At 74.0% G+C, this 57,671-nt stretch carries 45 protein-coding genes (1 of these 45 running past the window's edge); 19 read left to right on the forward strand and 26 right to left on the reverse strand.

Going from position 1 to position 57,671, the window contains the following annotated elements:
- From ACIQUQ_RS34000 to ACIQUQ_RS34050, 11 genes are all read right to left on the reverse strand, one after another.
- On the reverse strand, positions 1-419 hold a 419-nt coding region (locus tag ACIQUQ_RS34000), incomplete at its 3' end, for an ABC transporter substrate-binding protein (protein WP_403983819.1).
- 242 nt (positions 420-661) lie between these two features.
- Positions 662-1,990, reverse strand: coding sequence for a sulfate adenylyltransferase subunit 1 (locus tag ACIQUQ_RS34005; protein ID WP_403983821.1), 1,329 nt, complete (start codon positions 1,988-1,990; stop codon positions 662-664).
- 2 nt (positions 1,991-1,992) lie between these two features.
- Positions 1,993-2,919: a sulfate adenylyltransferase subunit CysD gene (cysD, locus tag ACIQUQ_RS34010; RefSeq protein ID WP_403983902.1), complete on the reverse strand. Its 927-nt coding sequence runs from the start codon at positions 2,917-2,919 to the stop codon at positions 1,993-1,995.
- Positions 2,920-2,933: 14 nt separating this feature from the next.
- Positions 2,934-3,479: an adenylyl-sulfate kinase gene (gene cysC / locus ACIQUQ_RS34015; RefSeq protein WP_403983904.1), complete on the reverse strand. Its 546-nt coding sequence runs from the start codon at positions 3,477-3,479 to the stop codon at positions 2,934-2,936.
- A gap of 41 nt (positions 3,480-3,520) precedes the next feature.
- Positions 3,521-4,234, reverse strand: coding sequence for a phosphoadenylyl-sulfate reductase (locus ACIQUQ_RS34020; protein WP_403983823.1), 714 nt, complete (start codon positions 4,232-4,234; stop codon positions 3,521-3,523).
- Positions 4,231-4,410, reverse strand: a complete 180-nt coding sequence (locus ACIQUQ_RS34025; protein ID WP_399940589.1) for a hypothetical protein — start codon at positions 4,408-4,410, stop codon at positions 4,231-4,233. Before ACIQUQ_RS34025 ends, ACIQUQ_RS34020 begins: the two co-directional genes overlap by 4 nt.
- Complete coding sequence (locus tag ACIQUQ_RS34030) at positions 4,407-6,104, reverse strand: nitrite/sulfite reductase (protein ID WP_403983825.1); 1,698 nt, start codon at positions 6,102-6,104, stop codon at positions 4,407-4,409. The genes ACIQUQ_RS34025 and ACIQUQ_RS34030 overlap by 4 nt, the downstream gene beginning before the upstream one ends.
- 203 nt (positions 6,105-6,307) lie before the next feature.
- Positions 6,308-6,391 carry a putative leader peptide gene (locus ACIQUQ_RS34035; RefSeq protein ID WP_399942109.1) on the reverse strand — a complete coding sequence of 28 codons (84 nt, stop codon included), beginning with the start codon at positions 6,389-6,391 and terminating at the stop codon, positions 6,308-6,310.
- 1,209 nt (positions 6,392-7,600) lie between these two features.
- Positions 7,601-8,161, reverse strand: coding sequence for a GNAT family N-acetyltransferase (locus ACIQUQ_RS34040; RefSeq protein WP_403983827.1), 561 nt, complete (start codon positions 8,159-8,161; stop codon positions 7,601-7,603).
- A 13-nt stretch (positions 8,162-8,174) separates the two neighbouring features.
- On the reverse strand, positions 8,175-9,467 hold the full coding sequence (locus tag ACIQUQ_RS34045) for a GAF domain-containing protein (protein WP_403983829.1): 1,293 nt from the start codon (positions 9,465-9,467) through the stop codon (positions 8,175-8,177).
- 359 nt (positions 9,468-9,826) lie between these two features.
- Positions 9,827-11,470, reverse strand: a complete 1,644-nt coding sequence (locus tag ACIQUQ_RS34050) for an acyl-CoA dehydrogenase family protein (RefSeq protein WP_403983831.1) — start codon at positions 11,468-11,470, stop codon at positions 9,827-9,829.
- Positions 11,471-11,487: 17 nt separating this feature from the next.
- On the opposite strand from ACIQUQ_RS34050, the gene ACIQUQ_RS34055 reads away from it, so the two are divergent.
- On the forward strand, positions 11,488-12,621 hold the full coding sequence (locus ACIQUQ_RS34055) for a YihY/virulence factor BrkB family protein (RefSeq protein ID WP_403983833.1): 1,134 nt from the start codon (positions 11,488-11,490) through the stop codon (positions 12,619-12,621).
- A gap of 139 nt (positions 12,622-12,760) precedes the next feature.
- Complete coding sequence (locus ACIQUQ_RS34060) at positions 12,761-13,498, forward strand: helix-turn-helix domain-containing protein (RefSeq protein WP_403983835.1); 738 nt, start codon at positions 12,761-12,763, stop codon at positions 13,496-13,498.
- Here the strand turns inward: ACIQUQ_RS34060 and ACIQUQ_RS34065 are convergent.
- On the reverse strand, positions 13,441-13,830 hold the full coding sequence (locus ACIQUQ_RS34065; protein WP_403983838.1) for a VOC family protein: 390 nt from the start codon (positions 13,828-13,830) through the stop codon (positions 13,441-13,443). The two genes, ACIQUQ_RS34060 and ACIQUQ_RS34065, sit on opposite strands and share 58 nt — an antisense overlap.
- 343 nt (positions 13,831-14,173) lie before the next feature.
- Between ACIQUQ_RS34065 and rsgA the strand changes: the two genes are divergently transcribed.
- Entirely contained in the window at positions 14,174-15,340 is a 1,167-nt protein-coding gene (gene rsgA, locus ACIQUQ_RS34070; RefSeq protein ID WP_403983840.1) for a ribosome small subunit-dependent GTPase A, read from the forward strand.
- Positions 15,341-15,536: 196 nt separating this feature from the next.
- Here the strand turns inward: rsgA and ACIQUQ_RS34075 are convergent, their stop codons facing one another.
- Complete coding sequence (locus ACIQUQ_RS34075) at positions 15,537-15,908, reverse strand: PPOX class F420-dependent oxidoreductase (RefSeq protein WP_403983842.1); 372 nt, start codon at positions 15,906-15,908, stop codon at positions 15,537-15,539.
- A 184-nt stretch (positions 15,909-16,092) separates the two neighbouring features.
- On the opposite strand from ACIQUQ_RS34075, the gene ACIQUQ_RS34080 reads away from it, so the two are divergent.
- Complete coding sequence (locus tag ACIQUQ_RS34080) at positions 16,093-16,422, forward strand: hypothetical protein (RefSeq protein WP_403983844.1); 330 nt, start codon at positions 16,093-16,095, stop codon at positions 16,420-16,422.
- A 170-nt stretch (positions 16,423-16,592) separates the two neighbouring features.
- Here ACIQUQ_RS34080 and ACIQUQ_RS34085 read toward each other — a convergent pair whose 3' ends face one another.
- Together ACIQUQ_RS34085 and ACIQUQ_RS34090 are read right to left on the reverse strand one after the other, a co-directional pair.
- Positions 16,593-17,990, reverse strand: a complete 1,398-nt coding sequence (locus ACIQUQ_RS34085) for an AMP-binding protein (protein ID WP_403983846.1) — start codon at positions 17,988-17,990, stop codon at positions 16,593-16,595.
- A gap of 321 nt (positions 17,991-18,311) precedes the next feature.
- Entirely contained in the window at positions 18,312-19,148 is an 837-nt protein-coding gene (locus ACIQUQ_RS34090) for a patatin-like phospholipase family protein (protein ID WP_403983848.1), read from the reverse strand.
- Between the two features lie 119 nt (positions 19,149-19,267).
- Here ACIQUQ_RS34090 and ACIQUQ_RS34095 point away from each other — a divergent pair, with 119 nt between their 5' ends.
- Positions 19,268-19,933 (forward strand): TetR/AcrR family transcriptional regulator, encoded by a 666-nt coding sequence (locus ACIQUQ_RS34095; protein WP_403983906.1) that lies wholly within the window; start codon positions 19,268-19,270, stop codon positions 19,931-19,933.
- A 491-nt stretch (positions 19,934-20,424) separates the two neighbouring features.
- Entirely contained in the window at positions 20,425-22,014 is a 1,590-nt protein-coding gene (locus tag ACIQUQ_RS34100) for a serine/threonine-protein kinase (protein WP_403983850.1), read from the forward strand.
- A 16-nt stretch (positions 22,015-22,030) separates the two neighbouring features.
- On the opposite strand, the gene ACIQUQ_RS34105 is transcribed toward ACIQUQ_RS34100, so the two are convergent.
- The 3 genes from ACIQUQ_RS34105 to ACIQUQ_RS34115 all read right to left on the reverse strand — a co-directional run bounded on the left by ACIQUQ_RS34105 (position 22,031) and on the right by ACIQUQ_RS34115 (position 24,618).
- Positions 22,031-22,591 carry a YciI family protein gene (locus ACIQUQ_RS34105; protein WP_403983852.1) on the reverse strand — a complete coding sequence of 187 codons (561 nt, stop codon included), beginning with the start codon at positions 22,589-22,591 and terminating at the stop codon, positions 22,031-22,033.
- 52 nt (positions 22,592-22,643) lie between these two features.
- The gene (locus tag ACIQUQ_RS34110) at positions 22,644-23,129 is read right to left on the reverse strand and encodes a DUF456 domain-containing protein (RefSeq protein WP_403983854.1); all 486 of its coding nucleotides are present in this window, start codon (positions 23,127-23,129) and stop codon (positions 22,644-22,646) included.
- A gap of 508 nt (positions 23,130-23,637) precedes the next feature.
- On the reverse strand, positions 23,638-24,618 hold the full coding sequence (locus ACIQUQ_RS34115; RefSeq protein WP_403983856.1) for a helix-turn-helix domain-containing protein: 981 nt from the start codon (positions 24,616-24,618) through the stop codon (positions 23,638-23,640).
- Positions 24,619-24,832: 214 nt separating this feature from the next.
- On the opposite strand from ACIQUQ_RS34115, the gene ACIQUQ_RS34120 reads away from it, so the two are divergent.
- The 4 genes from ACIQUQ_RS34120 to ACIQUQ_RS34135 all read left to right on the forward strand — a co-directional run bounded on the left by ACIQUQ_RS34120 (position 24,833) and on the right by ACIQUQ_RS34135 (position 33,621).
- Complete coding sequence (locus ACIQUQ_RS34120; protein ID WP_403983858.1) at positions 24,833-28,594, forward strand: S8 family peptidase; 3,762 nt, start codon at positions 24,833-24,835, stop codon at positions 28,592-28,594.
- Between the two features lie 165 nt (positions 28,595-28,759).
- Positions 28,760-31,081, forward strand: a complete 2,322-nt coding sequence (locus tag ACIQUQ_RS34125; RefSeq protein ID WP_403983860.1) for a hypothetical protein — start codon at positions 28,760-28,762, stop codon at positions 31,079-31,081.
- Between the two features lie 171 nt (positions 31,082-31,252).
- Positions 31,253-32,995: a pyruvate dehydrogenase gene (locus tag ACIQUQ_RS34130; RefSeq protein ID WP_403983862.1), complete on the forward strand. Its 1,743-nt coding sequence runs from the start codon at positions 31,253-31,255 to the stop codon at positions 32,993-32,995.
- 89 nt (positions 32,996-33,084) lie between these two features.
- Complete coding sequence (locus ACIQUQ_RS34135; protein ID WP_403983864.1) at positions 33,085-33,621, forward strand: ATP-binding protein; 537 nt, start codon at positions 33,085-33,087, stop codon at positions 33,619-33,621.
- Between the two features lie 81 nt (positions 33,622-33,702).
- Here ACIQUQ_RS34135 and ACIQUQ_RS34140 read toward each other — a convergent pair whose 3' ends face one another.
- Positions 33,703-34,776 carry a DUF2637 domain-containing protein gene (locus ACIQUQ_RS34140; protein ID WP_403983866.1) on the reverse strand — a complete coding sequence of 358 codons (1,074 nt, stop codon included), beginning with the start codon at positions 34,774-34,776 and terminating at the stop codon, positions 33,703-33,705.
- A gap of 210 nt (positions 34,777-34,986) precedes the next feature.
- Positions 34,987-36,372, reverse strand: a complete 1,386-nt coding sequence (locus ACIQUQ_RS34145) for a lipase family protein (protein ID WP_403983868.1) — start codon at positions 36,370-36,372, stop codon at positions 34,987-34,989.
- Between the two features lie 219 nt (positions 36,373-36,591).
- On the opposite strand from ACIQUQ_RS34145, the gene ACIQUQ_RS34150 reads away from it, so the two are divergent.
- On the forward strand, positions 36,592-37,890 hold the full coding sequence (locus ACIQUQ_RS34150) for a PucR family transcriptional regulator (protein ID WP_403983870.1): 1,299 nt from the start codon (positions 36,592-36,594) through the stop codon (positions 37,888-37,890).
- An 83-nt stretch (positions 37,891-37,973) separates the two neighbouring features.
- Here the strand turns inward: ACIQUQ_RS34150 and ACIQUQ_RS34155 are convergent, their stop codons facing one another.
- Positions 37,974-38,882, reverse strand: coding sequence for a (2Fe-2S)-binding protein (locus ACIQUQ_RS34155; RefSeq protein ID WP_403983872.1), 909 nt, complete (start codon positions 38,880-38,882; stop codon positions 37,974-37,976).
- 172 nt (positions 38,883-39,054) lie between these two features.
- Between ACIQUQ_RS34155 and ACIQUQ_RS34160 the strand changes: the two genes are divergently transcribed.
- Complete coding sequence (locus tag ACIQUQ_RS34160; RefSeq protein WP_403983874.1) at positions 39,055-39,738, forward strand: GntR family transcriptional regulator; 684 nt, start codon at positions 39,055-39,057, stop codon at positions 39,736-39,738.
- Between the two features lie 57 nt (positions 39,739-39,795).
- On the opposite strand, the gene ACIQUQ_RS34165 is transcribed toward ACIQUQ_RS34160, so the two are convergent.
- Entirely contained in the window at positions 39,796-40,557 is a 762-nt protein-coding gene (locus ACIQUQ_RS34165) for a hypothetical protein (protein WP_399942111.1), read from the reverse strand.
- A 173-nt stretch (positions 40,558-40,730) separates the two neighbouring features.
- On the reverse strand, positions 40,731-42,398 hold the full coding sequence (locus ACIQUQ_RS34170; RefSeq protein WP_403983876.1) for a PucR family transcriptional regulator: 1,668 nt from the start codon (positions 42,396-42,398) through the stop codon (positions 40,731-40,733).
- 253 nt (positions 42,399-42,651) lie between these two features.
- On the opposite strand from ACIQUQ_RS34170, the gene ACIQUQ_RS34175 reads away from it, so the two are divergent.
- From ACIQUQ_RS34175 to ACIQUQ_RS34195, 5 genes are all read left to right on the forward strand, one after another.
- Positions 42,652-43,545, forward strand: coding sequence for an FAD binding domain-containing protein (locus tag ACIQUQ_RS34175; protein ID WP_403983878.1), 894 nt, complete (start codon positions 42,652-42,654; stop codon positions 43,543-43,545).
- A gap of 2 nt (positions 43,546-43,547) precedes the next feature.
- Complete coding sequence (locus ACIQUQ_RS34180) at positions 43,548-44,147, forward strand: (2Fe-2S)-binding protein (protein ID WP_403983880.1); 600 nt, start codon at positions 43,548-43,550, stop codon at positions 44,145-44,147.
- 2 nt (positions 44,148-44,149) lie between these two features.
- Positions 44,150-46,546: a xanthine dehydrogenase subunit D gene (gene pucD, locus ACIQUQ_RS34185; protein WP_403983882.1), complete on the forward strand. Its 2,397-nt coding sequence runs from the start codon at positions 44,150-44,152 to the stop codon at positions 46,544-46,546.
- A gap of 310 nt (positions 46,547-46,856) precedes the next feature.
- Entirely contained in the window at positions 46,857-48,317 is a 1,461-nt protein-coding gene (locus tag ACIQUQ_RS34190) for an NCS2 family permease (protein ID WP_403983884.1), read from the forward strand.
- A 67-nt stretch (positions 48,318-48,384) separates the two neighbouring features.
- A complete protein-coding gene (locus tag ACIQUQ_RS34195) occupies positions 48,385-49,536 on the forward strand; it encodes an XdhC family protein (RefSeq protein WP_403983886.1) in 1,152 nt (383 codons plus the stop codon).
- A gap of 37 nt (positions 49,537-49,573) precedes the next feature.
- Here ACIQUQ_RS34195 and ACIQUQ_RS34200 read toward each other — a convergent pair whose 3' ends face one another.
- Positions 49,574-49,852 (reverse strand): ABC transporter permease, encoded by a 279-nt coding sequence (locus ACIQUQ_RS34200; protein WP_403983888.1) that lies wholly within the window; start codon positions 49,850-49,852, stop codon positions 49,574-49,576.
- Positions 49,849-53,838, reverse strand: coding sequence for a WD40/YVTN/BNR-like repeat-containing protein (locus ACIQUQ_RS34205; protein ID WP_403983890.1), 3,990 nt, complete (start codon positions 53,836-53,838; stop codon positions 49,849-49,851). Before ACIQUQ_RS34205 ends, ACIQUQ_RS34200 begins: the two co-directional genes overlap by 4 nt.
- A 361-nt stretch (positions 53,839-54,199) precedes the next feature.
- On the opposite strand from ACIQUQ_RS34205, the gene ACIQUQ_RS34210 reads away from it, so the two are divergent.
- A complete protein-coding gene (locus ACIQUQ_RS34210) occupies positions 54,200-55,360 on the forward strand; it encodes a glycoside hydrolase family 6 protein (protein WP_403983892.1) in 1,161 nt (386 codons plus the stop codon).
- A gap of 32 nt (positions 55,361-55,392) precedes the next feature.
- Positions 55,393-56,619: a GNAT family N-acetyltransferase gene (locus ACIQUQ_RS34215; protein ID WP_403983894.1), complete on the forward strand. Its 1,227-nt coding sequence runs from the start codon at positions 55,393-55,395 to the stop codon at positions 56,617-56,619.
- A 52-nt stretch (positions 56,620-56,671) separates the two neighbouring features.
- Here the strand turns inward: ACIQUQ_RS34215 and ACIQUQ_RS34220 are convergent, their stop codons facing one another.
- On the reverse strand, positions 56,672-57,671 hold the end of the coding sequence (locus tag ACIQUQ_RS34220; RefSeq protein WP_403983896.1) for a germacradienol/geosmin synthase. 1,331 nt of this gene lie beyond the right edge of the window; only the last 1,000 of its 2,331 coding nucleotides appear in the window; the start codon falls outside the window, past its right edge; it ends in the stop codon at positions 56,672-56,674.

Raw genomic sequence — 57,671 nt, forward strand, 5'->3', positions numbered from 1 at the left:
CCGGACGCGGAGCCGGAGATGATCCGGAGGTTCTTGCCCTTGGACTTGACGTAGGCGTTGATCGAGGGCGAGGGGCCGATGAAGCCGATGTCCAGCGAACCGCCGTTGAGCGCCTCGATCTCGGAGGGGCCGGCGTTGAACGTCTGGGGGGCGATCTTCGTCCCGCCCAGCTCCTTGGCGATCAGGCCTTCCTGGATGCCCACCAGCGCGGTCGCGTGGGTGAGGTTCGGGAAGTAGCCGATGCGGACGGTGTCCGCGGAGAGCTTCTTGCCGGTGGCCGCGACGTTGGACTTCTCGTCCTTCTTCTCGTCCTTGGCGCCGGAGCCGTAGCCGCAGGCGGCGAGGGAGCCGAACAGCAGCGGCAGGGCGGCCGCGGCGAGCACGGAACGGCGGAGGGCGGGGCGGTGGGTGGCAGGCACGGGAGGGTTTCCTCTCGGAGGCCCGGTGCTCACGTGCTCCGGATCAGTGGTCCGGGTACGCGGCCGGGAAGGCGTTCGGTCTTCGACGGTGCAGGTACGGCTCGTGGGGGGTGCGGGCGCGCAGGCAGTGCGCGTACGTCATCGCGCACATCGCGCCACCCCTCCCTGGCCGCTGCCGAGGGAGCCGCTGCCTACGCGGCCGCCCTCCTTCGCGAAGGTCGAGTAGATGTCGGCGGTCATGGTCAGAAGTCCCAGCCGTCGTCGTCCGGCGCGGCTTCCTCGGCCTGGGAGGCGAAGGACTCGCCCGCCATGCCCGCGGCGAGGGTGGTGCCGTCGGCCGGGTCGATCAGCAGGAAGGACCCGGTGCGGCGCGAGTCGGCGTACGCGTCGAGCGCGAGCGGCTCGGCGGTGCGTACGACGACCCGGCCGATGTCGTTGGCCACGAGCTGCCCGGGGTTCGGGTGCTGGGACAGGTCGTCCAGCGTCAGCCGCGAGGGAATCTCCTTGACGATCGCCTTCACCGTGCGCGTCGTGTGCTTGATCAGCACCCGGGCGCCCACGGTCAGCGGCTGGTCGGCCACGTGGCAGACCGTCGCGACGACGTCCTGCGTGGTGGCCGGGGTGCTCGCGGACGGCGCGATCAGGTCGCCGCGCGAGATGTCGATGTCGTCCTTCAGCCGCAGCGTCACGGACTGCGGGGCCCAGGCGATGTCCACGCTCTCGCCGAGCGCGTCGATCCCCTCGATGACGCTGGTCTTCCCCGAGGGCAGCACGGTGACGGCCTCGCCGACGCGCAGCACGCCGGAGGCGATCTGGCCGGCGTAGCCCCGGTAGTCCGGGTGCTCGGCGGTCTGCGGGCGGATCACGTACTGCACCGGGAAACGCGCCGGGCAGGCGGTGAGGTCGTGGCTGACCGGGACGGTCTCCAGGTGCTCCAGCACCGTCGGGCCGCCGTACCAGTCCATGTTGGCGGACGGGTCCACCACGTTGTCGCCGGCCAGCGCCGAGATCGGGATCGCGGTGATCTCCGGGACGCCGAGGGCGGAGGCGTACGAGGTGAACTCCTCGGCGATCTTCGCGAAGACCGCCTCGTCGTAGCCGACCAGGTCCATCTTGTTGACGGCCAGCACCACGTGCGGGACGCGCAGCAGGGCGGCCACGGCCGCGTGGCGGCGGGTCTGCTCGACCACGCCGTTGCGGGCGTCGACCAGGACGACGGCCAGCTCGGCCGTCGACGCGCCGGTGACCATGTTCCGGGTGTACTGCACGTGCCCGGGGGTGTCGGCCAGGATGAACCGGCGGCGGGCGGTGGCGAAGTAGCGGTAGGCGACGTCGATCGTGATGCCCTGCTCCCGCTCGGCCCGCAGGCCGTCGGTCAGCAGCGCCAGGTCCGGGGCGTCCTGCCCGCGGTCCTGGGACACCCGCTCCACGGCCTCCAGCTGGTCCTCCAGGACCGACTTGGAGTCGTGCAGCAGCCGGCCGACGAGGGTGGACTTGCCGTCGTCGACGGAGCCCGCGGTGGCGAAGCGCAGCAGCGTGGTGGCGCTGAGCTGCTCGGTGGTGCTGGTCATGGCTAGAAGTACCCTTCGCGCTTGCGGTCTTCCATCGCGGCCTCGGACAGCTTGTCGTCGGCGCGGGTCGCGCCCCGCTCGGTGAGGCGGGAGACGGCGATCTCGGCGATCACCGCGTCGAGCGTGGTGGCGTCGGAGTCGACGGCGCCGGTGCAGGACATGTCGCCGACGGTCCGGTAGCGGATCTGCCGGGTGACGACCTGCTCGGACTCCTTCGGGCCGCCCCACTCGCCCGCGGTCAGCCACATGCCGTTGCGCTGGAAGACCTCACGCTCGTGGGCGAAGTAGATCTCCGGCAGCTCGATGCCCTCGCGGTCGATGTACTGCCACACGTCCAGCTCGGTCCAGTTGGAGAGCGGGAAGACGCGGACGTGCTCGCCGGCGGCGTGGCGGCCGTTGTAGAGCTGCCACAGCTCGGGGCGCTGGCGGCGCGGGTCCCACTGGGAGAACTCGTCGCGCAGCGAGAACACCCGCTCCTTGGCGCGGGCCTTCTCCTCGTCGCGGCGGCCGCCGCCGAACACGGCGTCGAACCGGTGCTGCTGGATCGCCTCGGTCAGCGGGACGGTCTGCAGCGGGTTGCGCGTCCCGTCCGGACGCTCCTTCAGCTTGCCCGCGTCGATGTAGTCCTGGACCGAGGCCACGTGCAGACGCAGGCCGTACCGCTCGACCGTGCGGTCGCGGTACTCGATGACCTCGGGGAAGTTGTGCCCCGTGTCGACGTGCAGCAGCGTGAACGGGACCGGCGCGGGGGCGAAGGCCTTGAGCGCCAGGTGCAGCATGACGATGGAGTCCTTGCCGCCGGAGAACAGGATCACCGGCTTCTCGAACTCGCCCGCCACCTCGCGGAAGATGTGCACCGCCTCGGACTCGAGGGCGTCGAGGTGCGACAGGGCGTACGGCGCGTCGGCGTCGGCGGCCGGGTTGTGCAGGTGCGCGGCGGTGGTCACGCCAGTCCCCTCTCGTTGAGCAGCGCGAACAGCGACGCCGCGGACTCCTGGACGGTCTGGGTGTGCGACTCGATGCGCAGGTCCGGCGCGGCCGGAGCCTCGTACGGGTCGTCGACGCCGGTGAGACCGGAGATCTCGCCCGCCGCCTGCTTGGCGTACAGGCCCTTCACGTCGCGCTCGGAGCAGACCTCGACCGGGGTGGCCACGTGGACCTCCAGGTACGCGGTGCCGGCGTCGGCGTGCCGCTTGGCGACGGCCTCGCGGCTGTCCGCGTACGGCGCGATGACCGGCACGAGCGCCTTGACGCCGTTGCTCGCGAGCAGTTCGGCGACGAAGCCGATCCGCTGCACGTTGGTGTGCCGGTCCTCACGGGTGAAGCCCAGGCCCGCCGACAGGAACTCGCGGATCTCGTCGCCGTCCAGGACCTCCACGCGGTGGCCCTCGCCGCGCAGCCGCTCGGCCAGCGCGTACGCGATGGTGGTCTTGCCCGCGCTCGGCAGACCGGTCAGCCACACGGTGGCTCCCTGGCCGGTCACGCTCATCTGCTTCTCCGTAGCTTCCGTCACTTCGGTACGTTCCGTCATCAGCCGTGCAGTCCGCACTCGGTCTTGGCCCGGCCCGCCCAGCGGCCGGCCCGCGCGTCCTCGCCGTCCGCCACGCGGCGGGTGCAGGGGGCGCAGCCGACCGAGGCGTAGCCGTCCATGAGGAGCGGGTTGGTCAGCACGCCGTGCTCGAGGACGTAGGCGTCCACGTCCTCCTGCGTCCACTTGGCGATCGGCGAGACCTTGACCTTGCGCCGCTTCTCGTCCCAGCCGACCACCGGGGTGTTCGCCCGGGTCGGGGACTCGTCGCGGCGCAGGCCGGTCGCCCACGCGTCGTAGCCGGTGAGGCCCTCTTCGAGGGGCTTGACCTTGCGGAGGGCGCAGCACAGGTCCGGGTCGCGGTCGTGCAGCTTCGGGCCGTACTCGGCGTCCTGCTCGGCGACCGTCCGGCGCGGGGTGAGGGTGATGACGTTGACGTCCATCACCGCGTCGACCGCGTCACGGGTGCCGATGGTCTCCTCGAAGTGGTAGCCGGTGTCGAGGAAGACCACGTCCACACCCGGGAACGCACGCGAGGCCAGGTGCGCGACGACCGCGTCCTCCATCGAGGAGGTGACGCAGAAGCGCGCGCCGAAGGTCTCGGCGGCCCAGGTGAGGATCTCCAGCGGGGAGGCGTCCTCCAGGTCGCGGCCCGCCTGCTCGGCCAGCGCCCTGAGTTCCGCCGTCTTGAGATCCGCGTCTTGAGCGGTGGTCATATCCCGTCCCCTCCGTTGCCGTTCGACTGGAAGCCGCGGGCCAGCAGCCCGAGGTACTTCAGTTGGAAGGCGCGGTTGCAGGACCGGCATTCCCAGGCGCCGTGGCCCTGTTCGTTCGGGAACAGGTCCTCGTCGCCGCAGTACGGGCAGTAGAACGGTGCGGCGCGCTCGCTCACGACAGGCTCTTCTCGTCCGCGCGCGCCACCCAGGCGGCGAACCGCTCGCCGTCCTCGCGCTCCTCCTCGAAGCGCCGGACGACCCGCTCGACGTAGTCGGGCAGCTCGGCCGAGGTGACCTTCAGGCCGCGGACCTTGCGGCCGAAGCCGGCCTCCAGGCCCAGCGCGCCGCCCAGGTGCACCTGGAAGCCCTCGACCTGGTTGCCGTCGTCGTCCAGGACCAGCTGGCCCTTGAGACCGATGTCCGCAACCTGGATACGGGCGCAGGCGTTGGGGCAGCCGTTGATGTTGATCGTGATCGGCTGGTCGAACTCCGGCAGGCGGCGCTCCAGCTCCTCGATGAGGGTCTGGCCGCGGCCCTTGGTGTCGACGATCGCCAGCTTGCAGAACTCGATGCCGGTGCACGCCATGGTGCCGCGCCGGAACGGGGACGGCTTGACCCGCAGGTCCAGCGCCTCCAGGGCGGAGACCAGCGGCTCGACCTGCTCCTCGGCCACGTCGAGCACGATCATCTTCTGCTCGGCGGTGGTGCGCACCCGGCCGGAGCCGTGCCGCTCGGCGATGTCGGCGATCTTCGTCAGGGTGGCGCCGTCCACGCGGCCGACGCGGGGGGCGAAGCCGACGTAGAAGTTGCCGTCCTTCTGGCGGTGCACACCGACGTGGTCGCGCCACTGCTGGACCGGCTGGTCCGGGGCGGGGCCGTCGGTGAGCTTGCGCTTGAGGTACTCGTCCTCCAGGACCTGGCGGAACTTCTCCGCGCCCCAGTCGGCGACCAGGAACTTCAGGCGGGCCCGGGTGCGCAGGCGGCGGTAGCCGTAGTCGCGGAAGATCGAGATGACGCCGGTGTAGACGTCCGGGACCTCGTCGAGCGAGACCCAGGTGCCGAGACGGACGCCGAGCTTGGGGTTGGTGGACAGGCCGCCGCCGACCCAGACGTCGAAGCCGGGACCGTGCTCGGGGTGGTTCACGCCGACGAAGGCGATGTCGTTGATCTCGTGCGCCACGTCGAGCAGCGGCGAGCCGGAGACCGCGGACTTGAACTTGCGGGGCAGGTTGGAGAAGTCCTTGTTGCCCACGATGCGGCGGTAGATCTCGTCGATGGCGGGGGTGCCGTCGATGATCTCGTCCTCGGCGATGCCGGCGACCGGGGAGCCGAGGATGACGCGGGGGGTGTCGCCGCAGGCCTCGGTCGTCGAGAGACCGACCGCCTCCAGGCGGTTCCAGATCTCCGGGACGTCCTCGATGCGGATCCAGTGGTACTGCACGTTCTGGCGGTCGGTGATGTCCGCGGTGCCGCGGGCGAACTCCTCGGAGATCTCGCCGATCACGCGCAGCTGCTGCGTGGTGAGGCGGCCGCCGTCGATGCGGACGCGCAGCATGAAGAACTCGTCGTCCAGCTCCTCCGGCTCCAGGATCGCGGTCTTGCCGCCGTCGATCCCGGGCTTGCGCTGGGTGTAGAGGCCCCACCAGCGCATGCGTCCGCGCAGGTCGTTGGGGTCGATCGAGTCGAACCCGGCCTTGGAGTAGATCGTCTCAATGCGTGTCCGCACGTTGAGACCGTCGTCGTCCTTCTTGAACTGCTCGTTGCCGTTGAGGGGCGTGAAGTGGCCTACGGCCCACTGGCCTTCTCCGCGGTGGCGGCCGGTCTTGCGGCGCGCGACGGCGGCGGCGGGCTTTTCGGGGGTGGCGGCCATGGCGGTACGTCCTTCTGTGGCGGCTCAAGGCAAGGGGACAGGTGGCGGCGGAATGACCCCGTTACTGCGGTGACCCGGGACAAATGGTTCCGGGTGCGGCAAAACGGGCCCCGCTGCGGGTGTGCGGGGGCCTGTTCCGGCCTCAGGGGGATCGACGCGTCCGCGACGACGGGGACGGCGAAATTACGGCGTGGCTGGTTCCGTCAGCGCGCCGGACAGATGGCGCTGGACACGCGGCCGAGGTCGACGTGCCGCCGACTCACCAAGGCAATTCCAGCTCCAGTCATGGCGGAAGCGTGGCATGCGGCGCTTGGAGGAGTCCACTAGTGTCCGCGATTTGGACGCGAGAGTCTCGAAATGCGGGACGCTGTGGCTTGGGTCACGTGCCGGGACGCCTGGGGGAGGCGGCCCCGGGCGCACAATCCGGCCGGGGTGGCGTCCCGCGGACTCCGTGGGCGCGGCCCCGGGGGCCGGACCGCCGGGGGCCCTCTGGGGGGCCGAGCGTACCCCTCCGGGCGGCCGAGCCGACCGCCGGGCGCAACTCGGCCCGGCGCCGGCGCAGCGGCGGAGCCGCCGGGCGGCCGGGCATGCCGGAATCAGGCATCGGCCCCTGCCCCCGGCGCCCGTCTCGGCGGCCGGACGGCGGGGCGACCGCTGGGTGCGCTCGGGCCGGCGGCGGTCGGCCGGAGGCCGGTGTCGGTGTCGCGGCGGCGGGACGTGGGGCAGACGTCGGGCCCTGAGCCCTGCCGCCCGTCTCGGCCGCAGGGTGCTGGGGACGGCCGGTCACCCCGGCGGGGTGACCGCCGGGTGCGCTTGCGCCGGCGCCCGGTGCCGGGGAGGCCACGGCAGGCGTCGCGGCCGAGTCGCCGGGGATCCGCCGCCCCGCATCGCCGGGAGGCCCCGGGCGCGACCACCGGGCGAGGGGCCGATGTCCGCCCCACGCCCCGCCGCCCGTCTCGGCACGGGCCGGCGAGGACGGACGGGCGACCTCGGCGGGGCGACCTCCAGGGCGCGCCGCCGGCGCGGGTGCAAGCTGCCGGCGCCGCCGCCCCGAACGAACGGCCGGACGGCACTGCGCGCCGGGCGAGGGGCCGGCGTCGGGCCCGCCGCCCCGCCGCCCGTCTCGGCCGCGGGACGGCCGGGCGACCCGGGGCACAGGGCAGGGGTCTGTCGCGCTGCGGGCCGCCGGCGCGGGTGCAGGCTGCCGGGGCCGCCGCCCGGACGAACCGCAGACGGTACTGCGCGCGGGGCGAGGGGCCGGTGTCCGCCCCCCGGCAGGGGCGGCCGGGCGGCCCCGCAGGGGTCTGTCGCGCTGCGGGGCCGTCGGCGCGGGTGCAAGCTGCCGGGGCCGCCGCCCGGACGAACCGTCGGACGGGACTGCGCGCCGGGCGAGGGGCCGGCGTCCGATCCCCGGCAGGGGTCTGTCGCGATGCGGGCCGTCGGCGCGGGTGCAGGCCGGCGCGGCCCCGTCGTCCCGGACGAACCGCCGGACGGCACTACGCGCCGGGCCAGGGGCCGGGCGTCGGGCCCTCCGCCTTCTCCTCGGTCTCGGTCCGGAAGAGCCGGAAGCCCCGGCGCTGGTAGTTGTCCATCGCCGTCGGGCCGTCCTGGCTGCACGTGTGCACCCAGACCCGCCGGGTCGGCTCGCGGTCCGGCCAGCGGTCCGCCAGGTCCCAGGCGCGGGCGGCGCCGACGGTCAGCAGGTGCCCGCCGATGCGGCGGCCCCGGAATGCCGGCAGCAGGCCGAAGTACATGATCTCCACCACACCGTCCGGCTGCGGGTCCAGCTCGATGTACCCCGCCGGGGTCCCGCGGTCGTACGCCACCCACGTCTCCACGCCGGGCCGCTCCAGGACCTTCACCCACTCCTCGTAGGTGAGCGAGAGCCGGTCCGTCCAGTGGATGTCCTGGCCGACCGAGGCGTACAGGAAGCGGCTGAACTCGGGCGAGGGGACCTCGGCCCGCTCGACGCGGATCTCGTCGCCGGGCACGACCGCGGGCCGCAGGTCGTCCGGCGAGGTCTGCTCGAGCGACCAGGTGGTGAGAGTGATGCTCATGCCTGCCAGGGAATCACGGGTGCCCCTCGCGCCCCAAGCGGGTCCTGATCACAGCGGGCGCGGCCGAGTGCGGCAGCAGGTCGAAGGGGTCCTCCGGCATGACGACCTCGACGCCCACCGTCTCCTGGAACCGGTAGGGCCGGTGCGCCAGCACCCCCGCCAGGTGCCTCCTGACCCGGGACATCTCGGCCCGCACCGTCACCGTCCGCGAGGCGTCCCCGAAGATCTCCTCCGCCAGCTCGGCCGCCGTCCACCCCCGCGGGCCCGCGGCGAGCAGGAACAGCATCTCCGCGTGGCGCGGGCTCAGCTCCAGCGTCCACTCCCCGGCGCTCCCGCCCACCGTGGCCGACCAGCGCCGCGGCCGGCTCAGGTCCAGCACCACCCGGGAGACCTCCCCGCCGGTACGGGCCTCCTCCACCCGTATCAGCCAGCCGCCCGGCAGCGGCTCCACCGCGCAGTCGCCCAGCGCCGGCAGCCAGACCCGCCCCGGCCCGAAGGACTTCGGCAGCGGCACCCGCTCCGGCGGCGCCATCCCGGTCACCGCCGCCGTCCAGCCCTGCCCGTCCACCGCCAGGGCCCGCCCCGGCAGCCGCGCCAGCAGCGGCGCGGCCACCGCCCGCAGCCCCTCCAGGGACCCCAGGTGCCGCAGCCGCAGCTCGCTCTCCGCCAGCCGGGCCACCGAGGACACCCAGGCCAGCGTCGCCGGGTGCATGGTCGCGAGCGGACCGCTCACGTCGATCACGCCCAGCAGGGAGCCGTCCCGCGGGTCGTGGATCGGCGCCCCGGCGCAGGTCCAGTCGTGGTGGCTGCTGACGAAGTGCTCGGCCGAGAAGACCTGCACCGGCCGCCGGGCCACCAGCGCGGTCCCCACGCCGTTCGTCCCGACCACGCCCTCGTCCCAGTCCGCGCCCACCTCGAAGCCGAGCCGGTCCGCCTTCCGCAGGATCGAGGCGTGCCCCTCCCGCCACAGCAGCCGCCCCTCGGCGTCGGCGACCACCATGATGTGCAGCGCCTCGTCGAGCGTGGGCAGCAGCCCCTCCCGCAACACCGGCAGCACCTGCCGCAGCGGCGACAGCTGCCGCCGCTCCTCCGTCTCGGCCACCGACAGCATCCGGGAGCGGGCGTCCCGGTCCGGGTGCACGCCGCCCGCCATCATCCGCCGCCAGGACTCGGCGATCTCGGGACGCGGCGCGGCCGGCGGTCTCCTGCCGGCCAGGGCGGCCGCCCGTACGCCCTTGAGCAGGCGCGCGGCCTGCCCCGCGTCCATGGCCGACAGGCGGGCCAAGTCGACAGCGGTGTTGGTCACCGGATCCTCCCCGTACTGAACCGGACGTGCCCCGGAACCGGACCGGTCACCCCGGGAGCGCCCCTCCCCGGGGCCCCTCGCGGACGGTTCCGCACCAAAGCGTTGCAACGGTATGCAACTCTCGCCAAGTCCCGGTCGGCCGACCGAAACTAACCGCGACGCCGCTCTGCGGCGTCGCAGCTCCTCCTCGGGGCGAACGTGGCGGGGGTGGTGCCGAGTCGGCGCGGTGCCACCCCGGTCCGCGGCCGTACGGGCCGCCGCCACCCTCTCTCCGCCGCCAGCCCCTCTCCGCCGCCCGGCGGACACCCCTCTCCCGGCCACGCGGCCGCCGCTCCGGCCCCCCGGTCAGGTACGCACCGTCACTCCGCCCCGGCCGTCAGCCGCGCCCGCTCCACCAGCGCGCCCAGGTCCAGCGTGGGCGGCAGCGTGCCGAAGCTCGACCCCCAGTCCCCGCCCAGCCGCGAGGCGCAGAACACGTCCGCCACCTCCGGCGGGGCGAACCGCACCAGCAGCGACCCCTGCAGCACCAGCGCCATCCGCTCCGCCAGCCGCCGCGCCCGCGCCTCGATGCCCTCCAGGTCGGCCAGCTCCGTCAGCATCCCCTTGACCGCCGCGTCCAGCCGGTGGTCCGCGCCCCGCGCCAGCCCCACCTCCCGCAGGAAGGCGTTCAGCGCCATCGGCTCCCGCTGCAACGCCCGCAGCACGTCCAGCGCCTGGACGTTGCCCGCGCCCTCCCAGATCGAGTTCAGCGGCGACTCCCGCAGCAGCCGCGGCAGCCCCGACTCCTCCACGTACCCGTTGCCGCCCAGGCACTCCAGCGCCTCCGCCACCACCGGCGTGCACCGCTTCGTCACCCAGAACTTGGCCACCGGCACCGCGAGCCGCAGGAACGCCCGCTCCGCCTCGGTGTCCGCGTCGTACGCCGCCGCCAGCCGCAGCGCCAGCGTCAGCGCCGCCTCCGACTCCACCGCCAGGTCCGCCAGGACGTTCCGCATCAGCGGCTTGTCGATCAGCTTCCCGCCGAACGCGCTCCGGTACGCCGTGTGGTGCACGGCCTGCGTGAGCGCCTGCCGCATCACCGCCGCCGCCCCCGTCACGCAGTCCAGCCGGGTCGCCGAGACCATCCCGATGATGGTCCGCACCCCCCGCCCCTCCTCGCCCACCCGGCGCGCCCACGTCCCGTCGAACTCCACCTCGGCGGAGGCGTTGGACCGGTTGCCCAGCTTCTCCTTGAGCCGCTGGATCGCGAAGGCGTTCCGCGTGCCGTCCGGCAGCACCCGCGGCACCAGGAAGCAGCTCAGCCCCTCCGGAGCCTGCGCCAGCACCAGGAACCCGTCGCTCATCGGCGCGGAGCAGAACCACTTGTGACCGGTCAGCAGGTACTCGCCCGCCGCGTCCAGCGGCCGCGCCTGCGTCGTGTTGGCCCGTACGTCGCTGCCGCCCTGCTTCTCCGTCATCCCCATGCCGAACAGCACCCCGGCCTTCAGGGCCGCCGGCCGCAGCTCGCGCTCGTACAGGTGCGAGGTCAGCAGCGGCTCCCACGCGGCCGCCAGTTCCGGGTCGGTGCGCAGCGCCGGCACCGCCGCGTGGGTCATGGACACCGGGCAGCCGGTCCCCGCCTCGGCCTGCGACCACACGTAGAAGCCGGCCGTCCGCCGCACGTGCCCGCCCGGCCGGCCCCACGCGTCCGTCAGCCCCGCGGCCACGGCCTTGCCCAGCAGGCGGTGCCAGGCCGGGTGGAACTCCACCTCGTCGATCCGGTGCCCGTACCGGTCGTGGCTGCGCAGCCGCGGCGGGTTCTCGTTCGCCTGCGCCGCCCACTCCTGGACCTGGGACGAGCCCGCGGCGCGCCCGAGCGCGCCCAGCTCGGCCTCCGCCTCGGCGAGCGGTTCCGGCTCCAGGTGCCGGGCCACCCCCTCCACCAGGGCCGGGTCCGTGGCGTAGACGTCGTACCCGGCCAGCGGCGGGGCCTGATTGGTGACGGTGTGGGTGGTGGCTGCCATGCCGATACGGTAAGGACGTGCAGCCAGCAAATGAAACACCCGAGCCCCCTCCGGGGCGGCTCCACAGGGCCCGGGTCCTGTACCGCAACGTCTCCAAGCGCAAGATGGCCTGGCTGCTCCTCAAGGACACCGTCAACTCGTGCATCGAGTACCGGATCCTGGGCCTGGCCGCCGAAGCGGCCTTCTTCACCCTGCTCTCCCTGCCGCCGCTCTTCCTCGGCCTGCTCGGCCTGCTCGGCTACGTCGACGGCTGGACCAACACCCACACCGTCGCCAGCATCGAGGAGAACCTCCTGGGGGCCGTCGGCACGGTCCTGTCCGACCGGGGCGTCAACGACGTGGCCAAGCCGCTCCTGGACGACGTCACCAGCCGCGGCCGGCCCGACATCATCTCCCTCGGCTTCGCCTTCGCCCTGTGGTCAGGCTCCCGCGCGGTGAACGTCTTCATCGACACGATCACCGTCATGTACGGCCTCGACGGCCGCCGGGGCATCGTCAAGACCCGCCTGCTGGCCTTCCTGCTGTACGTGATCGCCCTGCTCATCGGCGCGGTGGTGCTGCCGCTGATGGTGGTCGGCCCCGACGCGGTGGTCGCGGTCTTCCCGTGGGGCACCGAGCTGATCAGCGTCCTGTACTGGCCCACGGTCACCCTGCTGTCCATCGCCTTCCTGACCACGCTGTACCACGTGTCCGTGCCGGTCCGCTCGCCCTGGATCGAGGACGTGCCGGGGGCCCTGGTGGCGCTGGCCATGTGGGTGCTGGGCAGCTTCCTGCTGCGGATCTACCTGACCAGCACCGTCGAGGGCCCCACCATCTACGGCTCCCTCGCGGCCCCGGTGGCGGTGCTGCTGTGGATCGGCATCTCGGCCTTCGCCGTGCTCGTGGGCGCGGCCGTGAACGCCGCCATCGACCGCGTCTGGCCCTCCGTCGCCACCGCCGCCGCCCGGGAGGCCAACGAGCGGGCCAAGGAGGCGGAGGCCCACCAGCTGGTGGCCCGCGCCGCGGCGTGGCGGGCGCTGGCCGAGGGGGAGTCCGAGGACGACGAGGACGGCGGCGACATGCCCTCCGAGTTCCCGGAGCGCTGGTCGAAGTTCCTGCCGCCGGACGACGTCCAGGCCCGCCTGCGCAAGGAGAGCCACCGGCACCCCTAGGGCCTTCCGGCGGACCATGGCTGGGGCTGGGGCTGGGGCTGGGGCTGGGGCTGGGGCTGGGGCTGGGGCTGGGGCCGGCGCTGGGGCCGGGGGCCGGCGCTGGGGCCGGGGGCCGGGGGCGCCGCGTTAGCGTGGGGGTGTGTACCAGGAACGCGCCTCCCGCGTGCTGCCGGGAGCCGTCGTGTGGCGGGCCGAGCCGGGGGACGGGCCCGCCGCGCCCGTACTGCCGGACGGCTGCATGGACCTGCTGTGGGCCGACGGGCGCCTCTGGGTCGCCGGTACGGACACCCGCCCGCACAGCACCGGGGACGTGACCGCCGCCCGCTTCGCCGGTGTGCGGCTGCCGCCCGGCACCGCCCCCGCCCTGCTCGGCGTACCGGCCCACGCTCTGGTCGACCTGCGCGTACCGCTCGCCGAGCTGCTGCCCGGCGTCCGGCTGCCCGGCGTCCGGCTGCCGGACGGGGAGCGCACCGGGCCGGGTGCCGCCCGCGCCCTGGAGGACCTCGCCGCCCGGCTGGCCGCCGCCGCACCGCCGCCCGACCCCCTGGCCGCCGGGATCGTGGCGCACCTGCGCGCCGGGCACTCGGTGGCCCGTACGGCCGAGGCCGTCGGGCTGGGCGCCCGGCAGCTGCACCGCCGCTCCCGCGAGGCCTTCGGCTACGGGCCCAAGACGCTGGCCCGGGTGCTCCGGCTGCGCCGCGCGCTGGCCCTGGCCCGCACGGGCATGCCGGCCGCGGAGATCGCGTACGCCGTCGGCTGCGCGGACCAGGCGCACCTGGCCAGGGAGGTCAGGGAGCTGGCCGGGACCACCCTCGGCGCCTACAGCGCGGCGAACAGGGAGACACCGCAGCCGTCCGGGTCCAGCACCACGGCGTAGCGCTGCCCCCAGAACGCGTCCCAGGGCTTGAGGTGTCCCGGGTGGCCCGCGTCCGTCAGTTCCGCGTACAGGGCGTCGACCTCGGCGGGGGAGTCGCAGCGGAAGGCCAGCTCGCGCCGGTCGCCGCCCGTCGGCCGGGTCCAGGACGGGTCGAAGGAACGGACCGTGTCCTCCGTGTCCCAGGCGATCCGCAGCCCGCCCGGCAGTTCCGCCTCGACGTGCGGCTGCGCGTCGGCGTCCGGGGGCAGCGTGAAGCCGAGCCTCCGGTAGAAGGAGAGCGAGGCGGCCATGTCGGAGACGACCAGGCCGATCATGTCGAGTCGTGGAGTCATGGGCCCATGCTGGCCCCGCCGGGCGGCCGGGTCTTGAAGGAATCGGACGCGCGGCGCGGCGCCCGGACCGGCCGGCGGAAAAAGAATTGACGGGCGTGCACGGGGGAGGGTTATGGTTCCGGAGTACCTGAGGGGCGGGACGCCGCTTGGGTGCCAACAGGACGTACCGACACGTGGATCCGACCAGGAGGTGGACTTTCGATGACTGCCGTCGCGCTGGGCGCTGCCCGCATCCCGAAGCTCGTCGTTCCCACTTCCGTGGTCTCCGGCTGACCTCTTCTTCCTCCGCGCCGCGCCGTCGTGCGCGTGTGCCGCCGGGACCGCCCACCGTGAAGGGTCCCCCTTGTCTCTCTCCGCCTCTCAGGCATCTTTCGCTTCTTCTTCCTCTTCTCCTGCTCCTTCTGCTTCTGCTTCTGCCGCTTCGGCTTCCGACGCCTCCGCCGCGCTCGCCCCGTACGGCTGGGACGCCGGCTGGGAGGCCGAGTTCGCGCCGTACGCCGCCGAGGGCCTGCTCGCCGGCCGGGTGGTACGGGTCGACCGCGGCCAGTGCGACCTCGTCACCGCCGAGGGCCCGGTCCGCGCGGACACCGCCTTCGTCACCCCGCACGACCCGCTCCGGGTCATCTGCACCGGCGACTGGGCGGCGGTCGAACCCGGGGGCAACCCGCGGTACGTCAAGGCGTACCTGCCGCGCCGGACCGCGTTCGTGCGGTCCACCTCCTCCCAGCGCTCCGAGGGGCAGATCCTCGCCGCCAACGTCGACCACGCGGTCATCGCGGTCTCGCTCGCCGTGGAGCTGGACCTCGGCCGCATCGAGCGCTTCCTCGCCCTGGCCTGGGAGTCCGGCGCGCAGCCGCTCGTCGTGCTGACCAAGGCGGACCTCGTACCGGACCCGGCCGCCCTCTCGTACCTGGTCCAGGACGTGGAGACGGCCGCCCCCGGCGTCCAGGTGCTCACGGTCAGCTCCCTGACCGGCGAGGGCATGGACGTGCTCGGTGCGGTCCTCGGCTCCGGCACCAGCGTGCTGCTGGGCATCTCCGGCGCCGGCAAGTCGACCCTGGCCAACGCCCTGCTGGGCGAGCAGGTCATGGACGTCCAGGCCACCCGCGAGGTGGACGGCAAGGGCCGGCACACCACCACGACCCGCAACCTCCTCCGCATGCCGGGCGGGGGCGTCCTCATCGACACCCCCGGCCTGCGCGGGGTGGGCCTGTGGGACGCGGAGACCGGCGTCGGCCAGGTCTTCGCCGAGATCGAGGAGCTGGCCGAGGACTGCCGCTTCCACGACTGCGCCCACGAGAGCGAGCCCGGCTGTGCCGTGCGGGCGGCGCTGGAGTCCGGCGCGCTGCCCGAGCGGCGGCTGGACAGCTACCGCAAGCTGCTCCGCGAGAACCAGCGGATCGTGGCCAAGACCGACGCCCGCCTGCGGGCGGAGATCCGCCGTGACTGGCGGCTGAAGTCGGCCGAGGGGCGGGCCAATTACGCGGCGAAGCGCGGCGGCCACGGCTGACGGTCCGCCTTCGCGGGTGTCGGGCCGCCTGCGCGGGTGTCGGGCGCCTTTCGCGGTCGTGGGGCGGCCTCCGCGATTGTCGGGCGGCCTCCGCGGTTGACGGGACGCCTCCGCGATTGTCGGGCTCGCGCCTTCCGCGGCTGGCCCCGGTCACGCCGGACCGGCCCCCTCCCGGGGTGCCGGTCCGGCACGGCCGTCACAGGCCCCATGAGTGCACCCGTGCCGGGTGGATGCGGATGACCTCCTGGCTGAAGTGGGGTCCGAGTCCGTGTGGCCCGGTCAGCAGTTCCGCCTCGCCCCTGATCTCGATCCCGCGCACCCGCCACGGGCGGGTGCTGACCAGGTCGTCGACGACCAGCGCGAGCCACGGGTTCGCCGTCAGGTTGCGCCACTTCCTGGTGGTGCCCATCGCCATGCCGCCGACCAGGACCGTGCCGTCGTCCTGGAGGAAGAACCCGACCGGGTTCGCCTGCGGCCGCCCCTGGGGATCGACGGTCGCCAGGCGGCCCAGGGGCTGGGTGCCGAGGTAGGCCACCTCGGCCTCGGTGAATCCGGTGAAGTCCCTCATGCCGACCAGCATCCGCGGCGTACCGCGCCCGCGCATCGGTCCCCGGTCCCGGTTCCCCGGACGTAGGCCCGCCGGGCGGACGTACGGGAGGGAGGGAGTACGGGAGTACGGGCGTACTCCGGCCCCGCAGAAGGGCGTTCACCCGACCGCGGGAGGATGGGGCGGACCCCGCCGCCCCGGCCAGATGACGGCCTCCGACGCGGCGATGGCGAAGCTGTACGCGCGGACGATGCGGCTGGCGGAGGGCAACCCGGTGCCGGGCGGGTCGTTCCAGGAGATACACGACGCGCTCCAGGACCTCTGGGAACGCGGGCTGGCCCTGCGCGGCACGATGCGGGCCGACCTGGGCGTGGGGGCCGGGGCGGACCTGGGCGCCGCGGGCGTGACGGCGCCGGCCCCGTCGGCCCCGTCGGCGCAGGGGACCGGAGCGGGGCAGGCGGAGGCTGCGGGCGGTACCGCGGCCCGTACAGCCGGTACCGCAGCCGGTACCGCAGCCGGTACCGCGGAGGCGTGAGGGCTGCCCGGCCAGGGTGGGGCTGAGGCGGCCTCTGCTCCTTTCCCCGGTCGGTCACTCCGGGCCCTGTCCGTCCCCGCCTTTGGCCAGCCGGCCGCCTGGTCCGTGTCCGCCGGCCGCCCGGTCGTCGTCCGCCGGTTCCTGTTCCGGAGTCGTGTGCCGGCCGGTGGTCAGCCGGTTGCCCGGTCGTCGTCCGCCGGTTCCTGTTCCGGGGCCGTGTGCCGGCCGGTGACCAGCAGGGCACCGGCCGGGGTGCGGCGGGCCAGGAAGCCCGTGCGCAGCCAGCCTCCGGGGGTGTAGGAACGGGCGTCGTGCTCCGGTGCCCGGTAGTAGCCCCTGGGCGTGTACGGGCCGCGGGCCAGCAGCTCGCCGGGCTCCCCGTCCGGCACGTCCGCGCCATCGGCGCCGACGACGCGGAGGTCGTCGTCCGGCGAGAGCGGCCGCACCCGCCCCTCCGGCTCCGTCGCGTCCTCCTCGCCGGGGCCGGACAGCAGCAACGGCCCCTCCGCCAGGCCGAACACCCGCTGCACCCGGCAGCCCAGCGCCCGGCCCAGTCCCTCCGCCGTCGCCCCGGACAAGGCCGCGTCCCCGCCGGCCTGGACGAGGCGGAGGCTGCCGGTACCTGCTCCGTCCCCGTCCGCGGGAAGCGCGTCGAGCCAGCGTCCGGCGGCGTCCGCCGTGAGCGACGTGACGGTGACCGCCTCCCGCGCGACGAGCGCCAGGCACGCGCCGGGCTCCGGGCCGTCGGCCAGGACGACCGTGCCGCCGACGGACAGGGTGCCGACGACCCCGGGGCCGCCCAGGACGAACGGGGACCCCGCGGCCGGGACGGCGAGGTACACGTCGTCCTCGGTGAGCGAGACGAGCTCGGCCGCCGCCCGCGCCTGGTACGCGTAGTCGTCGTGCGTCCGGGGCACGAGCACCGGCTCCCCGGTGACGGCGCCGGCGGGCAGCAGGAACGCCACCTGGTCCGCGCCCTGCACCAGCGCCGGCGCCGGCGGGGCGTCGACGTTGCCGAGCGGGCTGTACTGGCAGCCGGCCGGATCGGTCGTCAGGCCGCCGTACGGGGAAGAGGCGCCCGGCGCGTCGAGGGTGAACACCCGCCGCAGGAAGGGCCAGCGGGCCGCGATGTCCGCGGCGGCCGCCGTCGTGTCGAACTCCGGGTGCTCCGCCAGGGCGGCCCAGCCCACGGCCTGGGTGACCCGCGCGAGCCGGGTGATCTCGGGCGCGCCGTACGAGAGGGGGCAGAGCACGGGTACCAGTCCGGCCCGCATCAGCGCGAACAGCGTGACCACGGCCTCGGGGACGCTCGGCAGCTGGACGAGGACGCGCTGCCCCGGGTGCAGGCCGCGCAGCCGGAAGCCGGCCGCCCTGCGCTCCACCCGCCGGTTCAGGTTCGCGTACGTCACGCGCTCGCCGTCGTGCACGAGCGCCGTCCGCGGCCCGTACTGCAGGGCCCAGCCGCGCAGCAGGTTGTCCAGCGTGTTGCCGCGCCAGTGCCCGGCCGCCCAGTAGCGGTCGACGAACGCCCCGGGCCAGGGCGTACAGCCGTCGAGCGTCGGTGCCATGTGCTTCCCCCCCCCGTGCCGGTCGATCTGGCCAGCTCTGCCGGTCGATCGTGGTCATCCCTGCCGGTCGATCGTGGTCATGCCTGCCGGTCGATCTTGGTCATCCCACCCGTGGACGCCCGCCGGCCGCAAGGCGCGTTCCCGACCAGCGGTGCGGGCCGCCCTCGGCAGAACGTCCAAGGGCGCCCGAGGTCGCCCGAGGTCGCCCGAGGACGTTCAAGGTCGCCCGAGGTCGCCCGAGGTCGCCCGAGGTCGCCCGAGGACGCCCGAGGTCGCCCGAGGACGGGTGGCGTAGCCGGAGGGCGCCCGGCCTCCGGCCGGTCAGCACCACACCTCGGCCACCGCCGCCGCGCAGCGCGCAGCCTGGGCGTGCCCGGCACGGGCGGCGGCCGGGCGGCGGGACTGGTCGAGCATGTTCCGTCCCAGGACCCGCCGGGCCTCCCGGTCGGGGGCCAGGACCAGGGCGCGGGCACCGCGGGCCACGAGCTCGGCGCCCTGTGCGAGGGCGTGCGGGTGCGGCCCGACCGCCTTGGGGACCGGGGCGAGGGCCACCACACGCCCGTACCCCTCCGCCAGGTGCACGTTGGCCGTGGACCGGCTGCCGCCGTCCATCCAGCGCCGCCCCTCCAGGGTGACCGGCGGCCAGACCACCGGCACCGCGCAGGCGGCGGCCACCGCCTCGGTGAGGGTGACCCCCGAGTTCCGGTCGAAGACCGCGAGCCGCCCGGTCTCCGCGTCGACCGCGGTCAGCCGCAGGTCGCGGTCCGGCCAGGCGCGCACTCCTTCCAGGAGCGTGCCGACGGTGTCCAGGACCGCCCGTTCGGGGACGGTACGGGAGGCCAGCGCGGCCCGGCCGAGCCGGCGCACCGAACGCTCCGGGTCCCGCGAGCCGAGCGCCGCCCACAGGAAGCGCGCAGTCTGGCCCGCCGTGACGCGGACGTCCACGACAGGGGTGCCGGCGAGCTGACCCCCGTACAGCTCTCCGGCGCCCACCCCCGCGGTGATCCGGGCGCCGAGCACGGCACCCGCGGACGTGCCGATCACGGTGCCGGCGCCGGTGAGGTCGAGCCCCGCCTCGGCGAGCCCCGCCAGCAGGCCCGCCATCCACGCGCCGCCGACCGCGCCGCCCCCGCCCAGCACCAGAGCCGTCCCGGACACGCCGACCCCCTTCGTCCTTGAAGTGGGGAGTGCCCCCCGTTTTGCTCGCCGACGATAGCATCCGTACCGGGGAGAGGTCCCCGGTACATCGCCGAAGCGGAGGAGCGGACATGGCGGACATGGCGGACGGCTCGGAGCGCACGGTTCCGGTACGGCGGGACGCGCGGCGCAACCGCGAACTCCTCGTCGCCGCCGCCCGGGAGGCCTTCGCGGCCCACGGCCTGGACGCGCCGCTCGACGACATCGCCCGCCGGGCCGGGGTCGGCAACGCCACCCTCTACCGGCACTTCCCCACCCGCGCCGATCTCGTCGAGGCGGTCTTCCGGGGTACCCTCACGGGCACCATGGCCGCCGGTGACGAGGCGCGGCAGGCGCCGGACGCGTGGGAGGGGCTGGCCGGCTACCTCGACGCGGTCTTCGCCGTACTGGCCGCCGACCGGGGCACCAACGACCTGATGACCACCGGGGTGGAAGGCGTGCCGTCGCTGGACGCCGTGCACGCCCACAACGCCGAGACCGTCGCCCTCCTGATGGCCAGGGCGCGAGAACAGGGCACCCTGCGCGCCGATCTCGCCCTGGAGGACCTGCTGTTCGGTCTGGCGGCACTCGGCCGGGCGGTCCCGGCCCTGGAGGCCACCGCACCCGGGGCCTGGCGCCGCCCCCTCGCGCTGTTCCTGTCCGGCCTGCGCGCCTCCACCCCCATGCCGCCGCTGCCGGCCCCCGCCCTCACGCCCGCCCAACTGACCGGAACACTCCGGGCGCTGGGCCCGCACAGGGCACGCTGAGGGGGCCGGCGGGTTTGGGTGAGGCGGGTCGGCGGGTTCGTCGGGCGCCGCTTGTTCGGGGTGCCGGTTCGTCGGGTGCCGGCTGTTCTGGTGGGGCGACAATGCCGGGACCTGAGTGCGCCGAAGCTTCTGGGTGCCTTCTGCTCCGCTGGCCCGCCGGAGCTCGCTTTGGTGGTGGGTCGTGTGGTGTGTGGGTCCCCTCGGTGCTTGACCCGTCGTGGCCTGCAGGCCCTGCGGCAGGCCCACCCCGGGGGCAAGGGGGCTTCGCCCCTGGCCTTCGGCCACCCCCGGCCCGGGCCTGCCTCCGGTCCAGCCTGCCACGACGCCTCAAGCACCTTCCCCACACACCACACGACCCACCAGGGCAGCCCAGGGGGAGTGGCCCTCAAGTACCTTCCCCACGCACCGCAGACCCATCAGGCCGCGGAAGCGGGCAACGGGCCCGTGTTCGCGGTCCTATACTCCCCACCTGCACGGCGACGGGAGACACAGTGGCGGAGTACCTTGACCTTTCGCTGGGCGCGGGGGTCCTGGCCGTGGCCGGACCCGCGCTGGCGGTGCGGCTGGCGTCACTGCCGCTGCTGACGCGGGCTCAGGGGGCGGTACGCCGAAGGGCGTCGGCCGACGGGCCTTCCCCGGGCCTCCTCCCGGCACCCGTGGCCGGGGAACTGGCCCTGGGCGCTGCGGTCGGGGCGGGCCTCTGGATGCTTCTGGACTCGCACTGGCTCACCGCCTTCGCCCTGCTGTCGGAACCCATCGCCCTCGGGCAGGCCTGGGTCCTGTCCCTGGCCTACGGCCTGTCCCTCGCGGCCGCGCGAACCTCCTTCATCGCCGTCGGCGTCCCGCTCCTGTTGCTCTGGCTGTTCCTCTGGCACCGCACCCGGCGCAACCTGCTGGCCGGTCCCGGGTCGCCCCCGGCCCGGACCGTGCCTGCCGCGCAGCTCGCCGTACGGCTGGTGGCAGGCCTGTTCCTGCCGGTCGGCCTGGTGCTGGCGGCCCTGGTCTTCCAGGCGGTCGCCCTGATGGTGAGCCGACGTGCGGTCCCGGCAGGGGCCGCCCCGCCCGTCCCGCAGCAGGCGGGCCCGTACGCCCCGCGCACCCCGTACGCAGGAGCATCCCCGTACGCGGAACCCAACCCCTACGCCCGAACGGCACCGGCCGAGGCCGCGCCGGCCCTTCCCTACACCGCTCCGGTCGGGTACCGGGAACTGCGCCCGCACGAGCCGCAGTCCATCGGTGGCTACCGCCTGCTCGGCCGGATCGGGGCCGGCGGCATGGGCACCGTCTACCTCGCCCGGCGCGAAGGGGCGGCGACCCAGGTCGCGCTGAAGACCCTGAACCCCGAACTCCTGGACCAGGACGACCTGCTGCGCCGCTTCGAGCGGGAGGCGGAAGTCCTGGCCATGGTCCCGGGGGCGTACACGGCCCGGGTGCTGGACTCCGGGGTGGACGCCGGACGGCCTTACCTGGTCATGGAGTTGCTTGACGGCCGGCCCCTCGACGCCCACCTGGCCGAACAGGGGCCGGTCCGGGCCCCCGAGGCGCTCCGCGCGCTCGCGCTGGCCCTGGCCGTGGCACTGTCGGGCGTGCACCGGCTGGGCCTGGTCCACCGGGACCTCAAGCCGGCCAACATCATGCTGACCAGCGCCGGGCCCCGGCTGCTCGACTTCGGCATCGCGGCGATCGTGGACGGGACGCGGCTCACCCGTACCGGCGGCGGGCCGGGCACGCTGACGTACATGGCGCCCGAGCAGTTCGGCGAGGCCCAGGCGGGCCCGGCCGCGGACGTGTGGGCGTGGGCCTGCTGCGTGGTGTGCGCCGCGCACGGTACGAGTCCCTTCGCGGCGACCAGCACGGGCGCGGTGATCCGGCGCATCGTGGAGACCGGCCCCGAACCCGCAGCGGTGGCGGCGGTCCGGGCCCTGGACCCGGCCCTGGCGGCCACCGTGGCCCACGCCCTGACCCCCGACCCGGACTCCCGCCCGGCCGACGGCGCGGCCCTGGTCACCCTCCTGACCCCCGACCACCCCCTGACCGTCCCGGACCAGATCACCCGGGGCTGGCGCACACTGCCGCTGTGAGCGGTGTGGCGGCCGCTCAGCGCCGGCCGCCGAACTCCCACTCGTGGACCTCGACGGAGGCGTAGCGCTCGGCGGGCAGGAGGCCGCGGGCGGCATCCGCGTCCACCGCCCGCACCAGGGCTGCCGTGCCGAGCCAGGCGGTGCCGTCGTCGGACAGCAGCGGCCCGTACGCGATCAGGTCGTCCCCGTCCCACCCCTCGGCCGGCACATCGGCGTCGGTGGTCTCCGCCGGAGCCGAGGCGAGGCCGAGCACGAGGAACCGGTTCCCGCCCTCCCGGCCGCCGGGGAACTCCCACATGGTGCGCCCGAGGACGTTGCGCCACCGGAGCAGCAGCACGTCCCGGTACACGCCGGCCTGGTAGCCGGGCTCGTCGAACGCGAACGCCCGGGCAGCGGCGGGTCCGGGCAGGCCGACGATGTGCACGCTGCCGCTCGGCACGTCGCCGTCGGGCGCGAAGGTCGGACCCCGGGCGATCATCTCGGGAAACCCGTCCATGTACGACCAGTGCCGCTCCAGCAGCTCCATCCGGAGCGCCGCCGACCCGGCCCGGTCACGGTGGTAACAGAAGAACTCCATGCGGGTCATTCTCCCGACCACCTCCGCCCCGCAGGGGGCAGCCCCCACGCCCTTACACACCGGCCAGCACCGCACCCAGCCACGCACCCGCGATCAGAAGGCAGGCGAAGAGCTCCACCAGCACGCTCGTGCCCACCGACCGCATCACCACCCGGGTCGAGGCGGCGGCCTCGCCGTGGCTGCCCAGCCGGAGGCGCTCGCACAGGTAGATCCCGCCGACGAACCCCGGGATCGCTCCGACCACCGGGACGAGGACGAATCCGACCAGCGCCCCCGAGCCCGCGAACACCGCCATCCGCCGGGACGCCCCCGTGCCCCGGAGCCGCCGCGGCGGAAGCTGCCACTTGACCACCTGGATGAACAGCAGCAGCGCCGTCGCGCCCACGAGCAGCACCCAGGCCACACCGGTCTGCTCGTGCAGGGACCACCACAGCAGCCCGGCCCAGACCAGCCACGTGCCCGGTACGCCGGGGACGAGCACCCCGAAAAGGCCGAGCAGCAGCACCAGGCCCACCAGAACTTGCTGCGGCCCGTCCATTTCCCCAGCCTGCCGGACGTCCCGCCCCCCGGCCACCGCTGACCTTCCCGATGGATGGGCGGCTTATGTCCGACCCCAGCGGGCCCGGAGGCCGCTGAGACGGCTGGTGGGCTTACGGACGCTGTCGCGTCCGCCCCGTGGGGCGGGCCCGCACCTCGGTGCGGGGATCCGCACCCGGTACCGGACGGGGCACGGGATCCCCCTGGGCGTTCCTCTGGGGGTGTCCGCCGAGGTCTTTGCCTTCCGGGCCGGGGTGCCCTGTCAAGGGTGGAACGAAGTGGAATCGCCGAAGGCGACGCGGAGCGCAGCGGAGCGCCCTTGACAGGGTGCCCCGGCCCGGAAACCCTCGGTCGGCGGACGCCCACAGACCGGGCCGGCACCCGAAGCTCCCGGACACGGAGGTATGCCTTCGAGGTACCGCTTCGCCGCGTGAGTTCGCCGCGTGAGTTCGCCGCGTGAGTTCGCCGCGTGAGTTCGCCGCGTGCGTGCGCCGCGTGAGCCGACGCCCCTACCGGGCCACCCACCCCCGCTCGTACGCGTGCCACCCCAGCTGCAGCCGCGTCGTCACCCCCGTGATCTCCATCAGCCCCTTCACCCGCCGCTGCACCGTCCGCAGTCCCAGGTCCAGGTGCTTGGCCACGCTCGCGTCCGTCATCCCCGACAGCAGCAGCGACAGGATCTGCAGGTCCGTCGTGTCCGGCACCGTCTCGCCCTCCGCCACCGTGCCGGCCGTACCCAGCCGCAGCGGCAGCGCCTCCCGCCAGACCGCCTCGAAGAGGCCCATGAGGGACTCCAGCAGCCCGCTCGCGTGCACCACCAGCGCCGCAGGCTCCGCCGAGCCGCGCCCCGTCAGCGGCACCATCGCCAGGTTCCGGTCCGCGACCACCAGCTTGGTCGGCACCCGCCCCGTCACCCGGATCTGCTCACCGCGCTCCAGCGCCGAGGTCGCCTCCGCAAGCCCGGCCGGCAGGGCGAGGACGTCCCGCTCCAGCACCACCCGGTACTCGACACCGCGTACGGCGGCCTGCTCCTCGGCCTCGTTGTCCGGCCCGCTGACCACCTGCGGCTGCCCGGTGACCAGTGCGCAGACCTCTTCCACCGCCCCCAGCTGGAGCTGGACGAAGCGGTGCGCGACCGCGCTCGCTCCGGTCACCACCTCCACCAGGTCGTGCACCGCGGGCTCCGTGGCCTCCGCCCGGTACTCCTCCGCCAGCAGCGCCGCCGCCAGCTCGGCCTGCTCCAGCTCGTGCCGCTGCTGCGTCAGCAGCGCCCCCAGCGCCACCCCCGGCGGCGCCGCCACCCAGCGGCCCGGCCGCGCCGACGACTGGGCCGCCAGCCCGTGCCGCTCCAGGTGGCGCAGCACCCGCTCCGTCTGCGGCACGCCCAGCGTCAGCCGGTGTGCCAGATCGGGTATCTCCGCCGCCCCCAGCGCGACCAGCGCGCGATAAGCGGACTCCTGGGCCTCGTCGAGCCCTATCGCACCCAACACGCGAAACCACCTCTCCTCCGACCGGTTTCCGGCCGCGGTCGACGGCGGGAAACAGCCACGGCGCAAACCCGCCGGAGACATCATCACCGCATCGCCCGCCACTCTGCCAAGGTGACGCCACCGCAGCACCAACATCCGCTGGTCATACGCCCCTTGCCGGGCCCCTTTTGGGCTCCTCTGCGCGCGATGGCCGGAAATCCACCCTGGGAGAGCGATGCGCCCGATATCGCGTACGGCGTGGGGAGCGGCGACAGCCGTCGTCCTCGCCGTCACCGCGGTCGCCCCGTCCACGGCACAGGCCGGAAGCGGAACGTCCGGAAAGCGTCCCCTCGTCGGCAGCGAGACCGCCGCTCGGCAGCAGCGCGGCCCGGTGACCGTCACCCTGGTCACCGGCGACCGCGTCCTCGTCAGCACCGACGCGGCCGGCCGCACCGCCGCCACGGCGCTGCCGGGCGAGGACGGCAGCCTGCCCCTCGTCCAGACCCGCCGGTCCGGCGACGACCTGTACGTCTACCCCGAGGGCGCCGTCGCCGCCCTCGCCGCCGGGACGGTCGACGAGCAGCTCTTCAACGTCACCGGGCTGATCCGCCAGGGCTACGACGACGCCCACGCCAAGGCACTGCCCCTGATCGCCGTGTACGACGGCTCCGTCGACGTCGCCCGCACCGCGCCCGCCGCCCCGCGCGGTGCCGAGCGCACCCGGCTCCTCGACTCCGTCGGCGGCGTCGCGCTCACCGCCGACAAGCGGCAGGCCGCGCAGTTCTGGGCCGAGCTCACCAACCCCCGGTCCCGCTCGGTCCGGGGGCTGAAGAAGCTCTGGCTCGACGGCAAGGTCCGGGCGAACCTGGAGCGCTCCACCCGGCAGGTCAACGCCACCGCCGCCTGGGCCGCCGGATACGACGGCAAGGGCACCCGTGTCGCCGTCCTCGACACCGGTGCCGACACCGCCCACCCCGACCTCAAGGGCCGGGTCGCCGCCTCGGAGAACTTCACCGACTCCGACACCGCGGACGACCGCCAGGGCCACGGCACCCACACCATCTCCACCGTCGGCGGCTCCGGCGCAGCCTCAGGCGGCGCCGGGAAGGGCGTCGCGCCCGGCGCCGAACTCCTCAACGGCAAGGTCCTCAACGACGGCGGCTACGGCCTGGACTCGTGGATCATCGCCGGCATGGAGTGGGCCGTCGCCCACAAGGCCGACGTCGTCTCCATGAGCCTCGGCGACCCCTCCCAGCGGGACTGCACCGACCCCCTCGCGGCCGCCGCCGAGGCACTGTCCCGCACCTCCGGCGCCCTCTTCGTCATCGCCGCCGGCAACTCGGGCCCCGGCCCCAACACCGTCTCCTCTCCCGGCTGCGCACCCAGCGCACTGACCGTCGGCGCCGTCGACCGCGACGACTCCACCGCGTACTTCTCCAGCCGCGGCCCGGCCGGCCTCGCCCACACCCTCAAGCCCGAGATCGCCGCCCCCGGAGTCGGCATCTCGGCCGCCGCAGCCGGCGGCCGCGGGGTGTACGCGTACCAGTCCATGTCCGGTACGTCGATGGCCACCCCGCACGTCGCGGGCGCCGCCGCCATCGTCAAGCAGCGCCACCCCGACTGGACCGGCGCGCAGATCAAGGCCGCCCTCACCGGCTCCGCGAACACGGAGCTCCCCGGCGACGCCCGCGAGACCGGGGCCGGACGCCTCGACGTACTGGCCGCCGTCCGCACCACCGTCACCAGCGCCCCCGCCGTCCAGGGCGGCAGCTTCAACTGGCCCCAGGACCGCAGCGACCGGACCACCGTCCAGGTCCCGTACACCAACCACGGCACCACACCGGTCACCCTGAGCCTGGCCGTGCGGAAGGTCACCGGCCACGACGGCTCGGCGGTCCGCAGCGGTGTCGCCCGGCTGGGCCGGACCACCGTCACCGTGCCGGCCGGCGCCACCGTCGGGGTCCCGCTGGCCCTCGACCCCACCGCCCGGCTGACCCGCGCCCAGTACGGCGACGTCACCGGCCGCATCGTGGCCACCGCCAAGGGCGTCAGCGTCTCGACCCCCTTCTCCCTCCACGTACAGCCGGAGACCGTCACCCTGCGCGTGAAGCTGGTCGACCGGGCCGGGAAGCCTGCCGGGGGACCGTCCTCCCTCGACGTCATCGGCACCGACGACGCGAGCGGCGAACGGCGCTTCAACGACGGCGCCGCCGACCAGGTCTACCGGGTCCGCCCGGGCGCGTACTTCCTCTCCGCCTTCGTCGGCACCCCCGACCGGGAGGAAGGCGCGACGCTGATCGACTCCCTCACCTACCTCGGCCGCCCCCAGGTCGAAGTCAGGAGGGACACCACCGTCGTCCTCGACGCCCGCAGGGCCGCCCGGCTGCGCATCGCCGCCGACCGGCCGGCCGAGGTCCGCGGCGGCACCCTCGCCTTCGCCCGATCCTGGGACGACGTGTGGCTGCACGCCGGCACCGCCGCGGGCGGCCGCAACATCCGCGGCTTCTACGCCTCCGTCGAAGGCCGCGCCACCGACGGAGAGTTCGAGTTCGGCAGCTACTGGCGGGCCGCCGCCCCGCTGGTCACCGAACTCAAGGCCGTCGGCGGACCGGTGCTGCACCCCAACACCGCGAGCACCGGCAGCGACAACCTCGACGGCACCGGCAGCGCCCGCCTGGTCGACGCCGGCACCGGCACCCCCGGGGAACTGGCCGCCGCCGGCGTCAAGGGCGCCGTCGCGCTGGTCCGTTCCGAGGACGGCTCGCTGTACGAGGCCGCGCAGGCCGCCAAGGCCGCCGGGGCCGTCGCCCTGCTCGCCCACCGCACGGCCCCCGGCCGCTGGTACGGCTTCACCGGCTACGCGGGCGGCGCCCTGCCCGCCCTGAGCATCGACTCCACCGAGGCCGCGGCCCTGCTCGCGAAGCTGGGGACCGGCCCCGTCACGCTGGCGTGGAAGGCCACCGCGAAGAGCCCGTACCTCTACAACCTGGCCTTCCCGGAGACCGGCACCGTCCGCGGCGACCGCACCTACCGGGTGCGCGACCGCGAGCTGGGCCGGGTGGAGGCCGCGTACCACTCCATGGGCGTGGCCGCCGACTACGTCGACACCACCGCCGCGTACCGGCCGACCGGCAGCGCCGTCTACTTCGGGGGCATCGAGACGGTCGCCGTGCCGGGGAAGCGCACCGAGTTCTACACCGCCGGGGACACCGCCTGGGACCACCTGGTCTCCAGCAGCTTCCCCTGGGGCGAGTTCATGACGGACCAGCAGCGCACGTACCGCTCGGGCACCACCCGGTCCGAGAGCTGGTACGACGGCGTCGTCGGCCCGGTCGCCCCGCGCGGCACCGACGGCAGGGAGGCGCTCGCCGCCGAACGCCAGGGCAACCTGATCGGTTTCGCCCCCGCCATGTGGGGCGACACGGGGCACTACGCCCAGCCGGGCGGCTTCGGCGACATCGGGAACCTCAGCCTGACGCGGAACGGCGAGGTCGTCGGCGACAGCCCCTACCCCTTCGGGGTCTTCGAGGTACCGGCCGAGGAGGGGCGGTACGAGCTGACCCAGAACGCGGAGAAGTGGGGTCCCCCGGCCCGCGTGTGGCAGCGGTCCACCGGGATCCGTACCACCTGGGGCTTCACCTCGAAGCTCGACGGGTCGGCGTACTCCCAGGGCCTGGGCATCCTCTTCCCGCGGATCGCGCTGCCCGGCGCGGACGGGACGAAGACCCTGCCGGCGGCCGACGGCCAGACGGTACGGCTCTCCGCGACCGGCCACGCCGGGTACGCGCCCGGCGCGCTGACCGCCGCGAAGCTCGCGTACTCGTACGACGGCGAGCACTGGACCGAGGCCACCGTGCGCCGTGACGGCGCCGCGTGGACCGCGGTCGTGGACCACGCGGGGGCCTCCGGCAAGCCGGTGTCCCTGCGGGTGGAGCTCACGGACGCCAAGGGCAGCACCGTGAGCCAGACCGTGGCGCGGGCGTACGACGTGCGCTAGCCACGGCCGTTGAGACGGGTCCGCCGGGCGACCTTCCCGTGGGGGGTGGGGCCGCCCGGCGGACCTCCGCGCTTTTCGGGCGGGCGTTCGACCGTTAGCCCATAGGTGTGGTGTCCGCCGGTATTCGCGAGGTTTTCGCCCGCCCCCGGCGGCGAACATAAGGGCATGAACCAGCAGGGGGAAGCGGACGACTGGTGGCAGAACCTGTACGAGGACTTCCCGCCCGACGACGACCGGACCGCACGCGGCCCCGAGGACACCCTGGACGCCCACTTCACGTCGGCGTCCCGCGTGACCGCACCGGTACCGCCCGGCCCGGACGCACGCCGGCCGCCGGGGCCCGCTGAGGTGCGGCCGCCCTCGGGAGAGCCGCCGGCCGGCCGGGCGCCCGGAGGGCCGGAAGCGGGGGCGGTGACCGGGGAGACGCGCGGGTCCGGGAGACCGGCGGCGGGGGAGGGACGCGCACCCGGGGGTCCGGCTCCCGGTGAGCCGCCCCGCAGCGCCGTCGCGTTCCCCGGCAAGGAGGTCCCCGGCCCCCGCAGGACCCCGGCCGCCGCGGGCGCGTCCGGTGCCCTCGCGGCCCCGGAGCCGTCACCGCCGGGCGAGGGGGAGACACCGGGCGGCGGTCCGGACGCTCCGGGGGGCCGGGCGGACGCACGGCCGTGGGCCGGGGACGCCCCGGAGTCCGGGGCCCTGCCGACGCGCCCGCGCGCCCCCTGGGAACCACCGCCGACCCTCCCGGACTTCAGCGCCGGCACCACCGGCCGGGGCACGTGGGGCGGTGACGACCCCGGTCGGGGCAGCGGCCCCGCCGCCCGGCGCTCCGGCCCGCTCGCGCCGGGCGGCGACGCCTCCGGCGGCGACACTTCCGGCAGCGACGCCTCCGGCAGCGACGCCTCCGGCAGGGCTGCCGATCCCCGCGCGTCGGACGGTGACGCCGACGGCCGGAACACCCGTCCCGCCGCCGGGGATGCCGGGACCGGCGGCCTGCCGCCCGCCTCCGGCCCCGGACGCGGGCCGGCTCCCGGCAGCCCGCCCGCCCCGCCCGTACCACCACCACCGCCCCCGGCCCCCGGGAACGCGGACGCCGGGCTGCCGTGGCCCGGTTACCCGGACGCGCCGCCGCCCCCGCCCGCCCCCCTGCCGCGGGAGTGTTCCGAGCCCGACCCCCGGTACGGCCCCCGCGCTCCGGGCACCGGCACCCCCGAACCCATCCCGCCGAACCCCGCCGCCGGAGCGGGAGGCGGGACGGCCGGCACCCGTACCGGCAGCGGGAGTTCCGGCCCGCAGCCGCCGGACGGACGCAGGGGGGCGGGCGCCGGCCCTGACCGACCCGGCAGCCCGTCACACCCCGCCCCGGGGCCCGGGAGCGCCGCCGGTCCGTCGCCCGCCCGGGGCGAGGGGGAGACCCCCGCCACCGGACCCGACCCGAGGTCCGTCGCGCCGGACACGCCGTCCCCGTACGGGGCTTCCGGTGCCGGGGCGGTCCCGGAGGGGACCGACGACGCGCCGCAGGCACCCCGTAGTGGGGCCGGCCCCGCCAGCGGCGACACCGTACGGGGCAGCGGCGCGGCGCCCGGCCTGCCCGCGCAGCGCACCGGGCCCCCTGAGGAGCTGCCCCCGCTGCCGCCGCCCCCGGCGGAGCCGCGCCCGCACCCCGGGCGCCCCGCCGTCCGGTACCTCGGCGACCGGCCGCCCACCTACGAGGGCGAGCCCGGCGCCCTGCCGGTCGCGGACCCGGCCGAGCCGGCCGACCTCGTGCCCGACACCGTGCTCGAAGGCGCCCGGTACGGCCGCTACACCCTCCGCGCCGCCTCCGTACGCGGCGACTCCGCCCGCTACCGCGGCGAAGCCCGCCGGGACTTCCTGCTCACGGCCCGCTTCGGCCGCGGGGACGACGCCCTGCTGCTGGTCGCCCTCGCCGGCGGCGACCGCGCCACCACCGGCGCCCCGCAGGCCGACGCCGAACTCTGCCGGTGGATCGCCGGCGCCGTCGGCCGCAGCCAGCAGCGGCTCGGCGCCGACATCCGGGCCGGCCGCCGCGACGACCTCCGCTCCGGCCTCCAGCGCCTGACCGACCGCGGGTACGGCCGGCTGCGCGCCCTCGGCCACCCCCAGCCCACCGGGCTGCGCTGCATGCTGCTCCCCATCGACCCCGAGTGCCGCACCCGCGTGGTGTTCGGCGCGGGGGAGGGCGGCCTGTTCCGGCTCCGCGGCGGCGTGTGGGAGGACCTGGAACCCGCCAGGGCCGACCAGCCCTTCCGGTTCCGCGCCTCCGTGGCCGAGAGCGGCGACACCCTCCTCGTCTGCACCGGCGGCCTGGCCGACCCGATGCGCGACGAGCCGCTGCTGCCCGAGGCCCTGGCCGGCCGCTGGGGCCCGGGCTCCGGCGGGGCGCCGGGACTGGCGGCCTTCCTCGCCGACTCGCAGCTCAGGGTCAAGGGCTACGCCGACGACCGCACCGCCGCCGCCCTCTGGGAGAGCTGACACGAGGAAGAGGTACGGGTCCGGGTCCGGGTCCGGGCCCGCGTACCGGGACAGGGACAGGGACGGAGCAACCCGACAGGCGTGACCCGCCGGCGCGTGGGTTGATGGGAGGCGAGCCGCCGCCCCGCGGCCGCACGGGCACCGACGCCGGACGGAAGGGCACCCCCTGTCATGGCCAAGCAGAACGTGGCGGAACAGTTCGTCGACATCCTCGCCCGCGCCGGCGTCCGTCGGCTGTACGGAGTGGTCGGCGACAGCCTCAACCCGGTGGTCGACGCCATCCGCCGCACCGGCGGCATCGAGTGGATCCAGGTCAGGCACGAGGAGACCGCCGCCTTCGCGGCCGGCGCCGAGGCCCAGGTCACCGGCAGACTTGCGGCCTGCGCCGGCTCCTGCGGCCCCGGCAACCTGCACCTGATCAACGGCCTCTACGACGCGCACCGCTCCATGGCCCCGGTGCTCGCCCTCGCCTCCCACATCCCCTCCAGCGAGATCGGCCTCGGCTACTTCCAGGAGACCCACCCCGACCAGCTGTTCCGCGAGTGCAGCCACTACAGCGAACTGATCTCCAACCCCCGCCAGATGCCCCGCCTGCTCCAGACGGCCATCCAGCACGCCATCGGCCGCAGCGGCGTCAGCGTGGTCGCGCTGCCCGGCGACATCGCCTCGCAGCCCGCCCCCGACCGGCCGGTCGAGCACGCCCTGGTCACCGCCCGCCCCTCGGTACGCCCCGGCGACGGCGAGATCGAGAAGCTGGCCCGGATGGTCGACGAGGCCGACCGGGTCACCCTCTTCTGCGGCAGCGGCACCGCCGGCGCGCACCCCGAGGTGATGGAGTTCGCCGAGCGGGTCAAGGCGCCCGTGGGCCACGCCCTGCGCGGCAAGGAATGGATCCAGTACGACAACCCGTACGACGTGGGCATGAGCGGCCTGCTCGGCTACGGCGCCGCCTACGAGGCCACCCACGAGTGCGACCTGCTGATCCTCCTGGGCACGGACTTCCCGTACAACGCCTTCCTGCCCGACGACGTGAAGATCGTCCAGGTGGACGTCCGGCCCGAACACCTCGGCCGCCGCTCCAAGCTCGACCTCGCGGTCTGGGGCGACGTGCGCGAGACCCTGCGCTCCCTCACCCCGCGCGTGCGCGCCAAGACCGACCGGCGCTTCCTGGACAAGATGCTCAAGAAGCACGCCGACGCGCTCGAGGGGGTCGTGAAGGCGTACACCCGCAAGGTGGAGAAGCACACCCCCATCCACCCCGAGTACGTCGCGTCCGTCCTGGACGAACTGGCCGCGGACGACGCGGTGTTCACCGTGGACACGGGAATGTGCAACGTGTGGGCGGCGCGCTATCTTTCCCCCAACGGCCGCCGCCGCATCATCGGTTCCTTCAGCCACGGCTCCATGGCGAACGCCCTGCCCCAGGCGATCGGCGCCCAGTTCACCGACCGCGGCCGCCAGGTGATCTCGATGTCGGGCGACGGCGGGTTCTCCATGCTGATGGGAGATTTCCTCACGCTGGTGCAGTACGACCTGCCCGTCAAAGTGGTCCTGTTCAACAACTCGTCTCTGGGCATGGTCGAGCTGGAGATGCTCGTAGCCGGACTCCCTTCGTACGGAACCACGAACCGCAATCCGGACTTCGCCGGCATCGCCCGCGCCGCCGGGGCGTACGGCGTCCGGGTGGAGAAGCCCAAGCAGCTGGCGGGCGCACTCAGGGACGCCCTGAAGCACAGGGGACCTGCACTGGTGGACGTGGTGACCGATCCCAACGCCCTGTCCATCCCGCCGAAGATCAAGGCGGAGATGGTCACCGGCTTCGCGCTGTCCGCCAGCAAGATCGTGCTCGACGGCGGGGTCGGCAGGATGCTCCAGATGGCCCGCTCCAACCTCCGGAATGTGCCCAGGCCATAGCCCATTGCGACCGGCCGGTGACCGGCAGGAGTGCCGCCGCCCGCGCGGGGCATGCATCCCGTAGACCTGTTCGAGGAAGGGATGGCACCGTGCGGGTGGGGGCGAACGCCGGGCAGCAGTGGAGAAGGGGGCGGCCGGTCGCGCGCGAGCCCTCCGAGGACGAGGACACGGACACGGAGGCGGCGCGCAACAAGCGCCCGGGCCCCTCGGCGTCCGGTCCGGCGGGGCCTCCGGGCCGCCGGATGAGCCGCACGGTGCGCCGGGCCGACCTCCGGGCCGTGGGCGAGGTGCGGCGGGCACTCCGGGAACTGCTCCGCCCCTGGGGCCGCGCCGACTCCGCGGACGTGGCCGAGCTGCTCACGACGGAACTGGTCACCAACGCCCTGGTCCACACCGACCAGGGGGCCGAGGTGACCGCCAGCCTCGCCGCCTCCCGGCTCCGGGTGGAGGTCCGGGACCACGCCACCCGGCATCCGCTGCCCCTCGTACCGGCCGCCGACGACGGTACGCACGGCAGGGGACTGCTGCTGGTGGAGGCGATGGCCGACGCCTGGGGCGTCAGCGCCCACGGGATGGGCAAGGTCGTCTGGTTCGAGATCGACGCCGCCGGCTCCGGACCGGACTGAACCGGCGGCCGGGGAACGCGGAGGGGGAGGACCGGGCGTACCCGGTCCTCCCCCTCCTGCCGACCCGCTGCTCCCGGTCCCTCAGCCGAACTGCTGCTCCAGGTCCTTGAGCTTGCGCTCCAGGGAGTCCAGGCGCGGGATGGTCTGCGTGTCGTCCTCGGCGGTGAGGTCGACGGTCCGCGCGTAGCCGTCAATGGAGCTGGAGCCGCTGACGGCCTTCAGGGAGGGCCGCTCGGGGGCTCCGTTCAGGGGAAGCATGGGCAGCTGTCCCGGTTCTGCTATGGCGGGCTCCGCGCCGACCGGCGCGGAGCCCGACCCCGGAGCGAGTCCCGGCACGTCCACCTGCCGGCCGCGGGACCGGCCGAACGCCCGGTGCTGGCGGCCCAACGCCCGGATGTGGGCGCGCTCGCGGCGCTCCTGCTCCCGCCTGCGGAGCCGGTTCGCCTGCTTCTCGCGCTTGTCCTCGCGCACCTCTTCGACCGCCTCGTCGAGGGTCCGTACGCCTTCCAGCAGCATCAGCGACCAGGCGCCGAAGGTCTCGCGGGGAGCCCGCAGCCAGCGGACGATGCGGATCTGCGGCAGCGGCCTGGGCACCAGACCCTGCTCGCGCAGCGCCGCCCGGCGGGTCTGCTTGAGGGCCCGGTCGAACAGCACGGCCGCCGAGAGGGACATCCCCGCGAAGAACTGCGGGGCACCGTCGTGCCCCAGGCCCCGCGGCGCGTGCACCCAGTTGAACCAGGCCGCCGCACCGGCGAACAGCCAGACCAGCAGCCGGGAGCCGAGCGCCGCGTCGCCGTGACTGGCCTCGCGGACGGCGAGCACGGAGCAGAACATGGCGGCGCCGTCGAGGCCGAACGGGACGAGGTACTCCCAGCCGCCGGAGAGGTTGAGGTTCTGCCGGCCGAAGCCGACCAGGCCGTGGAAGGAGAGGGCCGCGGCCACCGCGGCGCAGCAGAACAGGAGCACGTACGAGGCGGTCCCGTAGACCGCCTCCTTGCGGCGCCGGCGCTCCTCGCTGCGCTCCCAGCTGTCGTCCGCCGATGCCTTGTCACTCTCGCGCCTGCCGCGCGCCAGCACCGCCACCGCCGCCAGGACGCCGAGGATCAGCAGGCTGCCGGGGAGCAGCCAGTCCAGCGATATGTCGGTCAGTCTCATCCGGTGTCCCTTGCATCGCGAGAGCGGCGTTCCGGCGTCATATTGGCGGATCGCGCGCAGGCGGCATGCAGGTTTCGGGTCAAGTGACCGCCATCGGGTTGCGGCCCCCTCCGGATAGGGCGATCTGTCTCGAACTCGCGCTCGGAATAACGTAGTTGAGTTCGAATCGCCTCACTCGAAAGAGTGGAGTAGTCCGGAGGGGGCCGGTGTTCAGGACCCCGGGGCCTCCTCGGGGGCGAGGGAGTTGCCGGCGGGGATGCGGCCGCAGTCGGAGGGGGCCGTCCGGCCGGCGAAGCGGTCGTCGATCCAGCCCAGTGCCACGGGGACCCAGGCGGCGGTCGCGCCCACGTGGCTGAGGAGCTCGTACTGCCGGTACTTCACGGCGGGGGCGCCGGTGGCGCAGTACTGGCGGGCGAGCGCCCGTACGTCGCCGGCGACCATGACCCCGTCGCCCGTGCCGATGCCGGGGCGGTTGCCGAAAGTGCCCTCCAGGACGCCCGCATCGCCCTGGCCGATGAAACCGGGGACGGTCGGGGTGGCGGCCGACCCGAGGTTTAGCCGGTTCACCGCCTCCAGGAAGGCGGGGATCGAGTTGGGGTCGGCGTACTCGGGCTTCGCCATCTTCTTCCAGGTCAGGCCGGGGTAGTGGCCGATGGCGTCGATGATCGAGCCGTCCTCCAGCTGGTCGTACACCTTCCGGCCGTAGTCGCTGAGGTAGGACTTGAGGTCGATGTCGTACGAGCGGGAGACCCCGATGACCGCCATGGGGATGACGCCGGACCAGGCCAGCGAGCCGTCCACGTACTTGAGGTTGTGTGCCGGGTCGACGAGCAGGCCGCCCTCGGCGTAGCCGACCAGCCGGGCGTTGACGTCCGGGGCGTAGCGCGGTGCGAGCGCGGCGGCCCAGTTGGTCGCGATGGCGCCGCCGGAGTAGCCGAGCAGGGCGAAGCGGGTGTCCGCGTCGAGCCGGGTCTGGTCCGTGCGGGTGGCGGCGCGGATCGAGTCGAGGGTGTTGGTCCCGTACTCCGGCCCCGCGGCGAAGTTGGCCCGCTGGCCCTCGGTGTCCGGGATGACGAGGTCGTAGCCCTTGGCCAGGAGCGGCGCCATGAACAGGGCCTCGACGTTGGGGATCAGGCCGCCCAGGGTGACGTTCCCGGCGATCGCGCGGGACGGTCCGTCCTCCGGGCTGAGCGAGTCGTAGAAGGACTGGTAGGACACCGCCCGGCTGCCGTCGCCCGACGGGCTGTGTACGACCGTGGTCACGTTCGCGGCCGGCCGGCCCTGGGCGTCGGTGGTGCGGTACAGCAGCTGGACCGCCTTCAGCGGGGTGGGGATCCCGATGAGGTGGTACTGCAGCGTCCGCGACCTCAGCACGGTGCCGGGCGCGAACGCGGACAGGGGCGTGCTGCCGGCGTAGGCGTAGAAGGGGTCGCTCGCGCCCGTGGTGGTGGCCGCGGTCGTCGAGGTCGTGGCCGCCACCGCTGCGGTCGCGGCCGTCGGGACGGCGGTCGCGCCGGCCGTCGCCGCCGGGGAGGCGGCCACGACCACCGCGGTGGCGGCGGCGAGGGTGGTCAGGCGCACGGCTGCCTTGGACATGGGTGCCTCGATTCGTGGGGGGGCGTGCGGGGCCGGAGTCCGTGACGGCGGGCTCCCGGGTACTGCGCTCTTCGGCAACGACGTGACAGGGGCGGGGGATTGTCTGGCGGTTCACCGGCCGGACGTGTTACCAACCAGTAGGAAAAGTCCCGGAAACATCATGCGGGCCCCGCACGGCCGCGTCTCCGGGGCGGGCCCCAGAGATTGGAGAGGTGGATTGTGACCGCGTCCAACGCTCCTGAACCCGACCAGGCGGCGCCGCGGTTCGGCGGCGTCCCGGTCCACAAACGGCTGAGGGCGGCCGAAGGCACGCTGGAACGGGCCGTGATGGTCCGGCTGGTCGAGCGGCTGCCCGTGTACGGCGCGCTGCCGCCGGAACAGCTCGGCGGCGACATCGCCAAGCAGGTCGTCCGCGGCATCCGGACCTTCGCCGAGGTGCTGCGCACCGGCGAGCTGCCCGGGCCGGCCGAACAGGCGGCGATCCGCGAGTCCTCGGCGCGGCGCGCCGACGAGGGGGTGCCGCTGGAGGCCGTGGTCAGTGCCTACCACCTCGGCGCGGAGGAGTGCGCCGCCCAGGTCTTCTCGGCCGCGGGGCCGGGGGACCTGGGCGACGTGCTGCTGGTCCAGCGCCAACTCCTCGCGTACCTGCGGCTGGTGAGCTGTGACGTGGCGGCGGGGTACGTGCAGGAGCGCCAGATGGCCCTGGGTGACGAGCAGGTCGCCCTGCAGTCGCTGCTGTCCCGGCTGCTGGAGGGCGGCAGTCCGCGGGCCGCGGCCGACCGGGCCGGCGTCCGGCTGCCGCCCTGCTACCTGGTGCTGAGCATCAGCGTGGGACCGCACCCCGACGAGCTGCTGCCCGGCGTGAACCACGCGGTCGCGGCCCGCCGCAAGCTCCGGCGGTTGCGGAACGAGCTCCAGCGCCAGACGGCCGGCATCCCGCTGTCCGTGCTGTCCGGGTCCGGCGGGCTGGTGCTGGTGCCGTACGAGACCCCGGCCGCCGAGTGCGGCCCCGCGGACCGGGAGCGGCTCACCCGGATGGTCGGACAGCTCGGCCGGATGTGCGGGGCCGAGCTGCTGGCGGCGGTGGTGCCGGCGGCGCCCGAGGACGTGGCGGAGGCCGCCCGGCTGGCCGGCGAGGTGCGGGAGGTCGCGCAGGCCTCGGGCCGGGGGCCCGGGCTGTACCTGCTGGAGGACGTGCTGCTGGAGTACCAGCTGAGCCGGCCGAGTCCGGCGCGGCGCGGGCTCGCCGCGCTGCTGGGCCCGCTGGAGGGGCGCCCGGAGCTGCTGGAGACGCTGCGGACGTTCCTCGCGGCCGGACTCGACCGGCGCGGGGCCGCCGCCCGGCTCCAGGTCCACCCCAACACCGTCGACTACCGGCTGCGCAAGGCGGCCGAGCTCACCGGACTGGACGCCGCCCGGGGCGCCGACGTCCTGACGCTGCACGCCGCGCTGGCCGCGCACGACGCGGTGCGGCAGGGCGGCGCGGGCCGGGCCCCCGGCAGGCCGGGGGCCGGCTGAGCCCGGGGCCGCGTCCTGCGGCGGGTCCGGGCCGGGCCCGGGGCGACAGCGCGGGGCGTACGACGTACGGCCTGCGGCCGGGCCTACGCCGTCGCGGCCGCGGTCAGCCGGGCGACCCGGTCCGCGTCGCAGGTGCGCGGGCACGTGACGCAGGTGTCCTCGGGCCGCACGGTGTAGAAGAGGCAGCAGCTGGCACGGTCCCGGGTGGGCAGCTCCCGGCCGCCGGGCCCGGTGAGCGTACGGAAGCCGGCGCCGCCGGTGTACGGGGCGGTCGAGCCCGGCAGCAGCAGCGCCAGCTCCGCCGTGGCCCTGGCCTCCTCGCCGAGCAGGCTGGCGATGTACCAGATGCCCTCGGCGACCTCGTCGGTCACCATGCCCCACAGGGCCCGCCGCCCGCGCCGCATCCGCGGGCCGAACCCCTCCAGCACCGGCGCGACGTGCTGGGCCACCGCTGCCCGCACCTCCGCCCGCAGCGCCTCCTCGTCGGGCACGACCCGGGCCCCGGGGAGCGCGGCCGCCGGGTCCGACGGCAGGCAGGCGAACTCCTCGACCCGTACGGACATCCGGCCGAGGGTCCGGTGGAACGCCACCCGCTCGACGGGCAGCCGGGGCACCCGTCGCGACAGGAACCAGGGCGCCGTGAACAGCAGGCAGGCGGGCCAGGCGTACCGGTGGAACCCGAAGCTCGCGATCACGTCCGGGCGGGCCTGGCGTCCGTAGTCCCGGCGCACCTGGGCATCGTCCCAGGCCAGGAACGCGTCCAGGGCCGCACCCCCGGCCGCCAGCTCGGCCGCGCCGACCCAGCCCGCACCGCGCGGGGCCGGACCGGTCGCGCCCGCCTCACGGACGGTCAGCCCCGGGAACACCTCGGCCAGCCGCGCGTACGCCGGTGCCACCGGAGAGCCGGCGGTGGCACGGGGCTCCCCCGCGTGGGAGCCGGAGGCGTGGGCGGGGGCGGCCGGGGAAGCGGGGAGCGCAGCCGGGACGGTCATGACGGAGCCCATCGATCGCGATCGAAACAAAGGTTAGCCTTACCTTACCCGATCACGGCAGGTCCGTACCGCGGGCCCGTCTGCCGTTTCGCCTATCCTCGGGGGACATCCCTGGAACGCGGCCGCACACGGCGGCCCGCGCGGGGCGGACCGGGACGGAGGGACGAGGCGCGTGTCCGATGCCGCACTCCCCACGGCCCCTTCCGCCGAAGGGGTGGCCATCCCGCCCCAGAAGGTGTCCCGGCACTCCGTCCGCGGCCAGGTCCTCGGGCTGCTGCGCACCGCCCTCATCGACGGCGAGCTGGCGCCGGGGCAGATCTACTCGGGGCCCGCGCTGGGCGAGCGCTTCGGGGTGTCCGCCACGCCGGTCCGGGAGGCCATGCAGCAGCTGGCCCTGGAGGGGGCGGTGGAGTGCCTGCCGAACCGGGGCTTCCGGGTGATCGAGCGCACGCCGCGCGAGCTGGCCGAGCTGGCCGAGGTGCGGGGCCTGCTGGAGGTGCCGGTGATGCTGCGGCTGGCGCGGAGCGTGCCCGCGGAGACCTGGCCCTCGCTGCGGCCCCTCGCCGCCGCGACGACCGCCGCCGCTGCCGCGGGCGACGTGGCGGGGTACGCGGAGTCCGACCGCGCCTTCCACCGCGCGGTGCTGGCCCTGGCCGGGAACGAGCAGCTGCTGCTGGTCGCCGACGACCTGCACCGGCGCTCCCAGTGGCCCCTGCCGGGCGCCCCCGCGGTCCGGCGCGCCGATCTGGTGGCGGACGCCGCCGAGCACTCGGCCCTGCTGGAGGCCCTGATCGCCCAGGACCTCCCGGTCGTCGAATCGCTCGTACGCGAACACTTCGCGGGCTCCCAGACCTGACCGGCCCGGCCCGCGCCCACGGCCGTGCCCGCCCCGTGGGGCGGGCACAGCCGGTGCTCAGACGGCCGGCGACGGCCGCAGCTGCGCCGCCAGCCACGTCGGTACGCCGCCCAGCAGGTTGACCAGCCGCCGCGCCTCCTCCCGCAGCCGGCCCGCCTCGGGCTCCTCCTCCGCCTCCGCCAGCGCGGCCAGCGCGGGGGCGGTGCCCACCAGGTAGCCCAGCTCCTCCCGCAGCCGCAGCGACTGCGCGAACCCGGTGCGGGCCTCGGCCAGCTCCCCGTCCCGCAGCGCCAGCCCGGCGAGGTGCCGGGAGGTGAAGGACAGCAGGAGGAAGTCCCCGTGCGCCGCCGCGGCCGTGTGGGACCGGCGGTACGCGGCCCGCGCGGCCTGCGGCGAGCCGGAGATGTTCTCGGACAGCAGCCCCCGCCGGAAGTCCAGCAGCGCCCGCGCCGGGGAGTCCGGCGAGATCAGCGCCGCGGCCCGGCCCAGCGCGGAGCGGGCCTCGTCCGCCCGGTCCCGCACCCCGAGCAGGGTCGACGCGTAGGCCAGGTACCCCCGCTCGCACGCGGCCTCGCCGCGCTCGTCGTCCGTACCGGCCACCGCCTCGGCGGCGCGCAGGGCCTCCTCCGCCTCCGTCCAGCCCCGCTCGGTGTAGAGGCAGCCCTCGATCAGCAGTGCCGCGCGCTGGAGGGCGGCCGCCGGCGCCGCCGCGTGCGGTTCGAGCAGCGCGGCCGCATCCGTCCAGCAGCCGCGGGAGCGCAGCCGCCATATCGCCCGCTGGAGGGGGTCGTCGCCCCCGGTCGTTCCACCACCCGACATGGCGGTGTCCGCCACATTGCCCTCCCCGGAAAAGCGCGTCGTCGAGCCCGTGGACGCATCCCAGCACACACCGGAGGGCTGGGCCAAGGGGTCAGGTGAACGGTTTCACAATCTCTTGGCTGTGGTTTCGGCCGACCCCGGCGGGCGGCGGGGCCCGCCGGAACGGCGTTCCGTCAGCTCATCCGCAGGGCGAGGAAGAAATCGAGCTTGTCCTCGAGGCGCGAGAGGTCACGCGCCGTCAACTGCTCGATCCGGCCGACCCGGTAGCGCAGCGTGTTGACGTGCAGGTGCAGCCGGGTCGCGCAGCGGGTCCAGGAACCGTCGCAGTCGAGGAAGGCCTCCAGCGTCGGGATGAGCTCCGCGCGGTGCCGCCGGTCGTAGTCGCGCAGCGGGTCCAGCAGCCGGGCCGTGAAGGCGCGCCGCACGTCGTCCGGGACGAACGGCAGCAGCAGCACGTGCGAGGCCAGCTCGTGGTGCCCGGCGGCGCAGACCCGGCCGGGCCGGGCGGCGGCCACCCGGCGGGCGTGCCGGGCCTCCTCCAGGGCGCCGCGCAGCCCCTCGGCCGAGTGCACGGCCGCGCTGACGCCCAGGGTGAGCCGCCCGTCGTCGGCCAGACCGGCCGCCAGGGGCTCCCGTACGGCCGCCAGCAGCGCGTCGGCGTGCAGGGCGGTGTCGGGCCCCTCCTCGCCGGCCAGGGCCGGCAGGGGGACCAGGGCGATCGCCTCGTCCCCGGCGTGGGCCACGGCGATCCGGTCGGACGGCTCCGGGCCGGACACGCTCGGGTCGACCAGGATCTCCTCCAGCAGCGACTGGGCCACCGGGCCGCCGGGGATGTCCCCGCCCTCCCAGTCCACCCGGGCCACCACGACCTGCCAGTGCGGGGCCGCGCCCAGGCCGGGCAGCAGCACGGGGGCGGCCACCCGCAGGCGGGCGGCGATCTCGGCCGGTGCCGCGCCCGTCTGCACCAGCTCCAGCACCTCCTGGGCGAGCCGGCGGCGCACCGTGCGGGCGGCGTCGCGCCGGTCCCGCTCGACGGCGATCAGCTGGGTGACGCCCTGGAGCAGGTCCAGCCGCTCCGCGGGCCAGTCCCCGGCGTCCGCCTCGACGGCCAGCAGCCAGTCCGACAGCACGCTCTCGCGCACGTCACGGGCGCCCGCGCCGGCCGCGGCGCGGCCGTTTCCCCTGATCGGGAAGAGGGAGTAGGTAATACCCTGGATGGAGATCCGGTGCGGGCCCCGGCGACCGGTCCGGACCGCAGCCAGATGCTCGCTCGCGAGCGCCGCGCAGACGCCCGGCGGGAGCGCCTCCCCGGCGCCGGCGATCTGGCGTCCCGTGGGGGACAGCACCCAGGCGCGCAGATCGAGGTCGGTGGTGAGCAGATCGAGCACCACATCAGGTCCGCCGCCGGCGGGGCCCGAGGTCATCAGCCGCCGGTGGCGGTCGACGACGGCCGCGAGGTCCCCGGCGCGCTCCCCGGACACCTGCCGGACGACGTACTCCGTAATCGTGGCGAATGCAACGTCCTCGTTCACCGCGAACAGGGGCAGCCGGTTCCTGAGACAGGCCGAAACGAGATCCTCCGGGATGCCCCCGATCTCCGCCTCGCCCGCTGCGAGGCCCGCGACACCCGCCGACGCAAGGATTCGTACGAAAGGCTCGGAGTCGGCCGGAATCTGTCGCCAGGCCAGGCCCGTCAGCACCAATTCTCCGCCCGAAAGGTATCTGCTCGGGTCTTTCAGGTCCGTGGTCATCACGCCTCGGACCGTACGGTCGAGCTCTTCCTCGCCGCCGAGCAGCCGCAAGCCCAGCGCCTCGGTTTCCAGCAGTGCGCGCAGCCGCATGGGGTCGCCGCCGATCTGTCTCGATGTTGCCGTTGGAAATCGGCGAGGTCAGCGCACCTCGCCTTTCATACGAATCTACAAGACGAGGGAGGCCGCCAGCCAACTGCTTCATGGTTTCGGTGACTGCACCCGAGGGATGCGCGGCTTGTGTACTGACTCCACACCGCGTTAACAGCACGTGAACGACCAGTCGAGGGCCATTGGGCCTCCTGGCTTGAAGTGAACGACCCGATTAAGAAGAAGAGAGCCGCACATGGACTTCCTTCGCCCCGCCAGCTGGGAGGAGGCGCTCGCCGCTAAGGCCGAGTACCCCACAGCTGTGCCGATTGCGGGTGGCACCGACATCATGGTCGAGATCAACTTCGACCACCGCCGTCCGGAGTACCTCCTCGACCTCAACCGCATCGAGCTGCTGCGGGAGTGGGAGGTAGGCGAGGAGGTCACCAAGCTCGGCGCCTCCGTCCCTTACACCCAGATCATGGAGAACCTGCGCGGCACGCTGCCGGGTCTCGCGCTCGCCTCGCACACGGTCGCGTCCCCGCAGATCCGCAACCGCGGCGGCGTCGGCGGCAACCTCGGTTGCGCCTCGCCCGCCGGTGACTCCCACCCCGCCCTCCTCGCCGCCGGCGCCGAGGTCGAGGTCGAGTCCGTCCGCGGCACCCGCCTGATCCCGATCGACGAGTTCTACACCGGTGTGAAGCGCAACGCGCTCGCCGCGGACGAGCTGATCAAGTCGGTCCACATCAAGAACGCCACGGGCCCGCAGCAGTACTCCAAGGTCGGCACCCGCAACGCGATGGTCATCGCGGTGTGCGGCTTCGGCCTGGCCCTGCACACCGACACCCGCACCGTGCGGACGGGCATTGCCTCGGCAGCCCCGACGCCGATCCGGGCCAAGGCCGCCGAGGAGTTCCTGAACGCCGCGCTCGAAGAGGGCGGTTTCTGGGAGTCCGGCAAGGTCATCACCCCGTCGATCGCCAAGCAGTTCGGTGAGCTCGCCTCCGGCGCGTGCAACCCGATCGACGACGTCCGTGGCACGGCGAAGTACCGCCGTCACGCGGTTGGCATCCTTGCTCGCCGCCAGCTCGTCTGGACCTGGGAGCAGTACCGCGGCACGAACGGCCGCTCGCTTGAAGGGGCTGCGTAACCATGCGCGTCAATTTCACCGTCAACGGTCGTCCGCAGGAAGCCGACGACGTCTGGGAGGGCGAGTCCCTCCTCTACGTCCTGCGTGAGCGCCTGGGCCTGCCCGGCTCGAAGAACGCCTGCGAGCAGGGCGAGTGCGGTTCCTGCACCGTCCGTCTCGACGGCGTGCCGGTCTGTTCGTGTCTGGTCGCCGCGGGTCAGGTCGAGGGCCGCGACGTCGTGACCGTCGAGGGCCTGGCCGACTTCTCCAAGCAGCGCGACGACCACGGCCACGCCTGTGGCTCCGGCGCCTGCGGCGGCGGCAACGGCGTCTCCACCGACGAGGCCAAGCGCTGGGCCGCGAAGCCGGGCGACTCCCAGACCGGCGAGGGCGTCGAGCTCTCCCCGATCCAGCAGGCGTTCATCGACGCCGGCGCCGTCCAGTGCGGCTTCTGCACCCCGGGTCTGCTGGTCCAGGCCGACGCCCTGCTGGAGCAGAACGCCGACCCGTCCGACCAGGACATCCGTGAGGCCCTGTCCGGCAACCTCTGCCGCTGCACGGGCTACGAGAAGATCCTCGACGCGGTCCGCCTGGCGGCCGCCCGTCAGGGAGAGGCGGTCTGATCATGGCTCAGAACACCCGCACCGTGGGTACGCCGACCAACGTCACCCAGAAGCACAACAAGGGCGGCATCGGCGAGTCCACGCTCCGCCCGGACGGCACGCTCAAGGTCACCGGCGAGTTCGCGTACTCCTCGGACATGTGGCACGAGGACATGCTGTGGGGCCAGACCCTGCGCAGCCCGATCGCCCACGCCGAGATCGAGAACATCGACATCTCCGAGGCGCTGGCCATGCCGGGCGTCTACTCGGTCCTCACCTACGCGGACCTGCCCGCGGAGATGAAGAACTACGGTCTGGAGATCCAGGACACCCCCGTCCTGGCCAACGGCCGCGTACGCCACCACGGTGAGCCGATCGCCCTCGTGGCGGCCGACCACCCGGAGACCGCCCGCCGCGCCGCCGCGAAGATCAAGATCGACTTCAAGGAGCTCCCGGTCGTCACGGACGAGGCCTCCGCCCTCGCCGAGGACGCCGTCCTGCTCCACCCGGGCCGCGACGACCACCACGCCGGTCACGTCCCGCACCCGAACATCGTGCACCGCCAGCCGATCATCCGCGGCGACGCGGACGAGGCGGCCAAGAAGGCCGACGTCATCGTCACCGGCGAGTACACCTTCGGCATGCAGGACCAGGCCTTCCTCGGCCCGGAGTCCGGCCTCGCCGTACCGGGCGAGGACGGCGGCGTCGACCTGTACGTCGCCACCCAGTGGCTGCACTCGGACCTCAAGCAGATCGCCCCCGTCCTCGGCCTGCCCGAGGAGAAGGTGCGCATGACGCTCTCCGGCGTCGGCGGTGCCTTCGGCGGCCGCGAGGACATCTCGATGCAGATCCACGCCTGCCTGCTGGCCCTCGCGACCGACAAGCCGGTCAAGATGGTCTACAACCGCTTCGAGTCCTTCTTCGGCCACGTGCACCGTCACCCGGCGAAGCTCTGGTACGAGCACGGCGCCACCAAGGACGGCAAGATCACGCACATGAAGTGCCGGATCGTGCTCGACGGCGGTGCCTACGCCTCGGCCTCCCCGGCCGTCGTCGGCAACGCGTCCTCCCTCTCGGTGGGCCCGTACGTCATCGACAACGTGAACATCGAGGCCGTCGCCCTCTACACGAACAACCCGCCCTGTGGCGCGATGCGCGGCTTCGGCGCCGTCCAGGCCTGCTTCGCCTACGAGGCCCAGATGGACAAGCTCGCGGCGAAGCTGGGCATGGACCCGGTCGAGTTCCGTCAGCTGAACGCCATGGAGCAGGGCACGATCATGCCCACCGGCCAGGTCGTGGACTCGCCGGCGCCGGTCGCCGAGCTGCTGCGCCGCGTCAAGGAGCGTCCGCTCCCGCCGGAGCGCCAGTGGGAGACCGCCGGCGAGAGCGCGGACGTCCGCGCGCTGCCGGGCGGCCTGTCGAACACCACGCACGGCGAGGGCGTCGTCCGCGGCGTCGGCTACGCGGTCGGCATCAAGAACGTCGGCTTCTCCGAGGGCTTCGACGACTACTCCACCGCCCGCGTGCGCCTGGAGGTCATCAACGGCGAGCCCGTCGCGATGGTCCACACGGCCATGGCGGAGGTCGGCCAGGGCGGTGTCACCGTGCACGCCCAGATCGCCCGCACGGAGCTCGGCGTCACGCAGGTGACCATCCACCCGGCCGACACCCAGGTCGGCTCCGCCGGTTCGACGTCCGCCTCCCGGCAGACGTACATGACCGGTGGCGCGGTGAAGAACACCTGTGAGGCCGTCCGCGAGAAGCTGCTGGAGATCGGCCGCCGCAAGAACGGCTCGTACCACCCGGCGTGGGCCCACGCGGAGCTGGTCCTGGAGGGCGGCAAGGTCGTCACCGACGGCGGCGAGGTCCTCGCGGACATCGCCGACATCCTCGAGGACGAGGCGATCGACCTCGAGCTCGAGTTCCGTCACCGCCCGACCGTCGCGTTCGACCTGGTCACCGGCCAGGGCGACGGCCACGTCCAGTACACCTTCGCCGCGCACCGCGCGGTGGTCGAGGTGGACACCGAGCTCGGCCTCGTCAAGGTCGTCGAGCTGGCCACCGCCCAGGACGTCGGCAAGGCCCTGAACATGCTCTCCGTCGTCGGCCAGATCCAGGGTGGCACCACCCAGGGTCTCGGTGTCGCGGTGATGGAGGAGATCATCGTGGACCCGAAGACCGCGAAGGTGCGCAACCCCTCCTTCACGGACTACCTGATCCCGACCATCCTCGACACCCCGACCATCCCGGTCGACGTCCTGGAGCTCGCCGACCCGAACGCGCCGTACGGTCTGCGCGGTCTCGGCGAGGCCCCCACCCTGTCGTCCACCCCGGCCGTCCTCGCGGCGATCCGGCAGGCGACCGGTCTGGAGCTCAACAAGACGCCGATCCGTCCCGAGGCCCTCACCGGCACCCTCTAGGACGGCGTCCTCCGGGGGCCGCGAGGCCCCCGGACCCCGGACTCTCCGGGCGGTGTGACCAGGGAACGTCACACTTCACGCGGTCACACCGCCCGGAGCAACGAAGTACCGCACCGCTCGCGGTCAGCTTCACCAGCACCACCTGAAGCACCGGCAACACCCAGCAGGACCGAAACACCGAAGTTTCACCCCCAGCAGTAACACAGCTCGGGCCGTCACCCCGGGTCGTGCAGCCAAACGCAGTCCCAAATCCCGCGATTGAAAAAGAACCCCCTGCGGGTGCCCCTTTGAACCTTGGGAGTTAGGCACCATGACCCAGTCGTCAGTGGAGCCCAAGACCACCGCGGAAGACGCCGGAACCGGCTCTTCCCCCGCGGCCGGACGGTCTTGGCTCGACCGGTACTTTCACATAACCCACAGAGGATCCTCGGTCGGCAACGAGGTCCGTGGCGGCATCACCACCTTCATGGCGATGGCGTACATCCTCCTGCTCAACCCCCTGATCCTCTCTGGCAAGGACGCCGCCGGCGACACTCTGAGCCAGAAGGCCCTCATCACGGCCACCGCCTTCGCCGCGGCCGTGACCACGCTCCTCATGGGCTTCATCGGCAAGGTGCCGCTGGCCCTGGCCGCCGGACTCTCCGTCTCCGGCGTGCTCGCCTCGCAGGTCGCCCCCGAGATGACCTGGCCGCAGGCCATGGGCATGTGCGTGATGTACGGCGTCGTGATCTGTCTCCTGGTCGTCACCGGCCTCCGCGAGATGATCATGAATGCGATCCCGCTCGCCCTCAAGCACGCGATCACCATGGGCATCGGCATGTTCGTCGCCCTGATCGGCCTCGTGAAGGCCGGATTCGTGCACGCTTCCCAGGGTGGCGGTCCCGTCACCCTCGGCCCCGCCGGCGAGCTCGCCGGCTGGCCCGTCCTGATCTTCTGCGTGACCCTGCTCGCCATCTTCATGCTGCAGGCACGCAAGGTTCCCGGCGCGATCCTGATCGGCATCGTCGGCGGAACCGTCCTCGCTGTGATCCTCAACGCCGTGGCGGACATCAGCCCCAAGGCGTGGCGCAGCGGCGCACCGGAGCTCAGCGGCTCCGCGGTCTCCATGCCGGACTTCTCGCTCTTCGGCGACGTCGAGTTCGGCGGCTGGGGCGAGGTCGGCGCCGTGACGATCGGCATGATCGTCTTCACCCTGGTGCTGGCCGGCTTCTTCGACGCGATGGCCACCATCATCGGCGTCGGCACCGAGGCCAAGCTGGCCGACGACAAGGGCCGCATGCCGGGCCTGTCCAAGGCCCTGTTCATCGACGGCGCCGGCGGTGCCATCGGCGGCATCACGGGCGGCTCCGGCCAGACCGTGTTCGTCGAGTCCGCGACCGGCGTCGGCGAAGGCGCCCGTACCGGCTTCGCCTCCGTCATCACCGGCCTGTTCTTCGCCGCCTGCATCTTCTTCACCCCGATCACCCAGATCGTCCCGGGTGAGGTCGCCTCCGCGGCCCTGGTCGTCATCGGCGCGATGATGATGCAGAACGCCCGCCACGTGGACTGGGCCGACAGCTCGGTCGCGATCCCGGTCTTCCTGACCGTCGTGATCATGCCGTTCACGTACCAGATCACCGCCGGTGTCGCCGCGGGCGTCATCAGCTACGTCGCCATCAAGATCGCGCAGGGCAAGGCCCGCGAGATCGGCGGCTTCATGTGGGGCCTGACCGCGATCTTCGTGGTCTTCTACGCCCTGCACCCGATCGAGGGCTGGCTCGGCATCAGCTGAGCCCGCTGACCGGGACCGCACCCTCCACCCGTCCGATACTGGAACCGAACCTCTCAGGGAGGCCGCAATGCTGGACATCGCCGAAGAGCTGAACCGGTGGGTCGAGCAGGGACGCGACTTCGCGGTCGCCACCGTGGTGGCGATCAGCGGCAGCGCGCCCCGGCAACCCGGGGCCGCGCTCGCCGTCGACGGCGACGGCACCGCGATCGGTTCGGTCTCCGGTGGATGCGTCGAGGGTGCGGTCTACGAGCTGTGCCGCGGGGCCATCGAGGACGGCGAGACCGTCCTGGAGCGCTTCGGCTACAGCGACGACGACGCCTTCGCCGTGGGTCTGACCTGCGGCGGCATCATCGACATCCTGGTCACCCCGGTCCGCGCCGACAGCCCCGACCGGGCCGTCTTCGAGGCCGCGATAGCCGCCGCCGCGGCCGGCTCCCCGGCCGCCATGGCCCGCATCGCAGCCGGCCCGGCCGAGCTCGTGGGACGCCCCGTGCTGGTCCGCCCCGAAGGCGCCCACGAGGGCGGCCTCGGCGGTAACCCCGAGCTGGACCGCACCATCGCCGAGGAGGCCCGCGCCATGCTGGACGCGGGCCGGACCGGCGTACTGGAGGTCGGCGCGGACGGCCGCCTCTGCGGAGAGCCGCTGAAGGTGCTGGTCGAGTCCAGCGTCCCGGCCCCGCGCATGATCGTCTTCGGTGCCATCGACTTCGCCGCCGCCCTGGTGCGGGTCGGCAAGTTCCTCGGCTACCACGTCACGCTCTGCGACGCCCGCCCGGTGTTCGCCACCAAGGCCCGGTTCCCCGAGGCCGACGAGATCGTCGTGGACTGGCCGCACCGCTACCTGGAGTCCACCGACGTCGACGGCCGCACGGTGCTCTGCGTGCTCACCCACGACGCCAAGTTCGACGTCCCGCTGCTGGAGCTGGCCCTGCGCCTCCCCGTCGCCTACGTCGGCGCGATGGGCTCCCGCCGCACCCACGACGACCGCAACAAGCGGCTCCGCGCCGTCGGCGTCACCGACCTGGAGCTCGGCCGCCTGCGCTCCCCGATCGGCCTCGACCTCGGCGCCCGGACCCCCGAGGAGACCGCGATCTCCATCGCCGCCGAGATCGTCGCCAACCGCCGCGGCGGCAGCGGCATCGCGCTGACCGGCGCCCACTCGCCGATCCACCGCGAACTCCCCGACCCCCGCCCGACCCGCCGCCCCGCCGTCGCCTGACGACCCCGCTCCCGGCCGGGAGGACCGGCCCGCCCGTTCAGTGCGAGGCGTGCGCCCCGGCGGGGTGCGTCCGGCGCCACTCCATCCGGGCGCCGAGGGCACACAGGACGGCGACGAGGGCCGTGACGAGCACGATCACCCACTCGAGCGCTCCGCTCCCGGCGTCCGGATCGACGTCGAACAGGATCTCGATCCAGTCGTGCCAGACCAGGGTCACGACGAAGAGCAGTGCGGAGAGGGACCCGAGGGCCACCTCGATCCAGAAGCGGCGGCGGAGCGTTCCGGAGCCGCTGCTGCGCGGGGCTCGGGAGGTCATGGCATGTCTTCCCCTCTGTGCTGCCCGTCAGCGGCCTGCGCGGCCTGCTGCTGCGCGGTCGTGGGACGGACGACGTAGGTGCTCCCGCCCACCAGCCTGTTCTGTACCTCCTGGAGGACGTGGAACTCCACAGGCCGGTCCGGTGCGTCCGCGGGGAGGCGGACGTTGACGGCCAGCGCCCGGGAGCCGAGCTCGGGGTCGATGCGCACGCCCTTCAGTTCGTTCTTGCGGTGTTCATCGGGCTTCATCACGTACGAGCGGGCGAAGTCGAACTTCCGGATCCGTCCGTGGCGGTCGACGAACTGGTCGGGCAGGAACTCGTCCGCGTGATCGAGGAGTTCCACTCCGTGGCCCGGCGTCGGCCCCTGGGCGTTGCCCAGCTTCTCGAAGGCGATGTACAGCCGCGTGCCCTCCGGCAGGTTCGCCCAGTCGAACCTCACGTCGGAGGGCTGGGACGTGAACTTGACCTTGTTGAGCAGGATGAGGAAGGCACGGGACGGTGTGACGCCACCCGGCAGGGCGTCCTCGACCTGCAGGTTCTTCAGCACCGCGTGCTTGCGCATGGTGACGAGCGTCCCCACGTCGAAGATCTCGCCCGCCGCGATGGGGTCCTCGTCGCAGGAGACGACCGCCAGGATGCACGAGTGGGCGGCCGCCGTGGACGGAATGAGGAAGTCCCACTCGACCACTCCTGGCTCTGCGGCCTCCAGCCTGGCGATCGTCCTGACCGGGCCGAGCGGTGTGTAGGAGGCGCTGACGGGATCGGCGGCGAAGGGCTTGCCGTTGGACCAGAAGTCGGTGGGCAGCGGCGGCAGGTTCGCCGAGGCATCGGCCAGGAAGGCCCGTACCCGGACGTTCGTCGCCGCCCGCACGCCCCTGTTGTGCACCTGCACGTAGAAGCGGTTCACGGCCGTCCGGCGAGCCGTGCGGTGCGCCAGCCTGGCCAGCGCGACGTAGTCGCCGACCGGGCTCGGCGTCTGGTACCCCGGCTGCGGGGCGTCCACCAAGATGTCGGGACTCTGCCACCACCACATCGTGCCCGGTGTCGGGCTCGGGTCGAAGGGGTCCGCGACACCGGAGGGGGAGGGCTGCACCCGGCCGGAGTCGAGCACGGTGTCGCGCACGTACAGGTCGACCATCGCGGTCTGGGCCACGTCGACCGGCCGTTCCCAGACGCTCCTGCCGTGGGTGGCGGCGCGCAGCAGGCGGCGCTTGGCGTGCAGGGCCAGGTCGAACACGGGCGCGTTGGGCAGTCCCTGATCCCATGGGGTCCAGTTCAGGCCCGCGTCCTCGGTCCGGAACACGCCTCGGTCGGCGCCGCAGAAGAGCCGGTTGGGGTTCGTCGGGTCGATCACGATGGTGTTGACGGGATTGGCCTGGGCCAGACCGTTGGAACGCGAGGTCCACCCGGTGTCGGCCGGGCCCCGCCGGTAGACGTGGTCACAGCTGAACTCGCCGGGTTCCAGGGCGTTCAACATGCCGGCGATCGTGACCCAGACGGTCCCTGCGGGGTCGACGGCGATGTCGGACACGCACACCAGGGGCAGGGCCGGACCGGTCAGGTCCGTGCGCGTCACGTCCGCGGGGTTCCATGTCGCCCCGGTGCGCCGGAACCGGTACACGCGTCCGTTGGCCGTCCCGGCGTAGACGGTGTTGCTGTCGCCCGGATGGACGGCGATGGCGGTGATCGCCGGACCCGGCGCCGACGTGACGGCGGTCCAGGTGTCCGCGCTGTTCGCACTGCGCCACAGCTGGTCGCCGCCGAAGTAGCAGGTGGTTGCGGTGGTCGGGTCGAGCGCGAACGGTGCGTAGAACGGGACCACGCCGCCGATTCCGGTGTTCTTGAGGAGCCAGGACGCACCGGCGTCGTCGGAACGGTAGATGGTCTCGTTGGTGTACTCCTGGTACATCCGGACCGGCTTCGACGGATCGATGGCGGTGAATCCGCCGTCACCATAGGCCGACACCGTCCACGCCGGTGTGCCTGCGTAGCGGTGCACGCCGTTGTCCTGTGTACCTCCGATCAGCACGTTCTCCCACTCGGGGTGCTGAGCGATGGAGTGGAACTGCAGCGTTGCCAGGTCCCGGTTGCGGTCGGTCCACGTCACGCCGGTGTCGGTGGAGATCTGGATGCCCCCGTCATTGGCGTCCCAGCAGACGGCCGGGTTCACGGGATCGAAGACGAAAGCGTGGTGGTCGGCGTGGACGTTGGACACCGGCTCGAACACGCCACCCCCCGTGCTGCAGCGCCACAGGCTCCGCTCCGCGACGAACAGCACGTTCGGGTCCGTGGGGTGCACCGCCACGTGCAGGGCGTAGAAACTCAGGCCGGTGAAGGAGAAGACCGCGGTGTGGGTGTGGCCCGTGGCGTCGCTGCTCGTCGTGAGCGTCACGCGCCCGCCGCCGGCCAGCCTGGCGAACTGTTGCGCGGTGAACGAGACGACATGGGTGTGGGGCGTCGTTCCCCCCGAGGTGGTCGTGTAGGTGTGGGGCGCCGTGGGTGCCGTCATGTCCGCCGCGGGCACCGTGACCGAGTGGGAGTGCCCCGAGTCGAAGGATGTCCCGGCTCCGGCGGCGGCATCGAGGCGCATCGGTACGGCCGCCCAGGTACTCCCTCCGTCCGTCGTCCTCGCCAGTGCCGCGAAGCCCGGGTAGGTGGCGAACAGGGCGAATGCGACATCGGGGTTCCCCGCCTGCTGGGCCATCGCGACCCGCTCGAACTCCAGGCGCGCCGGCAGCCCCGTGCCGGTCACCGCTGTCCACGCGGACCACGACCCGGATGTGCGGGTGCTCGTCCAAAGGGCTTCGCCGTACTGGGCGGCGACGACCCTCACGGTCCCGGGCGGTCCCGGGGCGCGGAACACCACCATGTCGGTGAACTCGCCGACATGGCTCCGGCGCGTCCAGTTCACGCCCCCGTCGGAGCTTTCGCAGACACCGATGCCGGACGACACGAGCAGCCGCTTGCCCGTGCCGTCCGTTGGGTCGAACACCACACGGGTGATCGGTGTCCTGTCGAAGAACGCTGTCGCCAGTTCGGTCCAGGTGTCTCCGCCGTCGTGTGAACCCATGAGACCGGCGCCGTAGTACGTGTCGTGAGTGGCCTGCTGCTCACCCGTCCCGGCCACGATGTGGAGGTGGTCGGAGGGGTCGATCGCCAGCGCCCCGATGGCCAGACTGCGCTGGTAGTCGGACTTCGGCGTCCACGTCAGTCCCCGGTCCGTGCTCTTCCACACCCCGCCGTTCGCCGTACCGAGGTAGACCGTGTCCGTGTCGGTGGGGTCGACGGCGACCGCGAGCGCGCGGCCGCTCCACGCGACGTTCCAGGCCAGCACCGGCCCGGGACCCATCGGTGTCCAGTTGGTCCCACCGGGAACCGGTGCCGACCGGGTCGTTCCGTCCGGATCCCGGCCGGCCGCGGCCCGCAGGCCCGCCTCCAGCCGGTCCCGGCGCTCGCGGAGCGCCCGGACATCCGACACCTGAGCCTCGCGGGCACCGGGAGGGATGCGGCCGATGTGACCGAAGCGCCGCTCCCACAGGTACCGCTCGCGTTCGAGAGGGGCGTCTCCCTCCTCGTGGGGCTCGCCGTCGGCTCCCTCCTCCGAGCCCAGCGCAGGCCGGTCGTCCCCCGTGTCGGGGCGCACCCGCACGGTCACCGTCACGGGCGCGGCGTTCTCTTCCTCACCCTGCACGTAGTGCGTTCCGCGCTGTGTGTACGCCGCCGCGATGTGGTGGTCGCCCGGGTCCAGGCGGAAGGTCGACAGGCGGCAGACGAAGGCACCGGTGCCGTCGGGCACGACCGCCTCGCCGGTGGCCGGCCGGACGTCGGCCCCGTCGTACCGCTCGGCCGTGGGCTCGTCGCCGGCCCCGCCCACGTCGGGAACCGCGAGCCCCTGGAGCACCCGGTCGGGCAGTACCGCCAGTCCGTCGACCGTGAGCCGGACCGGCCAGCTCTGCCAGCCCGAGCCGCGGATCTCGATCGACATCCCCCGAAGACACGTTCGCGGGCCGACCTCGAGGAGAGGAGCCTTGGCAGCGTCCCCTCCGGACCGGCCGGTGTTGCTTCCGTAGCCGTCCATGTCTCCACGATAGGAGCGGGACACCGGCGGTTCCTGTCCAACCTTCAATGGTTGAAGGGGAATCGGGGCAGTGGCAGCGCCTGCCACACACCGTCAGGGAACGACGTGGCGGAACGGATGAACCGTCAACCGGCTGTGAACCGCGCGCCGGCCGCCGGCGCGGCGCGCAAGCAGGCGCTCCCGGACGCAACCCACACGGGTTGTGCCCTTGCGCCGTCCCGGGGAACCGGGGTTGACCCGTGCGGGGCCGTTCCGTCAGCGTCGGGGCGTGGTCCACCGCATCCTCGCCCGGGCGCTCGCCGCCCTCGCCGCGCTGCTGCCCGCTCCCGGCGCCGCCGCTCCCGCCCCGCAGCCCGCCCTGTACGTCCCCGAGCCCAACCCGGCCGCCGGGCGGCAGGCCCGGGAGCTCGCCGACCGCGGCCAGCACCGCGAGGCCGCCGGGATCCTGGCCATGGCCCGTACCCCGCACGCCGTCTGGCTCGGCGACCAGACCCCTGCCCAGGCCGAGGCCGAAGCCCGGGCCACCACGACGGCCGCCGCCCGCGCCGGCACGCTGCCGGTGCTGGTCCTCTACAACGTGCCCGGCCGCGACTGCTCCCAGTACAGCGCGGGCGGCGCGGCCGGCACCGCCGCGTACCGCTCCTGGATCGACGCCGTGGCCCGCGGCATCGACGACCACCGCGCCCTCGTCGTCCTCGAACCCGACTCGCTCGCCCTGCTCCCGCGCGAGTGCGCCGGCGGCGGCGACGCCCTCGGCCGCACCAGGACCGCCTCCCGCTACACCGAGATCGACTACGCGGTCCGCACCCTGGAGTCCAAGCCGGCCGCCGACGTCTACCTGGACACCGGACACGCGGGCTGGCACACCGTCAACAACATCGTGCCGCGCCTGCGTCAGGCCGGCGTCGAGGCGGCCACCGGGTTCGCCGTCAACATCTCCAACTACACCACCGACGACGACAGCACCTGGTTCGCCCACCTGGTCTCCGCCTGCCTCCGGTACGCCGACCAGGGCGGCGACAGTGCGGACTGCCCCGACCAGCGGCGTCCCCGAGGCGAGGCCCGCGCCTGGATCGCCGCCCGAGTGGGGGCACCGGATCCGGCCACGATGAAGCACTTCATCACCGACAGCAGCCGCAACGGACAGGGCCCCTGGCAGGCCCCGGCCGGCCGCTACGGAGACCCCCAGGAGTGGTGCAACCCGCCGGGCCGCGGCCTGGGCGCCCGCCCCACCACCGCCACCGGCGACCCGCTCCACGACGCCAGACTGTGGATCAAGACGCCGGGGGAGTCCGACGGCGCCTGCCTGCGCGGCGGCCGGGGCCCCGAGGACCCCGCGCGGGGCACCGTCGACCCGAAGGCCGGCGAGTGGTTCCCGGAACAGGCCCTGGAACTCGTGCGCCTGGCGAAACCGGCCATTCTGCGGTAACCGGGCCGTAATGACCCATTAGGGTCTTGATCATGCTGGACATCCGAGAGGTGCCCGAGGACGGCATCGACGCCGCGCTGGAACTCGCCTACCTGGTCTTCCACGACCGCCCCGAGGAACAGGTCCGCGAACGCCACCGCGAGCTGCTCCGCGGGTGCGACCGCCTCGGCGCGTACGACGGGACCACCCTGGTGGGCTTCCTCGCCGCGCACCCCTTCCGGCTCTCCGTACCGGGCGCGGACCTGCCCTGCCCCGGTCTCACCTTCGTCGCCGTGGCCCCCACCCACCGACGCCGCGGCGTGCTCACCGCGATGATGGCCGCGCGGCTGGACCGGGCCGTCCGCGACGAGCACCCGGTCGCCGCCCTCTGGGCCTCCGAGACCGCCATCTACGGGCGGTTCGGCTTCGGCGCCGCCACCCAGGGGGTCGGCGTCGAGATCGACGCCACCCGCCCCCTGGCCCTGCGCATCACGCCCGACCCGCGCCCGCTGCGCCTGGTCGCCCCCGACGAGGCACCCGCACTCCTCGGCCCCTACTTCGAACGCACCCGGACCCTCCGCGCCGGCCGGACCCTGCGCGACGAGGCCCGCTGGCGCGCGGACTGGCTGGCCGAACAGGACGAGGAGGACGACGAGCTGGGCCCGCCCCGGATCCTCGCCCTCGGCGACCCGCTCGCCGGGTACGCCGTCTACCGCAGCAAGACCGAGGACCTGCCCGGCGCCCCCGGCCGCAGCCGCGGGGTCGTGCAGGTCCACGAACTGGAGGCGGACACCCCCGCCGCGGCCGCCGCCCTCTGGCAGTGCCTGACCGCCCTCGACCTGGCGGGCACGGTACGCGCCTGGGGCCGGCCCGCCGACGACCCGCTGCTGCTCTTCGCGGCCGACCGCGACCAGGTGCGCGCCACCGAGCAGTTCCCCGCCCTCTGGGTGCGCCTGGTCGACGTCCGCGCCGCGCTGGCCGCGCGTTCCTGGGCCGCCCCGGTGGAGCTGGTGCTGGAGGTGCGCGACGACCGGCTGCCGGCCAACGCGGGGCGGTTCCGGCTCAAGGCCGGGCCGGACGGGGCCGCGTACGAGCCCGTGCACGAGGCGCCCGACCTCGTCTTCGACGTACGGGACCTGGCCGCCTGCTACCTCGGCGGGACCCCGGTCGGGGCGCTGGTGCGGGCCGGGCTGGTCGACGAGCACACACCGGGGGCGGCGGAGTGGTTCGACGCGGCACTGCGCACCGGGCTGCTGCCGCACACCCTCGACGAGTTCTGACCCGGCGCGGCCCCGGTCCGGCCCTTCACGGACCGGCCGGGGCCGCGCCGGATCAGGCGGGCTGGGGGCGGAACAGCCGTACCGCGGAGGACCCGAGGCCGGTCGGCAGCCCGACGTCCGAGGACAGCCGGACGGCCGGGGCCGGTCCCGCGTCCGGGAGGGGCGCGGCGCCGGCCGCCGGGCCGGCAGCGGCGTCCCCGCCCGTCACCCGGGACGCGTACTCCTCGTCGTACCGCCGCGTCTCCCGGTGCCAGTGCAGGACGCCCGCCATCCAGTCCTCCAGCTCCCGCACGTACGCGTCCATGGCGGCCCGGCCCGCCCGGTCCAGCCCGCGGTCCTCGTACAGCACCGGCAGCTGGTGGTCGCGGATGTGCTCGAACTCCCGGGTCCGCTGCCGGAGCAGGTCGGTGACGATGCCGAAGGCCGCCGGCGGCTCGATGCCGAAGAAGGTCTCCGTGACCAGGACGTGGTTGTGCACCTCCCCCTCGAACTCGATCTCCTTCCGGTACGAGAACAGGTCGTTGACCATGCAGGCCACGTCCGCCGCGGCGGTCTCCAGCGACCGCACCACCCCGTCCGCGAACACCTCGTCCGGCACGCCCAGTCCCGCCTGCCCCTGCCGCACCAGGAACATGGTCAGCCCACTGCCGAAGGTGTGCCGGCGCATCTCCGCGTAGTCGACGGGGTCGGGGACGCGGTTCAGCGTGGTGTTGTCGACCTCCCACACCCAGCTCTCCAGCATGTCGGCCAGGGCGGCCCGGAACTCCTCCCGCACCGGCCCCGTCATGCCGGCCACGCTGTGCGCCCACAGCTCCCTGAGGCTGCGCTCCAGCGGGATCAGCGGCTCGGGCGCGTCGGCCGGGTCCAGCGGCACCATGGACAGCAGCCGTACCGTGGCGGTACGGGCCGCCTCGGGCGACCTGGTCGCCCCGAAGGCCGCCGGGTAGTAGTCGTCGGCGTACGTGCCCCAGGCCAGCCAGCGGGCGCTGACGTCCAGTTGCTCCGGCGTGGCGTCCGGGTCGATCGCCGCGGAGCAGAGCGCGAAGTCGAAG

The organism is Streptomyces sp. NPDC101118 (assembly GCF_044759445.1).
Taxonomy (GTDB): domain Bacteria; phylum Actinomycetota; class Actinomycetes; order Streptomycetales; family Streptomycetaceae; genus Streptomyces.

Bases quoted from the DNA above. Each gene is read 5' to 3' on its own strand.
- ACIQUQ_RS34005 (WP_403983821.1), bottom strand. From the start codon at position 1,990: ATGACCAGCACCACCGAGCAGCTCAGCGCCACCACGCTGCTGCGCTTC.
- cysC (WP_403983904.1), bottom strand. From the start codon at position 3,479: ATGAGCGTGACCGGCCAGGGAGCCACCGTGTGGCTGACCGGTCTGCCG.
- ACIQUQ_RS34020 (WP_403983823.1), bottom strand. From the start codon at position 4,234: ATGACCACCGCTCAAGACGCGGATCTCAAGACGGCGGAACTCAGGGCG.
- ACIQUQ_RS34030 (WP_403983825.1), bottom strand. From the start codon at position 6,104: ATGGCCGCCACCCCCGAAAAGCCCGCCGCCGCCGTCGCGCGCCGCAAG.
- ACIQUQ_RS34035 (WP_399942109.1), bottom strand. From the start codon at position 6,391: ATGACTGGAGCTGGAATTGCCTTGGTGAGTCGGCGGCACGTCGACCTC.
- ACIQUQ_RS34040 (WP_403983827.1), bottom strand. From the start codon at position 8,161: ATGAGCATCACTCTCACCACCTGGTCGCTCGAGCAGACCTCGCCGGAC.
- ACIQUQ_RS34050 (WP_403983831.1), bottom strand. From the start codon at position 11,470: ATGGCAGCCACCACCCACACCGTCACCAATCAGGCCCCGCCGCTGGCC.
- ACIQUQ_RS34065 (WP_403983838.1), bottom strand. From the start codon at position 13,830: ATGACTCCACGACTCGACATGATCGGCCTGGTCGTCTCCGACATGGCC.
- ACIQUQ_RS34075 (WP_403983842.1), bottom strand. From the start codon at position 15,908: ATGAGGGACTTCACCGGATTCACCGAGGCCGAGGTGGCCTACCTCGGC.
- ACIQUQ_RS34080 (WP_403983844.1), top strand. From the start codon at position 16,093: ATGACGGCCTCCGACGCGGCGATGGCGAAGCTGTACGCGCGGACGATG.
- ACIQUQ_RS34085 (WP_403983846.1), bottom strand. From the start codon at position 17,990: ATGGCACCGACGCTCGACGGCTGTACGCCCTGGCCCGGGGCGTTCGTC.
- ACIQUQ_RS34095 (WP_403983906.1), top strand. From the start codon at position 19,268: ATGGCGGACGGCTCGGAGCGCACGGTTCCGGTACGGCGGGACGCGCGG.
- ACIQUQ_RS34105 (WP_403983852.1), bottom strand. From the start codon at position 22,591: ATGGAGTTCTTCTGTTACCACCGTGACCGGGCCGGGTCGGCGGCGCTC.
- ACIQUQ_RS34110 (WP_403983854.1), bottom strand. From the start codon at position 23,129: ATGGACGGGCCGCAGCAAGTTCTGGTGGGCCTGGTGCTGCTGCTCGGC.
- ACIQUQ_RS34120 (WP_403983858.1), top strand. From the start codon at position 24,833: ATGCGCCCGATATCGCGTACGGCGTGGGGAGCGGCGACAGCCGTCGTC.
- ACIQUQ_RS34125 (WP_403983860.1), top strand. From the start codon at position 28,760: ATGAACCAGCAGGGGGAAGCGGACGACTGGTGGCAGAACCTGTACGAG.
- ACIQUQ_RS34130 (WP_403983862.1), top strand. From the start codon at position 31,253: ATGGCCAAGCAGAACGTGGCGGAACAGTTCGTCGACATCCTCGCCCGC.
- ACIQUQ_RS34140 (WP_403983866.1), bottom strand. From the start codon at position 34,776: ATGAGACTGACCGACATATCGCTGGACTGGCTGCTCCCCGGCAGCCTG.
- ACIQUQ_RS34145 (WP_403983868.1), bottom strand. From the start codon at position 36,372: ATGTCCAAGGCAGCCGTGCGCCTGACCACCCTCGCCGCCGCCACCGCG.
- ACIQUQ_RS34155 (WP_403983872.1), bottom strand. From the start codon at position 38,882: ATGACCGTCCCGGCTGCGCTCCCCGCTTCCCCGGCCGCCCCCGCCCAC.
- ACIQUQ_RS34165 (WP_399942111.1), bottom strand. From the start codon at position 40,557: ATGTCGGGTGGTGGAACGACCGGGGGCGACGACCCCCTCCAGCGGGCG.
- ACIQUQ_RS34170 (WP_403983876.1), bottom strand. From the start codon at position 42,398: ATGCGGCTGCGCGCACTGCTGGAAACCGAGGCGCTGGGCTTGCGGCTG.
- ACIQUQ_RS34175 (WP_403983878.1), top strand. From the start codon at position 42,652: ATGGACTTCCTTCGCCCCGCCAGCTGGGAGGAGGCGCTCGCCGCTAAG.
- ACIQUQ_RS34180 (WP_403983880.1), top strand. From the start codon at position 43,548: ATGCGCGTCAATTTCACCGTCAACGGTCGTCCGCAGGAAGCCGACGAC.
- pucD (WP_403983882.1), top strand. From the start codon at position 44,150: ATGGCTCAGAACACCCGCACCGTGGGTACGCCGACCAACGTCACCCAG.
- ACIQUQ_RS34190 (WP_403983884.1), top strand. From the start codon at position 46,857: ATGACCCAGTCGTCAGTGGAGCCCAAGACCACCGCGGAAGACGCCGGA.
- ACIQUQ_RS34195 (WP_403983886.1), top strand. From the start codon at position 48,385: ATGCTGGACATCGCCGAAGAGCTGAACCGGTGGGTCGAGCAGGGACGC.
- ACIQUQ_RS34200 (WP_403983888.1), bottom strand. From the start codon at position 49,852: ATGACCTCCCGAGCCCCGCGCAGCAGCGGCTCCGGAACGCTCCGCCGC.
- ACIQUQ_RS34205 (WP_403983890.1), bottom strand. From the start codon at position 53,838: ATGTCGATCGAGATCCGCGGCTCGGGCTGGCAGAGCTGGCCGGTCCGG.
- ACIQUQ_RS34215 (WP_403983894.1), top strand. From the start codon at position 55,393: ATGCTGGACATCCGAGAGGTGCCCGAGGACGGCATCGACGCCGCGCTG.